Source organism: Jeotgalibacillus aurantiacus (assembly GCF_020595125.1).
Lineage (GTDB): Bacteria > Bacillota > Bacilli > Bacillales > Jeotgalibacillaceae > Jeotgalibacillus > Jeotgalibacillus aurantiacus.
This window is the reverse complement of record NZ_JACNMS010000002.1, coordinates 172410-230080: the sequence shown is the minus strand read 5'-3', so window position 1 is coordinate 230080 and position 57671 is coordinate 172410. Positions and strand designations below refer to the sequence as shown.

At 42.7% G+C, this 57671-nt stretch carries 63 protein-coding genes (1 of these 63 only partly in view); 4 read left to right on the top strand and 59 right to left on the bottom strand.

Annotated elements, in window-relative coordinates:
- Window positions 1-9: 9 nt before the first annotated feature.
- From H7968_RS05935 to H7968_RS05905, 7 genes are read right to left on the bottom strand one after another with little or no spacing between them, the layout of a single operon-like run.
- Window positions 10-984: a biotin--[acetyl-CoA-carboxylase] ligase gene (locus H7968_RS05935; protein ID WP_227395888.1), complete on the bottom strand. Its 975-nt coding sequence runs from the start codon at window positions 982-984 to the stop codon at window positions 10-12.
- The gene (locus tag H7968_RS05930) at window positions 954-2156 is read right to left on the bottom strand and encodes a CCA tRNA nucleotidyltransferase (protein WP_227395294.1); all 1203 of its coding nucleotides are present in this window, start codon (window positions 2154-2156) and stop codon (window positions 954-956) included. Before H7968_RS05930 ends, H7968_RS05935 begins: the two co-directional genes overlap by 31 nt.
- Entirely contained in the window at window positions 2153-3292 is a 1140-nt protein-coding gene (bshA, locus tag H7968_RS05925; protein WP_227395293.1) for an N-acetyl-alpha-D-glucosaminyl L-malate synthase BshA, read from the bottom strand. Before bshA ends, H7968_RS05930 begins: the two co-directional genes overlap by 4 nt.
- 2 nt (window positions 3293-3294) lie before the next feature.
- Window positions 3295-3981 (bottom strand): bacillithiol biosynthesis deacetylase BshB1, encoded by a 687-nt coding sequence (bshB1, locus tag H7968_RS05920; RefSeq protein WP_227395292.1) that lies wholly within the window; start codon window positions 3979-3981, stop codon window positions 3295-3297.
- On the bottom strand, window positions 3974-4357 hold the full coding sequence (mgsA, locus tag H7968_RS05915; protein WP_227395291.1) for a methylglyoxal synthase: 384 nt from the start codon (window positions 4355-4357) through the stop codon (window positions 3974-3976). The genes bshB1 and mgsA overlap by 8 nt, the downstream gene beginning before the upstream one ends.
- 14 nt (window positions 4358-4371) lie before the next feature.
- On the bottom strand, window positions 4372-5169 hold the full coding sequence (gene dapB / locus H7968_RS05910; RefSeq protein WP_227395290.1) for a 4-hydroxy-tetrahydrodipicolinate reductase: 798 nt from the start codon (window positions 5167-5169) through the stop codon (window positions 4372-4374).
- Window positions 5169-5504, bottom strand: coding sequence for a nucleotide pyrophosphohydrolase (locus H7968_RS05905; protein ID WP_227395289.1), 336 nt, complete (start codon window positions 5502-5504; stop codon window positions 5169-5171). The genes dapB and H7968_RS05905 overlap by 1 nt, the downstream gene beginning before the upstream one ends.
- A gap of 123 nt (window positions 5505-5627) precedes the next feature.
- Between H7968_RS05905 and H7968_RS05900 the strand changes: the two genes are divergently transcribed.
- Window positions 5628-6497, top strand: coding sequence for a YitT family protein (locus H7968_RS05900; RefSeq protein WP_227395288.1), 870 nt, complete (start codon window positions 5628-5630; stop codon window positions 6495-6497).
- 71 nt (window positions 6498-6568) lie between these two features.
- On the opposite strand, the gene H7968_RS05895 is transcribed toward H7968_RS05900, so the two are convergent.
- From H7968_RS05895 to prsW, 36 genes are all read right to left on the bottom strand, one after another.
- Window positions 6569-7246: a zinc metallopeptidase gene (locus H7968_RS05895; protein ID WP_227395287.1), complete on the bottom strand. Its 678-nt coding sequence runs from the start codon at window positions 7244-7246 to the stop codon at window positions 6569-6571.
- Between the two features lie 56 nt (window positions 7247-7302).
- The gene (locus H7968_RS05890) at window positions 7303-7518 is read right to left on the bottom strand and encodes a sporulation protein YpjB (RefSeq protein WP_227395286.1); all 216 of its coding nucleotides are present in this window, start codon (window positions 7516-7518) and stop codon (window positions 7303-7305) included.
- A gap of 41 nt (window positions 7519-7559) precedes the next feature.
- The gene (locus H7968_RS05885; RefSeq protein ID WP_227395285.1) at window positions 7560-8165 is read right to left on the bottom strand and encodes a DUF1405 domain-containing protein; all 606 of its coding nucleotides are present in this window, start codon (window positions 8163-8165) and stop codon (window positions 7560-7562) included.
- A 49-nt stretch (window positions 8166-8214) separates the two neighbouring features.
- A complete protein-coding gene (locus H7968_RS05880; protein WP_227395284.1) occupies window positions 8215-8979 on the bottom strand; it encodes a menaquinol-cytochrome c reductase cytochrome b/c subunit in 765 nt (254 codons plus the stop codon).
- 40 nt (window positions 8980-9019) lie between these two features.
- Entirely contained in the window at window positions 9020-9694 is a 675-nt protein-coding gene (gene qcrB, locus H7968_RS05875) for a menaquinol-cytochrome c reductase cytochrome b subunit (RefSeq protein ID WP_039809387.1), read from the bottom strand.
- A gap of 17 nt (window positions 9695-9711) precedes the next feature.
- Window positions 9712-10221, bottom strand: coding sequence for a QcrA and Rieske domain-containing protein (locus H7968_RS05870; RefSeq protein WP_227395283.1), 510 nt, complete (start codon window positions 10219-10221; stop codon window positions 9712-9714).
- 149 nt (window positions 10222-10370) lie between these two features.
- The gene (locus tag H7968_RS05865) at window positions 10371-10832 is read right to left on the bottom strand and encodes a YpiF family protein (protein ID WP_227395282.1); all 462 of its coding nucleotides are present in this window, start codon (window positions 10830-10832) and stop codon (window positions 10371-10373) included.
- Window positions 10833-10987: 155 nt separating this feature from the next.
- Entirely contained in the window at window positions 10988-11527 is a 540-nt protein-coding gene (locus H7968_RS05860) for a ReoY family proteolytic degradation factor (RefSeq protein WP_227395281.1), read from the bottom strand.
- Between the two features lie 19 nt (window positions 11528-11546).
- The gene (locus tag H7968_RS05855; protein ID WP_227395280.1) at window positions 11547-12800 is read right to left on the bottom strand and encodes a tetratricopeptide repeat protein; all 1254 of its coding nucleotides are present in this window, start codon (window positions 12798-12800) and stop codon (window positions 11547-11549) included.
- Window positions 12801-13028: 228 nt separating this feature from the next.
- Complete coding sequence (gene aroA, locus H7968_RS05850; protein WP_227395279.1) at window positions 13029-14312, bottom strand: 3-phosphoshikimate 1-carboxyvinyltransferase; 1284 nt, start codon at window positions 14310-14312, stop codon at window positions 13029-13031.
- 12 nt (window positions 14313-14324) lie between these two features.
- Window positions 14325-15425, bottom strand: a complete 1101-nt coding sequence (locus H7968_RS05845) for a prephenate dehydrogenase (protein WP_227395278.1) — start codon at window positions 15423-15425, stop codon at window positions 14325-14327.
- A 13-nt stretch (window positions 15426-15438) separates the two neighbouring features.
- The gene (hisC, locus tag H7968_RS05840; protein ID WP_227395277.1) at window positions 15439-16524 is read right to left on the bottom strand and encodes a histidinol-phosphate transaminase; all 1086 of its coding nucleotides are present in this window, start codon (window positions 16522-16524) and stop codon (window positions 15439-15441) included.
- A 21-nt stretch (window positions 16525-16545) separates the two neighbouring features.
- Complete coding sequence (gene aroH, locus H7968_RS05835) at window positions 16546-16920, bottom strand: chorismate mutase (RefSeq protein ID WP_227395276.1); 375 nt, start codon at window positions 16918-16920, stop codon at window positions 16546-16548.
- Window positions 16921-16977: 57 nt separating this feature from the next.
- Window positions 16978-18048 carry a 3-dehydroquinate synthase gene (gene aroB / locus H7968_RS05830; protein ID WP_227395275.1) on the bottom strand — a complete coding sequence of 357 codons (1071 nt, stop codon included), beginning with the start codon at window positions 18046-18048 and terminating at the stop codon, window positions 16978-16980.
- Window position 18049: 1 nt separating this feature from the next.
- Window positions 18050-19222 (bottom strand): chorismate synthase, encoded by a 1173-nt coding sequence (gene aroC, locus H7968_RS05825; protein WP_227395887.1) that lies wholly within the window; start codon window positions 19220-19222, stop codon window positions 18050-18052.
- A gap of 105 nt (window positions 19223-19327) precedes the next feature.
- On the bottom strand, window positions 19328-20101 hold the full coding sequence (locus H7968_RS05820; protein WP_227395274.1) for a CheR family methyltransferase: 774 nt from the start codon (window positions 20099-20101) through the stop codon (window positions 19328-19330).
- Window positions 20102-20645: 544 nt separating this feature from the next.
- The gene (gene ndk, locus H7968_RS05815) at window positions 20646-21092 is read right to left on the bottom strand and encodes a nucleoside-diphosphate kinase (RefSeq protein WP_227395273.1); all 447 of its coding nucleotides are present in this window, start codon (window positions 21090-21092) and stop codon (window positions 20646-20648) included.
- Window positions 21093-21184: 92 nt separating this feature from the next.
- Window positions 21185-22147: a heptaprenyl diphosphate synthase component II gene (gene hepT / locus H7968_RS05810; RefSeq protein WP_227395272.1), complete on the bottom strand. Its 963-nt coding sequence runs from the start codon at window positions 22145-22147 to the stop codon at window positions 21185-21187.
- 11 nt (window positions 22148-22158) lie between these two features.
- Window positions 22159-22878, bottom strand: coding sequence for a demethylmenaquinone methyltransferase (locus H7968_RS05805; RefSeq protein ID WP_227395271.1), 720 nt, complete (start codon window positions 22876-22878; stop codon window positions 22159-22161).
- Between the two features lie 2 nt (window positions 22879-22880).
- Window positions 22881-23669 (bottom strand): heptaprenyl diphosphate synthase component 1, encoded by a 789-nt coding sequence (locus H7968_RS05800; protein ID WP_227395270.1) that lies wholly within the window; start codon window positions 23667-23669, stop codon window positions 22881-22883.
- Window positions 23670-23856: 187 nt separating this feature from the next.
- Window positions 23857-24081 carry a trp RNA-binding attenuation protein MtrB gene (gene mtrB / locus H7968_RS05795; RefSeq protein WP_134373587.1) on the bottom strand — a complete coding sequence of 75 codons (225 nt, stop codon included), beginning with the start codon at window positions 24079-24081 and terminating at the stop codon, window positions 23857-23859.
- Window positions 24082-24103: 22 nt separating this feature from the next.
- Window positions 24104-24721, bottom strand: a complete 618-nt coding sequence (gene folE, locus H7968_RS05790) for a GTP cyclohydrolase I FolE (RefSeq protein WP_134373589.1) — start codon at window positions 24719-24721, stop codon at window positions 24104-24106.
- A 223-nt stretch (window positions 24722-24944) separates the two neighbouring features.
- Complete coding sequence (locus H7968_RS05785; RefSeq protein ID WP_039809415.1) at window positions 24945-25217, bottom strand: HU family DNA-binding protein; 273 nt, start codon at window positions 25215-25217, stop codon at window positions 24945-24947.
- Between the two features lie 344 nt (window positions 25218-25561).
- Window positions 25562-27040, bottom strand: a complete 1479-nt coding sequence (gene spoIVA, locus H7968_RS05780; RefSeq protein WP_134373591.1) for a stage IV sporulation protein A — start codon at window positions 27038-27040, stop codon at window positions 25562-25564.
- A gap of 153 nt (window positions 27041-27193) precedes the next feature.
- Window positions 27194-27901 (bottom strand): hypothetical protein, encoded by a 708-nt coding sequence (locus H7968_RS05775; protein WP_227395269.1) that lies wholly within the window; start codon window positions 27899-27901, stop codon window positions 27194-27196.
- A 22-nt stretch (window positions 27902-27923) separates the two neighbouring features.
- Complete coding sequence (locus tag H7968_RS05770) at window positions 27924-28124, bottom strand: DUF2768 domain-containing protein (protein ID WP_227395268.1); 201 nt, start codon at window positions 28122-28124, stop codon at window positions 27924-27926.
- A gap of 485 nt (window positions 28125-28609) precedes the next feature.
- A complete protein-coding gene (locus H7968_RS05765; RefSeq protein ID WP_227395267.1) occupies window positions 28610-29662 on the bottom strand; it encodes an NAD(P)H-dependent glycerol-3-phosphate dehydrogenase in 1053 nt (350 codons plus the stop codon).
- A gap of 28 nt (window positions 29663-29690) precedes the next feature.
- Complete coding sequence (gene der, locus H7968_RS05760; protein WP_227395266.1) at window positions 29691-31007, bottom strand: ribosome biogenesis GTPase Der; 1317 nt, start codon at window positions 31005-31007, stop codon at window positions 29691-29693.
- A 296-nt stretch (window positions 31008-31303) separates the two neighbouring features.
- Entirely contained in the window at window positions 31304-32353 is a 1050-nt protein-coding gene (gene fni, locus H7968_RS05755) for a type 2 isopentenyl-diphosphate Delta-isomerase (RefSeq protein ID WP_227395265.1), read from the bottom strand.
- 11 nt (window positions 32354-32364) lie between these two features.
- Window positions 32365-33516 carry a 30S ribosomal protein S1 gene (gene rpsA / locus H7968_RS05750; RefSeq protein WP_134373603.1) on the bottom strand — a complete coding sequence of 384 codons (1152 nt, stop codon included), beginning with the start codon at window positions 33514-33516 and terminating at the stop codon, window positions 32365-32367.
- Between the two features lie 126 nt (window positions 33517-33642).
- Entirely contained in the window at window positions 33643-34224 is a 582-nt protein-coding gene (locus H7968_RS05745; RefSeq protein ID WP_227395264.1) for a lysophospholipid acyltransferase family protein, read from the bottom strand.
- Window positions 34221-34907 (bottom strand): (d)CMP kinase, encoded by a 687-nt coding sequence (gene cmk / locus H7968_RS05740; RefSeq protein ID WP_227395263.1) that lies wholly within the window; start codon window positions 34905-34907, stop codon window positions 34221-34223. Before cmk ends, H7968_RS05745 begins: the two co-directional genes overlap by 4 nt.
- A gap of 272 nt (window positions 34908-35179) precedes the next feature.
- On the bottom strand, window positions 35180-35818 hold the full coding sequence (locus H7968_RS05735; RefSeq protein WP_227395262.1) for a flagellar brake protein: 639 nt from the start codon (window positions 35816-35818) through the stop codon (window positions 35180-35182).
- Between the two features lie 121 nt (window positions 35819-35939).
- Complete coding sequence (gene ypeB, locus H7968_RS05730; protein ID WP_227395261.1) at window positions 35940-37253, bottom strand: germination protein YpeB; 1314 nt, start codon at window positions 37251-37253, stop codon at window positions 35940-35942.
- Between the two features lie 15 nt (window positions 37254-37268).
- Entirely contained in the window at window positions 37269-38042 is a 774-nt protein-coding gene (gene sleB, locus H7968_RS05725) for a spore cortex-lytic enzyme (RefSeq protein WP_227395260.1), read from the bottom strand.
- A 156-nt stretch (window positions 38043-38198) separates the two neighbouring features.
- On the bottom strand, window positions 38199-38867 hold the full coding sequence (prsW, locus tag H7968_RS05720) for a glutamic-type intramembrane protease PrsW (RefSeq protein ID WP_227395259.1): 669 nt from the start codon (window positions 38865-38867) through the stop codon (window positions 38199-38201).
- Window positions 38868-38951: 84 nt separating this feature from the next.
- Here prsW and H7968_RS05715 point away from each other — a divergent pair, with 84 nt between their 5' ends.
- Entirely contained in the window at window positions 38952-39923 is a 972-nt protein-coding gene (locus H7968_RS05715) for an asparaginase (protein WP_227395258.1), read from the top strand.
- An 84-nt stretch (window positions 39924-40007) separates the two neighbouring features.
- Here the strand turns inward: H7968_RS05715 and H7968_RS05710 are convergent, their stop codons facing one another.
- The 8 genes from H7968_RS05710 to H7968_RS05675 all read right to left on the bottom strand — a co-directional run bounded on the left by H7968_RS05710 (window position 40008) and on the right by H7968_RS05675 (window position 47586).
- Window positions 40008-40979: a YpdA family putative bacillithiol disulfide reductase gene (locus H7968_RS05710; protein ID WP_227395257.1), complete on the bottom strand. Its 972-nt coding sequence runs from the start codon at window positions 40977-40979 to the stop codon at window positions 40008-40010.
- 290 nt (window positions 40980-41269) lie between these two features.
- Window positions 41270-42184 carry a MerR family transcriptional regulator gene (locus H7968_RS05705; RefSeq protein WP_227395256.1) on the bottom strand — a complete coding sequence of 305 codons (915 nt, stop codon included), beginning with the start codon at window positions 42182-42184 and terminating at the stop codon, window positions 41270-41272.
- A gap of 90 nt (window positions 42185-42274) precedes the next feature.
- On the bottom strand, window positions 42275-43030 hold the full coding sequence (locus H7968_RS05700) for a metallophosphoesterase (protein ID WP_227395255.1): 756 nt from the start codon (window positions 43028-43030) through the stop codon (window positions 42275-42277).
- 61 nt (window positions 43031-43091) lie between these two features.
- Complete coding sequence (locus tag H7968_RS05695; protein ID WP_227395254.1) at window positions 43092-43727, bottom strand: CBS domain-containing protein; 636 nt, start codon at window positions 43725-43727, stop codon at window positions 43092-43094.
- A gap of 126 nt (window positions 43728-43853) precedes the next feature.
- A complete protein-coding gene (locus H7968_RS05690) occupies window positions 43854-44510 on the bottom strand; it encodes a LysM peptidoglycan-binding domain-containing protein (RefSeq protein ID WP_227395253.1) in 657 nt (218 codons plus the stop codon).
- Complete coding sequence (locus H7968_RS18095; protein ID WP_227395252.1) at window positions 44491-45144, bottom strand: CPBP family intramembrane glutamic endopeptidase; 654 nt, start codon at window positions 45142-45144, stop codon at window positions 44491-44493. Before H7968_RS18095 ends, H7968_RS05690 begins: the two co-directional genes overlap by 20 nt.
- Window positions 45071-46525: a RecQ family ATP-dependent DNA helicase gene (locus H7968_RS05680; protein WP_227395251.1), complete on the bottom strand. Its 1455-nt coding sequence runs from the start codon at window positions 46523-46525 to the stop codon at window positions 45071-45073. The genes H7968_RS18095 and H7968_RS05680 overlap by 74 nt, the downstream gene beginning before the upstream one ends.
- On the bottom strand, window positions 46447-47586 hold the full coding sequence (locus H7968_RS05675) for a helix-turn-helix domain-containing protein (RefSeq protein WP_227395250.1): 1140 nt from the start codon (window positions 47584-47586) through the stop codon (window positions 46447-46449). Before H7968_RS05675 ends, H7968_RS05680 begins: the two co-directional genes overlap by 79 nt.
- 206 nt (window positions 47587-47792) lie before the next feature.
- Here H7968_RS05675 and H7968_RS05670 point away from each other — a divergent pair, with 206 nt between their 5' ends.
- Entirely contained in the window at window positions 47793-48041 is a 249-nt protein-coding gene (locus tag H7968_RS05670) for a ferredoxin (protein ID WP_134373635.1), read from the top strand.
- Between the two features lie 138 nt (window positions 48042-48179).
- Here H7968_RS05670 and H7968_RS05665 read toward each other — a convergent pair whose 3' ends face one another.
- The 8 genes from H7968_RS05665 to H7968_RS05630 all read right to left on the bottom strand — a co-directional run bounded on the left by H7968_RS05665 (window position 48180) and on the right by H7968_RS05630 (window position 56923).
- Complete coding sequence (locus H7968_RS05665; RefSeq protein ID WP_227395249.1) at window positions 48180-49442, bottom strand: hypothetical protein; 1263 nt, start codon at window positions 49440-49442, stop codon at window positions 48180-48182.
- Window positions 49417-49962, bottom strand: coding sequence for an RNA polymerase sigma factor SigX (gene sigX / locus H7968_RS05660; RefSeq protein ID WP_134373639.1), 546 nt, complete (start codon window positions 49960-49962; stop codon window positions 49417-49419). Before sigX ends, H7968_RS05665 begins: the two co-directional genes overlap by 26 nt.
- A gap of 143 nt (window positions 49963-50105) precedes the next feature.
- Window positions 50106-51884, bottom strand: coding sequence for an ATP-binding protein (locus tag H7968_RS05655; protein ID WP_227395248.1), 1779 nt, complete (start codon window positions 51882-51884; stop codon window positions 50106-50108).
- The gene (locus tag H7968_RS05650) at window positions 51881-52597 is read right to left on the bottom strand and encodes a response regulator transcription factor (RefSeq protein ID WP_134373643.1); all 717 of its coding nucleotides are present in this window, start codon (window positions 52595-52597) and stop codon (window positions 51881-51883) included. Before H7968_RS05650 ends, H7968_RS05655 begins: the two co-directional genes overlap by 4 nt.
- A 75-nt stretch (window positions 52598-52672) precedes the next feature.
- Complete coding sequence (ccsB, locus tag H7968_RS05645) at window positions 52673-53851, bottom strand: c-type cytochrome biogenesis protein CcsB (protein WP_227395886.1); 1179 nt, start codon at window positions 53849-53851, stop codon at window positions 52673-52675.
- On the bottom strand, window positions 53838-55523 hold the full coding sequence (gene resB / locus H7968_RS05640) for a cytochrome c biogenesis protein ResB (RefSeq protein WP_227395247.1): 1686 nt from the start codon (window positions 55521-55523) through the stop codon (window positions 53838-53840). The genes ccsB and resB overlap by 14 nt, the downstream gene beginning before the upstream one ends.
- 11 nt (window positions 55524-55534) lie before the next feature.
- On the bottom strand, window positions 55535-56074 hold the full coding sequence (gene resA, locus H7968_RS05635) for a thiol-disulfide oxidoreductase ResA (RefSeq protein ID WP_227395246.1): 540 nt from the start codon (window positions 56072-56074) through the stop codon (window positions 55535-55537).
- A 123-nt stretch (window positions 56075-56197) separates the two neighbouring features.
- Window positions 56198-56923, bottom strand: a complete 726-nt coding sequence (locus H7968_RS05630; protein WP_227395245.1) for a pseudouridine synthase — start codon at window positions 56921-56923, stop codon at window positions 56198-56200.
- Window positions 56924-57083: 160 nt separating this feature from the next.
- Between H7968_RS05630 and H7968_RS05625 the strand changes: the two genes are divergently transcribed.
- Window positions 57084-57671, top strand: partial view of a segregation/condensation protein A gene (locus H7968_RS05625; protein WP_227395244.1) — the 5' portion only. The gene runs 174 nt beyond the window's last position; the window shows 588 of its 762 coding nt (coding positions 1-588); its start codon is at window positions 57084-57086; its stop codon lies beyond the right edge, outside the window.

Sequence of the window (57671 nt, the reverse complement as noted above, 5' to 3'; positions counted from 1 at the left end):
AATAAAATTTTATTCGATATCTGCAGAGTAGATTTTATGCGTTTTACCTGATTGATCGACTAATAGCAGGACGCCTTCCTCCGTAATACCAGAAGCATAACCTGTGATTTCATCGTTCAATGTCCGGGCGGTGATGGTCCTTCCAATCGTTACAGCATATGATTCCCATTTAGCCTTGATCGGCACAAAACCTTCTTCCATGTAAATGGCATAATACGTTTCAAGATTCTTCATTATGGCCTGAATAAGGGAAGAACGTGAAAACTGCCTGTTGCCTTCAATGGCGAGTGAAGTTGCGATCGAACTCAGTTCAGACGGGAAATCTTCCCGGGACTGATTCACGTTAATACCCATTCCAATGATCAGTGAGTGAATCTGTTCACTGTCCGCCTGAAGTTCTGTGAGGATGCCAGTCACCTTTCTTCCTTCGATTAAAAGATCGTTCGGCCATTTAATATCTACCTTCAGCTCGCAAACTTCTTTGATTGCCTCCACGATCGCTACAGCAGCAATCAAAGTGAATTGAGGTGCCTTTTGCGGGGGAAGGAGCGGTCTCAATAACAGGCTCATCCAGATTCCGGTCCCTTTCGGTGAATGCCACTGTCTGGCCATTCTCCCCCGGCCTGTTACCTGTTCTTCAGCAATCACAAGCGTACCTTCCGGAGCCTTCTCCTGCGCCAACTGGTGCGCAATTTTCTGTGTTGATTCAACTGACTCGAAATAATGAACCGTTCTGCCAAGCGTCTCAGTCTTCAAACCAAGTAATAAATCACTTTCTTTTATTGAATCACCTTTACTGACGAGACGGTAACCCTTTTTTCTTTTTGACTCGATCACAAACCCCGCTTGTCTTAAATCCTCAATATGCTTCCAGATCGCTGTCCTTGAACAGCCGGCTTTTTCAGCAAGCTCCTGACCCGACAGGAACTGGTCCCCACCGGAGGATAGTGCTGTTAAAATTGATCGTCTGATTTCAGAAACCATGTTTTCACCCATTCCTTAATCTCTGCTTCACTGTTTCCTAATCGCTGATACAGTATGTCCATCTCTATCTGGCTTAACGCCTCTTTTACCCACGGGCCGCCTTTTTGTCCTGTCCAGCTGATCAGGTCTGTCCCGGTTGCTTTTATATCCTTTTTAGATCTGATTGGCATTTTTTCATGATCCTTGCGTATTCTCTCCAGATCAGGCTGAATTTGATGAACAACGGCGTATATTTTTTCAGCCGAGATGAGATGTTCCAAGTCATACTGATAGCGGATTTCAATTGGAAAATATCCTTTTTTTCTGACTGACAAAAGCTCATAAATGGAGTGAAGTTTTTGAATAAAACGATTTGAATACCTCCATGCCTTCAGCAGCTGTTTCACATGATCCTTTTTGTCCAGAGCGTATATAAGGACCAGGCGTTCTTCACCGTTTAACACAGTCCAGTCAACTTGTGTTAAACGGTCGATCGTATCCTGTCCTTCCAAAAGCCGGGGCAAATAAGGTAAGAGCCCTGTTTCCATCAACACATTCAACCCGGCAATCATATGTGCTCCTGCAAGCAGTTTATCGAGCTCCATGCGTTTGCGTTCAACTGCCACATGCTCAAGCAGATGGGCCAGTTGTATCATGGCCTGCCGGGTGTCACGATCGAGAGAAAATCCAAGCTGAGCTGCAAACCTTGCTCCCCTTAACATTCTTAGAGCATCTTCTGAGAACCTTTCATCAGCAGAGCCAACTGTGCGAAGGATTTTTCTCTCTAGATCTGTCGTCCCTTGAAATAAATCAATAATCTTGTAATCAGCAGTCATCGCCATCGCATTAATGGTAAAATCCCTTCTTTTCAGATCTTCCTTCAGTGATCTGACAAAGGATACGTGATCTGGCCGTCTGAAATCTGTGTATGCTGATTCAGTCCTGAAAGTAGTGATTTCATATTGCCCAAGTTCCGTTAATACAAGGACTGTCCCGTGATCAATTCCTACATCAACCGTTCTTTCAAATACACCCTTCACTTCTTCAGGTGTCGCAGAAGTGGCAATATCTATATCGTGGATCGCTCGACCAAGAATATGATCCCTTACACATCCTCCAACAAAATAGGCTTCAAATCCGGATGATTCAAGGCTTTTCAAAACAGGTTTCGCCTGTTCGAATAATGGATTCATTTGAGACTACCCTCTTCCAGAAGACTCAGGTACAGTTTCTCATACTGCTTGACGATGGTACTCGAATGAAAATCATTTTGAACCGTGACTACCGCCTGTCTTGAAAATGAAGCATGGAGTGTCTCATCACCCAGCAGACGGATTGCTTTTTCACTTAAGGTTTCAATATCCCCTACTTCAGCTGTATAACCGTTGATTCCGTCCCATATGACTTCCGGAATGCCTCCTGCAGTTGTACCAACGCATGGGACACCGCACGCCATCGCTTCAAGTGCAACGAGGCCAAAGCTTTCTTTTTCTGATAGAAGCAGCATGAGATCACTGATTGAATACAGTTCCTCAAGGTTATCCTGCTTTCCAAGAAACAAAACGGAATCTTTTAACTTCAATTCATCGACTTTTTTTAAGACTGCTGACATTTCAGGACCATCACCGGCTAGAATTAATTTCGCCGGCATCTCAGACCTGATCCTGGCAAATACGTCGATGACATCAGGGACGCGCTTCACCTTTCGGAAATTGGATACATGGATGATCACTTTTTCATGTTCCTGAATCCCGTAATCTTTTTTCAAATAGTCAGATTGAACTTTCCGGTAGATCCGCTCATCCACAAAATTATATAAAACATGAATAGTCTTATCCGGCGCTATCAGGCTGCTTGTCTGATCAACCAGCGCGTGAGAAACTGCCGTTACCTCATCAGAACCTTCTATTCCGAACCGGATGGCTTTTGTTAACGTATCATCAACACCGAGTACCGTAATATCAGTACCGTGAAGCGTTGTTACGATTTTTACGTTCGACTTTGCCATCTGTTTACCTAAAATCGCACAGACCGCATGAGGAATTGCATAATGGACGTGCAAAATGTCCAGCTCTTCCCTTTCAATCACGTCCGCCATTTTATTAGCCAGTGCAATATCATAGGGAGGATACTGAAAAACAGAATAATGATTCACCTCAACCTGGTGAAAGTATATATTTGAATACATTTTGTTCAGCCGGAATGGAATACTTGATGTGATGAAATGGATTTCATGTCCTTTTTCAGCAAGAAGTTTTCCAAGCTCTGTTGCAATAACACCGGACCCTCCAACTGTCGGGTAACAGGTTATGCCGATTTTTAATTTCATAATCAGTCTCCTAGCATTTCACGATTCAATATGAGGGGAAAAGGGCTGATAAAGCCTTCTGCGTATTTAACTCCTGCTTCTTTTCCAAACACTTTGTCCCTTGCGATCACACTTTCGATATATTGATCGGTGAGGGGGGTTTCTACACCGTCTAGAGGAGTAAACTGACTTTTATAAGCCATCAGTACTTCCTGTTTACGCACGATCAGACTGGATATATCAACAACAAAATCCGGTTTATGTACACCATTGATCATATAATAATAAAGCTTCGCCTTATGGGGTGCATGCTCCGGTAAAATTTTTCGTATCCCTGCTGAAAAAACAGCCTCTTTTATGAGCTGTGAGGCATTTCCATGATCAGGATGACGATCGATATAATAAGGAGCAAACACTGCCTGAGGCTTCACTTCACGAATAACGCTTACGAGCGCGTTTATGTTTTCTTCATTCAGCTGAATATTCCGGTCCGGCATTTCGAGATTAATTCTTTTATCAGCACTTAAAAGAGTCGCTGCTTTTTCCGCTTCAAGCAGCCGGTTTTCAGGTGTGCCATTAGAGGAGCGCTCCGCACGGGTCAGATCACAGAGAACACTGGTTTTCCCCTGTGCACGCCAGTTCAGGAGCGAACCGGCCATCCCGATTTCAATATCATCGGAATGTGCGCCGACTGCTAAAATATCAGCCATGCTCTATCTCACCTCTGATAATTCCCTGAATCAGAATTTTTGCTGTACCGATGTTAGTTGCCATCGGAATTTTATAAACATCACCGAGTCTGACAAGTGCTGATACATCAGGTTCATGAGGCTGTGCCGTCAGCGGATCACGGAAAAAGAACACAGCATCGAGCTCCTGATTGGCGATCCTCGCACCAATTTCCTGGTCTCCTCCAAGCGGTCCTGACTTAAACCGGTGTACCGGAAGACCGGTCAATTCTGTAATTCGTTTTCCAGTTGTACCTGTAGCAAATAACTCATGCTGCCCAAACTCTTCTTTATGAAGGTCAACAAATGTCAAAAGTTCCTCTTTCTTTTCATCGTGTGCAATCAGTGCGATTCTCATGTCAAAACAACCCCTTAATCCAGAATATTTTCGACGCCGTATACAAGTTCTTCAAGATTCATAACCGTTTCGATACAAAGCTTAACACCTGACATAAATGATTTTCTGTCATGAGAATCGTGGCGGATTGTCAACAGTTGACCCTCTCCTCCAAACATGACCTGCTGATGAGCGACAAGACCTGGAAGTCTTACACTGTGTACCCTCATGCCATCCATTTCAGCCCCTCTGGCACCCTGAATCGTTTCTTTTTCATCGGGGTGTCCCTGCTTTTTGGATGAACGCTGTTCACGAATCATTTCTGCTGTTTTTAAAGCCGTTCCGGACGGTGCATCCAGCTTCTGATCATGATGCATTTCAATGATTTCAATGTCACTGAAGTACTTGGCTGCCATCTGTGAAAATTTCATCATAAGTATGGCACCTACAGCAAAGTTCGGAGCGATAATGGTTCCAAGCTTTTTTTCTTTGGACAGCTCCTTCAGTTCATTAAGTTCATCTTTCGTAAATCCTGTTGTTCCGATCACCGGGCGAACGCCGTGCTGCAGAGCTGTTCTGGCATGGAGATAACCTGTTTCAGGTGTTGTCAGATCGACCAGTACATCCGGAATAGTTTCATCAAAACAGAGACCCGGATCCGTATAAATTTTCACATCAGAACTGAATCCGTCCAGCTCACTTAATAGCTGCTGATCATATTTACGGTCAATCACACCTGCAAGCGTAAGATGTTCAGACTGTTCAATAAGCTGAACTGCTTCCCTTCCCATTTTCCCTCTCGGTCCGGCAATGACGACTGATATTTTTTCCATTACGCTTCCTCCTTCTTCGTCCAGCGGTCTTTATCTCGTGTAGTAAATTTCTTCATAACGCGGTTATGGGCATTTTCAAGGCTGATCCCCTGCTCGTTTGCAAAACATGTTAGGACAAAAAGCAGATCACCTAACTCTTCTTCAATGGTGCTTTCATCTTCAGTTTTCTTTTTTGGTTTTTCACCATAGTGATGGTTAATCTCACGCGCCAGCTCTCCGAGTTCTTCAGACATTCTCGCGAGCATGGCAAGGGGACTGAAATAACCTTCTTTAAACTGGCCTATGTAATCGTCTACTTCCTGCTGCATGTCACCGAGTGTTTTTTCACTTCTCATTTTCATCTCTCCCTGCATTGCTATTATCTGTATACCTCGACTATAATTATTTGTGGCTTTATCAAAAGGTTCCGTAAAACCGGTTATCCAAAATACACATGTTAAAGAAAGGGGGAAAATGTTTTGTTTGGCTTAAAATTAAAAAACATTTTATTTATTTTATTCGGATCCGCTGTATTCAGCTTCGGCATTGTTCATTTTAACATTCAGAACAACTTAGCTGAAGGAGGTTTCACCGGAATTACGCTTTTATTATACTTTATTTTCGATTGGAAACCTTCCATAACGAACTTATTGCTGAATATTCCTGTATTTTTAATCGGCTGGAAACTTCTTGGAAGAAAATCCTTTTTGTATACTCTGATCGGGACAGTCGGCGTATCGATCTTTCTGGAGGTATTTTATATTTATCAGTTCAGCATTCCGTTATCAAATGATTTGTTTCTCGCAGCACTCTTTGCCGGTGCTTTTATCGGAATCGGACTTGGTATTATTTTCAGATACGGTGGAACAACCGGTGGAGTGGACATTATAGCCCGTCTAGCTAAAAAATATATTGGCTGGAGTATGGGGCGGACGATGTTCATCTTTGACGCAGGTGTTATTTTACTCTCGCTACTGACGTATTTGAACTATCGTGAGGGGATGTACACATTAGTTGCTGTTTTTGTTGGTGCGAGAGTCATTGACTTCATGCAGGAAGGTGCCTACACGGCAAGAGGTGCGATGATCATCTCACCTTTGCAAAAACAGATTGCTGACAAAATTGCTTCAGAGATGGATCGTGGTGTAACCGTTTTGACGGGATACGGGCATTATTCCAAGGAACAACGGGAAGTGCTTTATTGCGTAGTCGGCCGTAATGAACTCGTCCGTCTGAAAAATATTATTACCTCCGTTGACCCACACGCCTTTGTATCTGTCACAGACGTTCACGATGTACTCGGAGAAGGCTTCACACTCGACGAAAACAAAAAACCGATAGATATCTAAGTCCCAATGATGGGAATGGAAACAAAAAACATAATTAGAACAAAAAAAAGACTGCATGAGAGCAGTCTTTTTTAATCGTCTCCGTTCATTCCGACAAACATCAGGATGAAACGAAGAAGTTCAAGTAATGCGATCAGCGCTGCTGCGACATATGTCAGAGCTGCAGCGTTTAATACTTTCTTGGCATGTGGTTCTTCTTCATTACGGATCAGCCCTGAGCTGACCATTTCGTTCATCGCACGATTCGAAGCATCAAACTCCACCGGCAGCGTTACGAACTGGAACAAAACTGCTGCTGCGAAGAAAACAATACCACCTAGCATGAATTCTGCAGAACTTAACAAAATACCCGCAAGAATCAGGATAAATGAAAAATTCGACCCGAGATTCGCAACCGGAACAAGCTTATGTCTGAATCTCAGGAAAGCGTAGTCCTGTGCGTCCTGAATAGCATGTCCCACTTCATGGGCCGCTACAGCAGCACCTGCCACTGACATTCCATGATAGTTATCTGGGGACAATACGATTTCTTTAGTACGGGGGTTATAGTGATCACTCAGAAATCCTCTGCCAGGCTTTACAGTCACATCATAGATCCCGTTATCGTGAAGAATTCGTTCTGCTACTTCGGCACCGGTCATATATGCCGTCGTCTGAACTTTTGAATACTTCTTATACGTCCTTTTCACACGGCTGTTTGCCCATAGCGGCAAAATTAAAATCAGTGCGAAATAAATCAAAATTTCCATTCAGACCCTCCATTACATACGTTTGATTAAATTTTACCTTTGCTGCTCATTTAGTGTCAATTGTTATGATCACGAATATTCTTTCTATTTCTTTCTCCGACATATTTTCGCCATGAAACATAGCACAACGTTGATATAACCGAAGTTGAAATAAATAATCCCAGAAAAAGCATCGGATGCATACTTTCAGAACGCCCGATGATGAAGTGAATCAGATCCTGAAGAGTGTGAATAATTAATGAACCGGAAAATAAAACCGTTAATTTGTACATAGACTCCCCTCCATAATCTAAATTATGCAAGGGATGTTTCATTAAGTCGTCAACTGTAAAGATCTTTCGTAACGATTATTTCTCAGGACAAGTAACCAGGCAATAAAGATCGAGGCAACGCTGAGCCAGAAAGTAAAATAACCGATTCCCATGATCATTTCTTCCAAACGGGAGTAAACAGGGTATTGCATAAATACGTAGTCAATGACGTCATTGTGCAGTGTCCAGATGCCGGCTGCGATCAGGTGCCAGGTTTTAAACGTATAGTATGGGGCGTACAGGAGACCCTGCAGGGCCATTGCCGAATGCGAGAATATTAACATCCACATGTCCGGCGTTAAGTTGCCGGTTACCTGCCAGGTCAAGAAGTTCATCACGACAGCCCAGATCCCATATTTAAACAGCGTGATAATCGCGAGCGCCTCCATCAGTCTCCACCTCTTACCAATCAGATAAAAGAAAATAACGATCGTAAAAAAGAGACTTGCTGTCGGACTGTCCGGCACGAATATGTAAAAGACCGGTTTTGTTTCAGATAACTGTGGTTCATACCAGATATAACCGTATATCGTTCCCCCGAGGTTCACTAAAAACAATAACCATAAAAAAATCCGGTTTTCCAGCCAGGAATAAATAAACTCTCTCATTTATTTCTCTCCTCGTAAAAAAAAGAGCCGGTTTCCCGACTCTTTTTTGTTATTCAGCAGATGGGTCAGAAATGAAGTTTGCAAGCTCCTGCAATTCTTCATCCGTACCCTGGAATAGTCCTGCAGGCATTGCACCCTGACCATTCACAGCGATATTCGCAATTTCTTCAGGTGTAAGTCCAGTATCACCTAAAGCAGGTCCTGCCCCACCTTCAAGGTTAGCACCGTGACAGTTGATACAACCTTGTTCTTCATAGATTGCATAACCAGCAGCTTCAGTATTAATCTCAACTTCAGCTACGATTTCACCTTGTGTACGCTGAGTTTCCCAATCGTGATAAGCAACAGACTCCCAAGTAAGGAAAATTGTTGCTGCTACACCAAGAAGCATAAATCCAGTTGCTAGTGGACGCTTACCCGGTCTTCTTGCCGGTCCACGGTCCAGAAACGGAGCAAGTAATAGAGCTCCAAATGCAATACCAGGAATAACAAATGCACCAATTACGTTATATGGTCCTGATGCGAAATCATATTTTAAAAGCTGGTATAAGAATAGGAAATACCAGTCAGGAAGAGGAATATATCCTGCATCCGTTGGATCCGCTACACGTTCAAGCGGCGGTTCGTGGGCTACACACAGCGATAGAAAACCAATTAAGAAAACTGAGCCCACCAGCCATTCTTTTAATAGAAAGTTTGGCCAGAATGCTTCCGTTTTACCCGGAAACTCCGAATAGTCTTTTGGAATATTCGGTTTGCGGTTCGCAGGGACTCGCGAATCGCCTACAAATTTCATCCCTTTTCCGCGATGCATAGTTTTCCCTCCTTTTTATTGTCCAAGTGGTTCGGTCTTTTTACAGCGGGCCAGAAATACCCTGCTTACGAATCATGATAAAGTGGGCTGCCATCAGACCAAGTAATGCACCTGGCAGGAAGAAAACATGAATCGCGAAGAAACGAGTCAGTGTCTGAGCACCAAGGATTGACGCGTCTCCTGCAAGAAGAACCCTGATCTGCTCACCGATGAATGGTGTTGCAGCAGCAATTTCAATTCCTACTTTCGTAGCAAACAGTGCTTTCATATCCCATGGAAGAAGGTAACCGGTAAAGCCTAGTCCAAGCATGACAAAAAAGATAAGTACACCTACAACCCAGTTAAGCTCACGTGGTTTTTTATAAGCACCTGTGAAGAATACACGAAGTGTGTGAAGGAACATCATCACGATGACGAGACTGGCTCCCCAATGGTGCATACCGCGTACGATGACGCCGAATGCCACTTCGTTCTGTAAGTAATAAACAGATCGCCATGCATTTTCAATGTCCGGTACATAATACATGGTCAAGAACATTCCGGAAAGAATTTGGATTACGGTTACGAAAAAGGTAAGTCCTCCGAAGCAATAAACAAAAGCTGAGAAGTGATGAGCCGGGTTTACGTGTTCCGGCACTTCGTGGTCAGCGATATCTCGCCACATCGGGGTAATGTCTAACCGTTCATCGACCCAATCATAAATCTTGTTTAGCACCCATTACGCCTCCTTTACTATGCAATTGTGTTTGGTACTGTTTGTCCAAGCTGCAGAATTCCGTCGTCACCTACTCTGGTTTCGATCATATCAAGAGGAGCAGTTGGTGGTGTACCAGGAACATTTTTACCTGATTTCTCATAAAGTCCATTGTGGCATGGGCAGAAGAAACGGTTTGGTTCACTTTCAGTTCCTTCCCAGTTCACTGTACATCCTAAATGTTTACAAGTCGGATTAAGTGCTACAACATTCTGCTGTTCATCAAGATACACCCAAGCTGTTTTTGTTACTTCAGATGTATACCACGCATCCTTCTGCTCGTATGAAAAGTCAATACGAGTCGGTACGTCAGACAGTTCTTCAACTGATGTTCCCGTTGAGACAAAGTCTCCTCCAGCCTCAGCTGTCAATACAGGATCAATTGCAAAACGCACCATTGGCATCAGCATTCCTGCTGCCATGAAACCGCCTACACCCGTCAGTGTATAATTTAAAAATTGACGGCGTGAAACACGCTGGTTACTCATTTGTTTCCCCCCTCTATCTTCAGGTCAGTCCATCGGACATTTTTCGCACAAATATATAACTAGGACATATCCATGATATATCAATATATTAACAAGGTCAATAATCGGTTAAGCCTTTTCATTTCAACTATGTGAAGTTTTTTTGAACGTTAGTTCGCCTGCCATTTCCGGACGATTATTTTGACCAGCTGACTCACCTGATCCTCGACAATATTCTGCTTATATTTCGCATCCATATGCTCCATCGGGATGGACGGCATCCAGATGATATCCGCATCGAAATCCTGTTCATGTGCTCTCCAGTAGGAGTCGGCTGTGACAAAAATAATATTTTTAAATTCCTCTTTTTTAAACTGATCAATCCAATTGTGAAGTCTTTGATTTTTCTGTTCATCAGATTCTGTTGAAAAATAGGTGAATGGAGGAAGTAATAGCATCCTTCCTTTAAACTGCCTCTCTAATAAAGACGTCAGCAATGGAATAAATTCACCCTGTTCTGCCTCCTGCCTGGATGCGTCACCAAAGCTGACTGGTAAGAGTGGCACCGTTACCGTATCTATATATTTTTTCTCCTGAAAATACAAAGCAATTTCTTTACCGCTCCAAATCATAAAGCTTCCTCACTCCAGTCTCTTTTTATCCTTCCAAGTGTAACATTAGTTCGTTCATTCTGCAGATTATGTATGAATGGCATTTTCGCCATAAAAAAAGTCCTGCAGCTGTCCTTTTTATAACAGCTGCAGAACTGCTCATGCAGAGAAAAATATTAAAAACTTCTTTTCAGTTCTGAAGTCAGTTCCTGAAATCGGTCATAATCCTGCTCATCAAGCGCACGGTCAATTTCTTTCATCAGATGCTCCTTTTTAAAGGTCGACAGGCTCTCTTTTAAAAACTGCTCTGCCAGAATTCTGTCCTTGTCTGTGATCTTCACATACTTAGGCATAAAAGGATTCTCTTCGAGTACTGCTGCATACTGATGTGTCGAAAGGGACGATTGAAAATTAAGCTGAATGTAGATATCATCTTCCCTGTGAAGGCGGATATCGTGAAATGACTTCTCAGCATCGGTTGTCATGACGTTTCCTTTATAGAAACGGAATGGAACATCATCGGTACAGTTCGTTGACATGACAATACCCCTTGGGCAATACTGAGCCTCTTCAACAAAATGCAGGTTTTCCATCAGCTGATCGTGGCTCATCAGATAGTTCAGGATCCAAACGGATTCACGTTTCTTAAGCTGATAATGGGCAAGAAACCAGCGGATAAAATCCTTTTTCTCATTTATTGAAACAGATGCAGCCATGATATTCCCTCCTCTGCACTTAAAATTGATTCAGACTGTCCAACGTCATTTGCCATTCCTCGTTAGACGGATCATTTTCAATCAGCTTTTCGAAAATAACGCGTGCTTCCTCTCTTCTTCCTTCCTCAAGGAGGAAAGAGCCGTAATCAGACAGGAAGTCGGTATGATCATTATATACCACGTACGCCTTTTTATATTCCTCAAGTGCTTGATCATATTGTTCCTGCCATTCGTAAGCTTTAGCAGCATCCCAGTTAAATTGCGGATCATCTTCACCCGAGCTCCTTACAATTTCGATCACTTCCAATACTTCTTCTGCTCTCTCCTGATGAATGAGGATCCGGTTCAAAACGAGTGCTGCCTCAAGGTAATCAGGGTCAAGCGCGATCGCCTGACGTATGAATTCCTCAGCTTTTTGTTCGAGTCCAAGTTTTAATGAAAGTTTCCCTGCCGTTAAAAATAATTCCTTGTGAAAAGGATCGGATTTGACACCTGATTCAGCCGCATCAAGTGCTTTTTCGAGCTCTTCATCTTGCTCATATGCGCGGGCTAAAAGAAGGTAGGCTGCGTGATATTCCGGATCCATTTCAAGTAACTCTTCGAACACAGAACTTGCTGTCTGGTAATGAGACGCCTGGTACGCAGTAAATGCGTATTCAAACAACGTCTGTACATCCCGCTCGTCTTCAAGCGCTGATTCATAATAAGGCAGCGCGTCTTCAAACGAACCGCCTGCACTGTAACATTCACCGAGTCTCCGGTTAATATTGACACCAGCCATCTCAGGATGGTTGATTTGTTTATAGTGTCTGATGGCTTCTAAAAAACGCCCCTGTTCGTTATATAACTCTCCAAGCGCAAACTGGATTACGGGTTCGTCCGGTAATTGTTTTTCCGCTTGCAAAAGCTTCTGCTCACTGACTTCATAGAGTCCCTGCATCTGATAAATATCTGCTGACAGCAGCATCGCACGTGGGAAAAATTCATTGTCAGCTGTAATTCTCTCGAGTAAAACAAGTGATTCTTCTGTCTGATCCATTTCCGTATATACTTCAGCAAGCAGAATGACCAGTTCTTTTTCATCAGGATAAGCATCCATTAACTGTTCATACAACTGTCTGGATTCATCGAGAAAACCAAGAGCAAAAAGCTCCTCTGCAGCATCGAATTTTTCATCATCTGTCCCTGCGTTTTTCAGCTGACTGAAATCCTCCATCGCTGTTTCTAGGTGACCCTGTTCAAGATTTCGGATTAACCGGTCTAGTGCACTCAACTTTATCCCTCTTTCTATTCAATCTGTAAAAAGAATAAGAGAACTTTATCAGTTATTCAACTAAAAACCCTGTTCTTTTATATTCTCCATTTATGATCAAAAAACCTTTATTCGTTTTCAAATCATTTACAAGTAAAAAAAGAGCGGTATGGACCGCTCTTTTGACTTACTGCTGAATGTTCAAATTCAACAGTTCATATAAACGATGTCAAAAAGCATTTTAAACAATTATTTTTTTATGACGGATTCCAGATCGTCAAAAAATGACGGGTAGGACACGCTGATACAATCTATATCTTTAATTGAAACAGGGTTTTCTGTCAATAAAGACGCAACAGCCAGCATCATCCCGATCCGGTGGTCTCCACGCGAGTCAGCCTCTCCACCCTGGAGTTTTACAGGACCATTAATGATCATTCCATCATCAGTCGCTTTGATATCCGCTCCAAGTTTCGATAGTTCTTCTACGACTGCGTCAATTCTGTTTGATTCTTTGACTTTCAACTCTTCAGCATCTTTGATGATGGTAGTACCTGATGCCTGCGTAGCCATTAATGCGATGATTGGGATCTCATCAATAAGTCTTGGAATGAGTGCTCCACTGATTTCCGTGCCTTTAAGAGATGAATAGTTAACTGTTACAGTCCCGGCCGGCTCTGCATCCTCTGTTACTTCGCTCAGCTGGATGTCAGCTCCCATCTGGTTTAACACATCAATAATTCCCGTACGCGTTTCGTTTAAGCCTACATTTTTCAATACAAGTTTGCTGCCTGGTGTTATGGCTCCTGCAACGAGGAAGAATGCGGCTGATGATATGTCACCAGGTACGTGCATGTTTCTTCCCTTAAAGGATTGTCCACCGGAGATGATAATTGTATCATCCTCTCTTTTAACGTCACCGCCAAACAGCCGGATCATGCGTTCAGTATGATCCCTTGTCTTTTCGGGTTCAGTGATTCTTGTTTCATATTCTGACTGCAATCCTGCAAATATCAGGGCAGACTTCAGCTGCGCGCTCGCAACAGGTAACGTAAAATCAAACGGCTGCAGGTCTCCGCCCCTGACGGATAGTGGTGTGTACTCGCCGTCTTCTCTGCCATCTATGGACGCACCCATTTTGCGCAATGGATCAGTGACCCTTCTCATTGGCCTTTTGGCAATGGATTCATCCCCCTGGATGACAGAATGAAACGGTCTGCCGGCAAGGATCCCGAGCAGAAGCCGGGTGGTCGTTCCGGAATTTCCTGTATCAAGTACCTCTGAAGGTTCCTTTAGTCCATCGAACCCTGTTCCATGAATAATTATTTTGTCATCGTTTTCCTCAATCTGCACCCCCATCTTGCGGAAGCAGTCAATCGTGCTCAGACAGTCATCCCCTTTAAGGAATCCTGTTACAGTTGTCGTTCCTTCAGCAATGGCACCGAACATGATGGAACGGTGTGAAATGGACTTGTCACCCGGAACCTGAATTTCTCCGTTTAACACTGAATTTGTAAAATGCAATGATTTCATAGCGGCACTCCTTTATACGGTAAACACATCATAATTTGTATGTGCAGTAATACATTCGGCTCCACGCTTTCGATCTTCCTCCGTTTGAAAGCTGATCGACATGACGCCGTAAATGTCTTCCCGTGTCTCCATGATCCGTAGATTAACAATACTTATATGTTCCGAAGCCAGCAGTCCGGTTATTTCCGAGATGACACCGGGGTAATCCGGCACGTCAATGAAGAGATCATAAAACGAAGGAATTGCGCCTTTTTGAAGAATTGGCATATTATCACGAAATTCCTTCGCCTCTTCAAAGTAGGAAAAGATTGAGGCAGGTTCGGCTTTTTCAAGCAGATCCAGAACGTCATCCATTTCTTCTTTCCAGCCATTCAGCAGCATACGGAGTATGTCAATATTATGAATGGTAATATCAGTCCACATCGTCGGGTTAGATGAGGCAATTCTTGATAAATCCCTGAATCCACCCGCTGCCATTCTGGAAATGAGCGGCTGTTTTTCATAATGTTTTTTCACTTGATGGACAAGCGAAGAGGCAATAATATGCGGAAAGTGACTGACGATTCCGGTTATATAATCGTGCTCTTCAGGCTCAACAACAAGAAACTTTGCCCCTGTGCCACGAAGCCACTCTTTAAGTTTATTGACGCTGCCGTTTGCTCCTTTTGAAGGAGTAAGCAGATAAAAAGCATTTTCAAAAAGAAATGTTTTGGCTGCAGAAACACCACTCTTATGCGAGCCGGCCATCGGATGTCCCCCGATAAATGTAATTCCCTTATCTGATAAAATGTGGCTGTTTTCCATGATCAATGCTTTCGTACTTCCCACATCTGTTACAATCACATCTTTTTTCAGGTTCCACTCAGAAAGCATTCCCATAATCCGGACGGTCTGGTCAACCGGCGTGCAAATCATAATAAGGTCTGCCTTTTCAGCTTCTTCCTGCAGGTTATACGCTTCTTCAGTGATCACGTTCATCGCCTTAGCGAGCTTCATTTCTTTCTCACGGGTATCGTATCCGAAGACCTTTACATCCGGATGTTCCTTAAGAATCGAAAGTGCAAGTGATCCGCCTATGAGTCCGAGGCCAACGATTAATACATTTCCTTTCATACTTTCACAACCTTTAAGAATTAATGGTCTCAGTCAAAACGGAAATAATTTTGCTATTCTGTTCCTCTGAACCGACTGTGATACGAAGGCTTGTAGGGAAGCCTAAAGCATTTCCGCTTCTCACGATTAATCCATTTTGCAGCAGAATGTTGAATAGTTCATCGGCATCACGCTTAAAATCAATCAGAATAAAGTTCCCCTGTGACGGATAGTAGCTTAATCCGGACTCACGGCAAAAATCTTCAAACTGGCGGAGTCCTCTCGTATTTTCAAGCTTGCATTTCTCAATAAAATCCTGATCTGAAAGTGCTTTTGCAGCAGCAAACTGCGCAAGGGTACTGGTATTAAAAGGTTCACGCACCGGTTCAAGCGCCTGTATGATGGAAGGATTTGAAATTCCATACCCGACGCGGAAGCCGGCAAGCCCATATGCTTTTGAAAAAGTTCTTGTCACGATCAGGTTCGGATATTCAGCCGTTAATTGAATGCCGTTATAATAATCTTCATCAGTAACGTACTCATGATAAGCTTCATCAAGGACAACGAGTACTTTTTCAGGAATTTTGTCTAAAAAAGCTTTGAGTTTCGCGGACTCCACAAGAACCCCTGTCGGATTATTCGGACTGCATACCCAAACGACCGCAGTCTGACTGTCTACTGCTTCAGCCATAGCATCGAGATCATGTGCGCCGTTTACAAGCGGAATCTCTCTTACTTCCGCTCCCTCAACTACTGCATTGTGCTTATACTGAGGGAAGGATGGCGTCGGCATAACTGTATTTTTACCCGGTTCAAGCAAGGCTCTTGAAATAATCTGAATGACTTCATCTGATCCGTTTCCAAGAATAAACTGCTCAGGCTGAAGACCGTAGTGGTCAACGAGCGCATTTCTCAGAATAGAGCCTGCACCATCTGGATAAAGGGCAAAATTAAATTCCCCGGAACGGATTCCTTCTGTCACTTTTTCCGAGCATCCAAAAGGATTCTCATTTGATGCAAGCTTAATAATTTCAGTCAAACCGAATTCTCTTTTCACTTCATCTGATGTTTTACCTGGTTTGTAAGGTGAAAGTTTTCTGACCTGCTGTTTAATATCCACCGTATTTCCTGCCTTTCGACTTCAAAGTTTAGAATTGTTAACTAAATCAGGGCGAAGGGTTACTGCATCCCTCTGATAGATATGAATGATATCCGACTGCTTCACTTCAGTGTTCACATGCAGCATTACCCGGATACACCTTGGCAAAGATCCCTCAACCGGAATTTCCTGCATACACATAACGGGAACGTAATCCCATCCATGAATTTTTCTTAGCGCTTTTGCAGGAAAAGCCGAAACGAGGTCGGGTGTTACTGAAATAAATACAGAGGCTGTCTGGTCAGGGTTTATATGATTTTGATCAATCATCTCTAACAGAAGTTTTTCTGTAGAAAGTATCACTTCCTGCTCTGAATCATTTTCTACAGTCGTTGCTCCTCTAATCCCGCGTATCATTAAATCTTCCTTTCTTATATAAATTCAGGTGACTGTTAATGAGCACCCAACGGACCGTTATCCTAAAAGAAGAAACGTTTCCTCGAGCTCTTCTCCTGAAACAGGCACAAGTTCAGGGTTTCCAACTTCAGAAAGGAGAACAAAACGCACTTCCTTACCGATCGTTTTTTTATCCTTCTTCATTATGGTTAGCAGTTCATTAAACGGCGCACTTTTGAATACATCATCGTACCCCAGCTGTTTAATCCATAACCTGAACGAATCAATATCAAAAGAAAGGTTCCTTTTATGTCTGCTTACGTATAAGGCAAAGACCATTCCGATCATCACACACTCACCGTGTGTTTTATTTCCGTATCCTGACCATGCCTCAACAGCATGCCCATACGTATGACCAAAATTAAGAAATGCTCTGACACCAAGCTCTTTCTCATCAAGCTCAACAATATCTCTTTTGATTTCGATTCCACGCTTCAAACAATAAAGGAGAAACGCCGGATCCATTTTTTCAAGGGATCGGAGACTTCTCATTAACTCCTGCAAGAACGTCCCATCAGCTATGAGCGCATGTTTAATCACTTCAGCAAAACCTGAACGAAATTCATTAAGAGGAAGTGTATCAAGAAAACGGCTGTCATAAATCACAGCTGATGGCTGATGAAAGCTCCCGGTCATGTTTTTACCAAGCGGGTGATTGATGGCTGTTTTACCGCCTACTGCACTGTCATGGGCAAGGACTGTCGTTGGAATTTGAATGAAGCGGATGCCTCTCATATAAGTAGCCGCTACAAATCCGGCGAGATCTCCGGTTGCGCCGCCCCCTAACGCGAGTATGACCGAATGCCGGTCCAGTCCCGCTTCCAGTGCCGCTCCCATCGCTTTTTCGTAGCAATGAAACGATTTCGCCTGTTCACCGGAGGGAACGAGATGGATATCGGCGTCCAGCTGATCCAAATAGGAGTCAACATAGGCTTTGTGCAGTGAATAGACAGTCTCATCGGCAATCAGCAAGAACGATGTACAAGCGGGATTAAGGCTTTGGATGACCTCATTTAACGAGTCAAGCGCACCGTCTCCCAACATAACCGGATAAGTCCCCTGTGACGATTGAATATGAATGGTTTCCATTTTAAAATTCCTTTGTATAAGACCGGTACTCATCAATAGATGCCTTCAGACGATCAAAACGGTCACTTTCAAACTGTTCACAAAGTGCTTTCGCCACTTCCCATGCTACGACCGCTTCAGCCACAACCGCTGCAGCCGGAACTGCACAGCTGTCCGATCGCTCAATACTTGCAGTAAACGCTTCTTTTGTATCAATATCAACACTTTCAAGTGGTTTATATAAAGTAGGGATCGGTTTCATAACCCCTTTTACAACAATCGGCATACCAGTCGTCATACCGCCTTCAAAACCGCCCAGACGATTGGATTTTCTGTAATATCCGCTCTCTTCGCTCCACGCGATTTCATCGTGCACCTGACTTCCGAACATTTCTGCGGCTTTGAATCCGAGTCCGAATTCAACACCTTTAAAGGCATTAATACTCATAACGGCACCGGCAATTTTCGCATCCAGCTTACGATCGTAATGAACGTAACTCCCGACCCCTGCCGGAACACCTTCAATGATCACTTCAACAATACCACCGATTGAATCACCGTTCTTTTTCGCCTGATCGATCGCTTCTTTCATTTTTTCAGAAGTATCGGGATCAATGCATCTTACTTCACTTTCTTCTGAAAGCCTGCGGATTTCTGCAGCGGATAATTCTTTTTCCTGTTCGAATTTAACTCCGCCGATTTCTTTGACATGGCAGGCAACAGAAATGCCGAGTTCAGTTAATAGTTTCTGCGCCACTGCACCGGCTGCGACCCTTACAGTCGTTTCACGTGCAGAAGATCGTTCAAGAACATTCCGCATATCACGATGGCCGTATTTGATGCCTCCATTTAAGTCAGCGTGTCCTGGACGTGGACGAGAAATCTTTCTTTTAACTTCGCTTTCTTCCTCATCCGTTAAAGGATCCGCTCCCATAATTTTTGTCCAGTGTGTCCAGTCTTTATTTTCCACAACCAGCGCCACGGGTGATCCAAGTGTTTTACCATGCCTGATCCCGCTGAGCAGCTGTGCCTGATCTTTTTCAATCTGCATTCTGCGCCCGCGGCCATATCCTTTTTGCCTTCTGGCCAGGTGCTCGTTAATGTCTTCCGCTACTAGTGCAAGTCCTGCCGGAAGACCCTCAATAATGGTAGTCAGCTGAGGTCCGTGTGACTCACCTGCTGTTAAGTATCTCATCATAACACTTTCCCCCTTCAACTCGTTAAAGCATTTTTTCTATTGATACAGTCTAACATACTTTTTCTGAACTATGTAGTCTAAAAAGCGCTTTTGCGAAACGAACTATATTTTCCGGTAAAAAAACGTATCTGCGGTTTCAAATCCGTATCTGGACGGATTAAAAATCTGCTCGGTTGACCCGACAAACAGAATCCCACCCGGCTTTAAAGCCTGACTGAATTTATGATAAAGCGCATCTTTTGCCTCTTCAGTGAAATAAATCATGACATTCCTGCACACAATCAGATCATAACCTGATTCAAAACGGTCATTTAAAAGGTTTTGCTGTTTAAAGCTCACTACCCGCTTAATTTCATCCGACACCTTATAAAAGGCCCCCTGCTGAAGAAAGTATTTTCGCTTAATGTCAGACGGTACTTCAGCCAGGGCGCGTTCAGCGTACAGTCCTACCTTGGCTTTTTCAAGTGCAATTTTATCAAGATCAGATGCGGTAATGGAAATTTGGCTTAACGGCTGATGCGTTGACATGACCATGGCAAGTGAGTAGGGTTCTTCCCCTGTCGAACAGGCAGCACTCCATACTTTTAATTTACTGCTGCGCTTCAGAAGTTCAGGGAGGATCCTGTTTTGCAGAACTTCCCACCTCTTTGCATTCCGGTAAAACTCCGACACATTGATCGTCATACGGTCAAGAAATTCATCAAGTAAGGCTTGATCTGCATTCAGCTTATCTGAAAAATCCCTGAATGAGCCGTATCCTTTTTTTTCATATAAAGATGTAAGGCGTCTTTTCATTTGTGCTTCTTTATATAAAGAAAGATCGATTCCTGTTTTTTTGTTGATAAAGGTTACAAATTCAGTGTAGTCCTGTGTCATAGCCGCACCTCGTTTATTTTAGTAAAAATGGATTAGTTAAAGTATAAGAAAAGGATGGGTTAATTGCTATTATAATTCACTGTTTAGTGATTTTTTTCTGAAATATTGTAAAAAAAACAGGGCGGGACTCATCCTGCGCTTTCCGCGGCCGCGCGGTGAGCCAGCTAGTGCTACGCACTACGCTGTCTCACCTGTCGCTTCTCTGCCGCAGGAGTCTCCGGATGAGTCCCGCCATTTTTTTAATACATATCTTTAAATTTATTAAAGAAAAAACCCGGCAGGAGATCTATCCTACGCTTTCCGTTGTCTAGCTCCAGCGACTAGCCCCTCGAAGTCATAAGTCAAAGATGAACGAGTCGCCTCCGTTTTTCCTTGGCCGCGCGCTGAGTCAGCTAGAGCTACGCACTATGCTGTCTCACCTGTCGCTTCTCTGCCGCAGGAGTCTCCGGATGGACCTCCTGCTCTATTGCCTGCTTTTAGAATTACAATAATTTAAACAAATTAAAAAGCGCCCTGAGGAGGCGCTTTTAAGAGTAATTAGGTATTAATAAATCCATTCTTCAACCGGTTTTGAATAGCTGAGAGCTGATTCTTCACCGAAAAATAGTCCGATTTCGCGTTCTGCGCTTTCAAGTGAATCTGATCCGTGAATGATGTTTTTGCCTACAGTCAGACCAAAATCCCCACGAATTGTACCAAGGTCTGCTTCACTTGGTTTTGTTGACCCCATCATGTGGCGGGCTGTTTTAACAACGTCCTCACCTTCCCAGATCATTGCAAACACAGGTCCTGATGTAATAAAGTCAACAAGCTCACCGAAAAACGGGCGTTCTGCATGCTCGCCGTAGTGCTGCTTGGCAAGTTCTTCTGGAATAACCATCAGCTTAGCAGCTGCCAATTTGAAACCTTTTCTTTCGAAGCGGCTTACAACTTCGCCAATAAGACCTCTTTGTACACCATCCGGTTTAACCATTAAAAAAGTTTTTTCCACTGTCAAATCCCCCAATTATGTAGAATGGGCTGAAATCAACCCTCTAAAAGATTATCATTCATCCGGAGATTTGGCAACGTTTTCATTCCAATTTAATACTTTCTTTTGCCGATAAATAGTGCAATATCTCGCAATGATTTTTTTGCTCTTGAAGCCGGAAGGCCATCGAGCTGTTTCAGTGCCTTTTTAAGATATCGCTGACTGACTTCAGCTGACTGCGTGATGGCATCTGATGTTTTAATCAGATCAATGAGTTCTTTCATTTCATTTGGAGAAGTTTCTTCATGAACTCTCAGTATTTTTCGTCTGAGCCTATCATCTTCCATTGCGAAAAAGACAGGAAGCGTGATGTTTCCCTGTAGCAGATCGCCTCCTGCAGGTTTTCCAAGTTCTTCTTCTGTTGAGGTGAAATCAAGAATGTCGTCTGTAATCTGATAGGCCATTCCTACATAATAACCAAACCAGAATAAGCGCTTTTGAGATTCTTTATCCGTTTCACCTGCAACGGCCCCGAGCTGACAGCTAACCGCAATTAAAAGTGCCGTTTTGCGCTTTATTCTTCTGAAATAATCACGAAGGTTCTGATCAAAACGGTATTTGTCTTCAATTTGAGCGATTTCACCGAGGCAGAGCTCTACGATGGCATTGGACAGGATCTTATGGGCTTCGGGATCCCGGAGCGCGGTCATATAGTTTAACGCCCGTGCAAACATATAATCACCGGTATACATTGCAACCTGATTATCCCACTCTGCTTGGATGGTCTTTCGGCCCCGTCTCATGTCCGAGTTGTCTATGACGTCATCGTGGACGAGGGATGCCATATGGATCAGCTCTAAGGCAACAGCGACGTTTTTTACTTTGTGAATATCGTAGTTGCCGATTTTTGCGGACAGCAAAACAAAAACCGGACGAATCCTTTTACCCCCGGCTTCTAAAAGATGCAATGATGCATCTTTCAGAAGACTGGTATCTGAGTCGATCGCCTGGTTTAATTCTTCTTCAATTACTTCAATATCCGATTTTAAAAATGAGTAAAGCATCGTTAATTTCATTCTGCTTCCACCTAATTGACATGATTGTCCTGCGCTTTCTTATAGCCGATATGCATCGCAGCGACTCCACCGCTGAACGGTTTGTATTCAACTGCTGTAAAGCCGGCTTTTGTAAATAAATTTCTGAGTGCTTTCATGCCCGGGAAGTCCCTGGCAGACTCCTGCAACCATGAATATTCCTCGTAGCTTTTCGCAAGGAACTTTCCAAACAGCGGCATGACATATTTGAAGTATCCATAATAAAACTGCCTGAAAACCGGCATCGTAGGCTGCGACGTTTCAAGACAGACTGCCATACCCCCAGGCTTTAATACTCTGTTCATTTCCTTTAACACCTGTAGATAATCAGGTACATTTCTCAGCCCGAAACCGATCGTCACATAGTCAAAGGTATTATCCTCGTATGGAAGTGACATGGCATTACCATGTACGAGTGTGATCTGCGGATATGATTTTACTTTTTCATGTCCAGATTTCAGCATATTTTTGCTGAAATCAAGCCCGATTACCCGTCCTTCAGTACCCGTTGCTTCCGCAATGGCAATCGTCCAGTCGGCTGTCCCGCAGCACACGTCCAAAGCAGATGATCCCGGTTTTACATCCATCTTTTTCATCGTGTACTTTCTCCACTTCACGTGCTGCTGGAAACTGATGATTGAATTCATTTTATCGTATTGACCATGTATTTTCTCAAAAACATGATGGACACGCTGCTCTTTTTGTGACTGCATAATTACCCTTCCTCTGCATAAAAAATAGAATGTTCATAACGGTTGGACAACTGCTCAAAAATCATTAATTTCCTTACATCCTCTGGCAGCTTCAACTGAGCAATCAGTTCTTCAGCTTCCTTTTTCAGCTGTTGAATGATTTTTTCAATGGTTTTCATTACCGATCCGGGTGTGTGCTCCCGCATGAAGCTGTTTTCAAATGATGAAAAGACAAAAGAATGTTTACCGTTTCCATAAAGCTCTTCCTCTTTTTGAAGCCGTTTAATTAAAAGCAGCTTTTTGGCGAGCGGGATCATCTCGGTAAAAGATAAGTGTTCGAATACGCCTGTAATGATCGAGCTCTCAATATCACCAAGACGTTTCAGAAATTGCTCAACGGAATTGCACCGGTTAGAAGTAATCTCTATTTTGTATTCGTTGATTTCCTGAATGGAGTAGGCAATTTTACGAATAAGCTCGATATCTGGGATACCGGATAAGATTTTGTAATATAGACCGCTGTAATAGTCGCCTGCAAGAACGGTCAGCTGTCTCGATTTAAGCGAACTTTTTTCAGCAGATACTTTTTCATGTGTATCAAGTGCCTGCTGAATCAGGATCGCTGTCGAAACGTAAGACTGATCACGGGATGTATATGTTTTTTTAAGAAAGAATGGGAGCATAAGCAAAGATAGCCTGTCCATATCAATCTCAGGCGTACCAATCGTCTTATGGAGATACGGATGATGAAGCTGTTTGGCTATATGTTGCACTGTTTCTTCAATCCAGTGCTTTCTCCGTTCAATAATCATCTTTTTCTCCCCATTTCTTCAAATCGTGTTATGTAAATTGCTATGATGACAACCATTTTCCACTCAGACCCCTCCAGAGTCCAGCAGTGAATAAACCTCATCCATTATAACATACGTTTGTCACGGGTTGTGTGTATAACCTTAAGGAGTATAAAAGAAGTCAGCAAATTTCTGCTGACTTCGACCATTACTTCTTGGAATCACTCGTAACTTCACCGTGACTTGTTAAAATGGATGCTTTACCCCGGATCTTAACAGCCGAAGTATGCTCTGTAAACTGAGCGATCATGACTTCGCCCTTGTCGAGCTTTTCAGAGTGGTGAAACTTTGTATTTGAACCTCTAGTCAGTCCAATCACATTAACACCATCTTCAAGCGCTTTGATACTAATAAAATTCCCTGAATCACTCACATAATCACTCCCTACGTGTCGACTATTCCATTCTGAGTAGTGACATTACTTCACTTCTCAGCACCTGATCGTTTTCATAAACACCGCGGGCAGCCGTTGTTACCGTCTTGGCTCCCGGTTTTTTCACGCCTCGCATCGTCATGCACATATGTTCTGCTTCCACGATGACAAACGCGCCGTGGGGTGCAAGCATTTCCATGATGGCATCTGCAACGGTCGAGGTGATTCGTTCCTGCAGCTGCGGGCGGCGGGCAGTCGTTTCAACTGCACGTGCAAGTTTGCTCAGGCCTGTCACTTTTCCGTTTTTAGGCAGGTATGCCACATGTGCTTTACCGTAAAAAGGAACGAGGTGATGTTCACACATTGAGTGGAACGGAATGTCTTTTACAAAAACAAGTTCTTCGTGATCTTCATTAAAGACCGTTTTGAAATATTCCTTAGGGTCCTTATGAAGACCTTCAAACATTTCTTCGTACATTTTCGCTACTCGTTTAGGTGTATCTAAAAGGCCCTCACGCGAAGGATCCTCTCCAACCGCTTCCAGAAGCATTTTAACTGCTTCTTCGATTTTCGAACGGTCAACTTTATGTTCAGCTTCACTTGCTGTTAATGTTGTAAGATTATTTGTTGTATGTTCCATTTTTAGAACCTCCTGGGCAGTCTGGCGTTGATTTCACTTCATATTAGCACACGGGGATATGCCGCGCAAAGACTAGCGCTTTTCAACTATGCATGAATGTGCTGCATGCCATCTTTATTATGGACGGTTCATCGTATTCATCATTCATCAATCATCAATATTCCTGAAATAACAGAAAGGCCGCACAAAATGTGCGGCCTTTCTGAAAACGCTCAGGTATGTATTATTTAACAGCATCCTTAAGCGCTTTACCTGGTTTGAAAGCAGGAACCTTGCTCGCTGAGATTTCAATCTCTTCACCTGTTTGCGGGTTACGCCCTTTACGAGCAGCACGCTCACGAACTTCGAAGTTACCGAAACCGATCAGTTGTACTTTATCACCTTTTGCAAGTGCATCCTGTACTGTATCGAATACTGCATCAACTGCTTTAGTTGCATCCTTCTTAGAAAGCTCAGCAGATTCTGCAACTGCGTTAATTAGTTCAGTCTTGTTCACATCATTCACCTCCTCCCAAAGTTAATCACATGGGCAAGTTTCATTCCATCGTGAACATCGAAAAGCATTAAACGATTGATAAAAAACCGCTTAAAAGCCCATAGAATCAATGTTTTAGATCAATTCTGTTAAAAGATTATCATATAAAAAATACATAAGCAAGAATAATTCAATAATTACTGGCAATCTTTTCTTAAAATCGATTTATTTCTCATTTTACAAGCCAATTCCCGGTACTGCAAGGATTATAACAATACGACAGGCATGATTTCAACCAATGTCATAAGAAATCATATAAAAAAACAGCCTGTAAGAGAGGCTGTTAAAATGGGTGATCTGTTTAATTAAAGAATGATGGCAATCATCCCGCCTGATCCTTCATTAATGACCCTTTCAAGCGTTTCTTTTAATTTATAACGTGCATTTTCAGGCATGACAGATAATTTCCCCTGAATACCTTCCCTGACGATTGAGCTTAAGCTTCTGCCAAAGATATCTGAGCTCCAGATGGAGAGTGGATCATCTTCAAAGTCCTGCATCAGATAATGGACGAGCTCCTCACTTTGTTTTTCCGTTCCGATGATAGGTGAAAACTCTGACTCAACATCCACTTTAATCATATGAATGGATGGAGCCACCGCTTTCAGTCTTACTCCATATCGTGCTCCCTGACGAATGATTTCAGGTTCGTCAAGGCTCATATCCGAGAGCACCGGGGCAGCGATTCCGTATCCTGTCTGTCTGACCATTTTCAAAGCATCAGCGAATTGATCGTACTCTTTTTTCGCCAGTGTATATTCCTGTATTAAACCGAGAAAATGATCTTTACCTGTCACCCGTTCACCGATAAATTCTTCAAGAACCTGCTCATAAAGTCCGTCTGCTGCTTTTAAATCAATGCTCGCTGCGCCTGCACCCATGTCCATTCCAGCAAGACTCGCTTCTTCGACATGTCCAAACTCTTCAAACTGTCTGACCACCCTGTCTACATCCCTGATCCGCTTAATATCATGGACGACTTCACTAACCGCTGATTCATAATGCGTCCGCAGCCAGTGCTCATTATCAAGCACCATCACCCATCCCGGCAGTTGCACGTTCACTTCCAGCACCGGAAACTCGTACAGCGCTTCTTTTAACACCATCATCACATCAGTTTCCCTCATGCTTTCAACGCTCATAGCCACGACGGGTACATCATACTTAAGCTGCAGTTCCTTTCTCAGCTGTTCCGTGTCCTCCTGATACGGACGGGCACTATTTAAAACCATGATAAAAGGCTTCCCAACCTCCTGAAGCTCAGCGACAATTCTCTCTTCCATCTCTACATAACTTTCACGGGGTATTTCTCCAATCGTCCCATCCGTTGACAGCATTACACCAATAGTGGAATGATCCTGAATGACTTTTCTTGTCCCTATTTCAGCTGCTTCATGAAAAGGAATCGGATCCTCATACCACGGCGTGTGAACCATCCTTGGACCATATTCATCCTCATGCCCCTTGGCACCAGGGATGGTATACCCTACGCAGTCCACCATTCTTACATTTACATCAAGCCCTTCCGATACGTTAATTTTCACGGCCTGATTTGGAACAAATTTCGGCTCAGTTGTCATAATCGTTCTCCCTGCAGCACTTTGGGGAAGTTCATCCTGAGCCCTCGCCCGGTCGCCTTCGTTTTTCATGTGGGGTATAACAGCGAGTTCCATCATTTTTTTAATAAATGTTGATTTTCCTGTACGTACAGGCCCCACGACACCAATATAAATGTCACCGCCAGTCCGTTCTGCAATGTGCTCAAATACATTTTGTTTTTCCAATAGTATGCCCCCCTCTAGTCGGCCTTACATGCACTATCAGTGTATGAGGACATGCACAAATCAGAACTAAAAGATTTAAGTTATCAGTTTAAACCATAACGGAAACCGGCAAACAAAAAACCGGAACGCCTCATAAGAGTTCCGGTTTTTACGTTAAAATTCTTCAGCACCATATTTAATTTCGCCGTCTTCCCCTACATAATAAGGTACGGAATAGGCAGGAACCACTCTGGTATCTTCATGCAGAATCGGACGAAGATCCTCTTCAGAAGGCGTCATTTCCATTCCTTTTTCCTGCATCACCTGATAAAGATCTGTGATGTAATCAACGTAAATGGTGCCATCCCCTCTTGCTACAAAAGGAAGTTCATTGCCTGTGTACGGACTTTCCGCGACAGGCGGTTCATCGTATCCAAGCTTTTCAAAATCTATGGAGTACATATTATCACCCACCTGACCTTCGAACGGTATTCCTCTGTTTGCCTGGACTCTGATCTGAATGGAGCGGATCGTCTCAGCAACGCGAAGATCGAAAATATGGACGGTTGGATCGTCTTCCACATTGAGCAGAATATATTGAAAAACGCCGCCGTTTTCAAATGCATTTCCCGGCAGTTCCGCCATGTATTTAGGCTTTAATTTTGAAAAATCTATCTGGTATTTTCTATATAATGGTGTCTCATTATCAACAGTTTTAATTGGCAGAATCCCACCCTGATCTTCCTGATACTGATCAACAGCATTTTGGACAATTTCAATCTGTTCATCATAAGGAATCTCGTTACCGGCACGCTCCTGCGAAGGATACATACATCCCGATAACAGTAAGGTTAATGCTGCAATCGCTGCTATCTTCTTCATACTATTCTCTCCCTGCTTTCGATCAGCCTGGTGTCGGTCCGCTTAATACGACAAATAAAATAATAATACCGGCTAAAATCATAAACAAATACGCGATAAGCGCTGTTACAAATTTCAGGATTTTATTGTTAAATTTATATCTGCTCAGATAAATAATGATAATCGCTAAAAACATAAATGCCATGGATCCAAATGAGATCCACATTTTGTCCAGTGCTGACATCGCGTTCACTCCTCCATCTATTACACAAGTTAATTATATCACAAGGATTTTTTACCTATTATGTCTGAATGTATCGTTCAGAAAATGTTCACCGATATGAAAAAAATAAAGCCGGAATCAGTTTCCGGCTTTATCAGAATGGTTTATTTTCAAAACCGTGCTTCGTCATTCCTTCGCTTTCCTTGTCTAGCTGCGGCGACTAGCCCCTCGAGGTCATAAGACAAAGCTGAACGAGGGCGAAGATCAGCCCTCTTTTCATCTTCGCCTTATGCTTGTCGGGGCTGGACGAGTCGCCTCCGCTTTTCTATGGCCGCGCGGTGAGCCAGCTGTGCTGCGCACATCTGTCTCACCTGTCGCTTCTCTGCCGCAGGAGTCTACGGAATGACCCTGCACTTTTTAGGTTTCGCCGAACACTATATCTATTTTGCAAAATAAAAGAGGTAAAAGATAAATTTATTTTTAATTTTATCTTTTAATATGATCAATTAGTTTCCGGCTTTTTCCTGACTTTCCATGATGTCTACAAGCTCTTCCATTTCATGTGTTTTCATTCTGGACATGAGACGGTCAACTGCCTGTTTCGGGTCTTCTCCATCAAAAAGTACGTGATAGAGTGCTTCTGTGATTGGCATGGAGACGTTTTGCTTTTTGGCAAGCTGGTAAGCAGCCTTCGTTGTCCGCACGCCTTCTACAACCATCCCCATACTCTCGAGGACTTCATCAATTTTGTGTCCTTTTCCAAGCATGTTTCCCGCTCTCCAGTTTCTTGAATGAACGCTTGTACAGGTGACGATCAGGTCACCAACGCCTGTTAATCCTGAGAATGTTAGTGGGCTTGCGCCAAGGGCAGTTCCCAGGCGGGCAATTTCAGCCAGGCCCCGGGTAATCAGGGCAGCTTTTGCATTATCACCGTAGCCGAGTCCATCAGTGATCCCGGCAGCAAGAGCAATAATGTTTTTTAAAGCCCCACCAAACTCAACACCTATCACATCCGTATTCGTGTACACACGGAAATGCTGGTTCATGAATGCATCCTGAACATATCTGGCTGCTTCGATTGAGTCAGAAGCAGCGGTCACAGTTGTCGGATGTCTTTTCACAACTTCCTCAGCATGACTCGGACCTGACAGAACCGTTAAATCCTTCATCACCTGATCCGGCAGTGATTCTGTTAGAATTTCGGAAATTCTGAGATGTGTATCCGGCTCAATCCCTTTACTTACATGAACAATCGAAACGGGTTTTTCTGCTGCTTCAATTAATAAAGAGGCAACTTCACGGATCGCTTTTGTCGGTACGGCAAAAACAACCATTTTCACGTCTGTAACTGCTTCCTTAAGATCAGCGTATGCGATCACGTTTTCAGGAAGATGTGCTTCACCAAGGTACCGTTCATTTTTATATGTTTCATTAATTAATGCAGCCTGTTCCCGTTTATGAGTCCAGAGTCTGACATCGTGACCGTTATCACCAAGAACGAGTGCGAGTGCACTGCCCCAGCTTCCTGCACCAAGAACAGCAATTTTTTGAGGTTTCATCACTATATCCCCCTATGCAATTTTTCGTTTATTTTCTTGCTCTCGCAATAATACGAATTGGTGTCCCTTCAAAGCCGAATGCTTCGCGAATACGGTTTTCCAGGAATCGTGCATATGAGAAGTGAAGAAGTTCCGGTTCATTTACGAAGATCACGAAAGTAGGCGGTTTAACAGCCACCTGTGTAGCATAAAAGATCTTTAATCTTCTTCCCTTATCCGTAGGTGTTGGGTTCATGGCAACTGCGTCCATTACAACTTCATTTAAGATGCTTGACTGTACACGCATGGCATGGTTTTCACTTGCCATATTGATGACAGGAAGCAGATTGTGGATACGTTTTTTAGTGAGTGCTGATACGAACACGACAGGTGCGTAGTCAAGGAACTGGAAGTGATCACGAATGGTCTTTTCAAACTTATCCATCGTCTTCTCATCTTTCTCAACAGCATCCCATTTATTTACCACGATGACAACTGCACGGCCTGCTTCATGGGCATAACCGGCAATCTTCTTATCCTGCTCAAGGATGCCTTCCTCACCATCAATAAGAACCAGAACAACATCGGAACGTTCAATCGCTCTCAACGCTCTTAGCACACTGTATTTTTCAGTTGTTTCGTATACTTTTCCTTTTTTCCTCATTCCTGCTGTATCAATGATGACATATTCCTGTCCATCATACGTATAAGGTGTATCAACTGCGTCTCTTGTGGTACCGGCTACATTACTGACAATAACGCGGTCTTCACCAAGCAGAGCGTTAACAAGAGATGACTTACCTACATTCGGTCTTCCGATTAGAGAAAACTTGATGACTTCCTCACCATAATCTTCTTCGTCTCTTGTGCCAAAATGTTCAGCTGCTGCGTCCAGGAGATCCCCAAGACCCAAGCCGTGTGAACCTGAAATCGGATAAGGTTCACCAAAACCAAGTGAATAGAAATCATAGACCTGATCGCGCATTTCAGGATTATCCACTTTATTAACTGCAAGCACGACAGGTTTGTTTGTTTTATAAAGAATTTTTGCTACATGCTCGTCCGCAGAGGTTACACCCTCACGGCCGTTCGTCATGAAAATAATGACATCCGCTTCATCAATTGCCACTTCAGCCTGTTGTCTGATCTGCTCAAGAAACGGCTCATCCCCGATATCGATACCACCTGTATCAATAATATTGAAATCATGTGTCAGCCATTCTGCAGAACTGTATATACGATCTCTAGTTACACCCGGAGTGTCCTCAACGATTGAAACTCTTTCTCCAACGATTCTGTTAAAAATAGTGGACTTCCCTACATTTGGGCGTCCTACTATTGCAACGACCGGCTTTGCTTTTGCCACGACGTTCACCCTTTCTTTTACCCGTACATTTATCTATGTACAGTATAACAAATAAATACGTGTCCTATTATACGGTTATTAACCTGCATAATTGTATCAGTATTCGATTGGAAACACAATGTGCGTTGAAATGATCAGGTCCTGAATTGTCCCCCGATATCAAAACAGACCGGAACAGATATGAGAAATTCACATCTGTTCCGGCCTGAAATATGGCTGTAATTGATAGACACTCTGTCCTTAATGATGTTTATAAATCCAGAAAAGACAATTAGTAAAAGGCTTTAAAGACCGATTCAGGAACGACTGGCGAAACGTTCCGGATTTAATCCCCTCAGCTTTAACCAGTGGTAAGTCTCTCCCGAAATAATAACGGACGTTTTCTGAAGGTCATCAATCGTCCGGCAGCCAAGTGCCGCCATCATCATTTTTAAGTCATCCTGATACTGACGTATTTCTTCTATAAGCTGCTGTTCACCTTCATCAGACAGTATCTTCAGAAACACGCCTGCAACACCTGCAGCAGATGCGCCGAGGCTTAACGATTTCAGAATATCAAAACTGTTACGGATCCCTCCGGATGCAAATACGGGTTTTCTTTTTTGATGAGCTGCTTCAATAACCGACACGGCAGAAGGGATTCCCCATTCATTAAAAAATGTACGTTCCCTTGTCTGGCGGTTGTTTTCGATCCTTGAGAAATTAGTTCCACCGTATCCACCCGCGTCAATAATCTGAACAGACGTTTCCGCAAGTTTACCGGCCGCTTCCCTGCTGACGCCGAAACCTGTTTCTTTTACGATAACAGGAACGGGTAGCGCTTCACTTATTGCCTGGATACGCTCAAGCGCCCCTCTGAAATCACGGTCTCCTTCAGGCATGGCTAATTCCTGTATTACGTTCAAGTGAATTTGCAGTGCATTTGCTTCAATCATGTCAACCGCTTCTTTTGCCTGACTTACTGAAGCCTCGCTTCCGAGATTAGCAAAAATCAGCCCTTCCGGATTTTCTTTTCTTACAACGGCATAGGTCTCCCGTTCAGAAGGGTCTTTTAGTGCTGACATTTGCGATCCAACAGCAAGAGCGATACCCGTTTCCCCTGCAGCTCTCGCAAAAGCAGCATTCAACTCCATTGTTCTTATTCCGCCTCCACCAGTCATCGCATTGATATAAAAAGGCGAACTCATAGAAAGTCCGCCTGTTACTGAATGGAGCGTAACGTCTTCAACTGAACTGTCAGGAAGCGCCTGATGAACAAATCTTATGTCATCAAAACCCGATCCCCCCGACTGCCCTGTAGATAATGCGTGCTGGATATGATCCAGTTTACGTTCTGCTCTGCTCAATGTTTTCACCTTTATTTATCATTATTTAAATCTTTCAGTTTATCCCCGATCATTTCACCAAGCTGGAAACCGGTAGACTCTTCCGGAAGTTCGTATTGCTCACGTCCACGGGAATCATTTTTAGCTTCCTGCAGCTCTTTGATAGACAGAGAAAGTCTCTGATCATTTACATTTACATCAAGTACTTTAACCTTTACTTCCTCACCCTCAGAAAGAACCTCATGCGGTGTTCCGATATGCTGATGTGAGATCTGGGAAATGTGAACGAGACCTTCTACACCCGGGAATACTTCTACAAACGCACCATAAGATACGAGTCTGCGAACCTTACCTTCGAGAACAGCTCCACGTGGTGCTTTGTCCTCAATATCTGACCATGGGCCAGGCAGCGTTTCTTTAATTGATAGTGAAATCCGCTCGTTGTCACGGTCGATTGACAGCACTTTCACCTGAACCTGCTGTCCTTCTTCCACTACGTCAGACGGTTTCTCAACGTGCTGATGGGATAGCTGGGAAATGTGAACGAGACCGTCCACTCCGCCAATATCAACAAATGCGCCAAAATCAGTAATACGCTGAACCGTTCCATCTAGAACGTCCTCAGGCTGAATGCGCTCAAGCAGGGCTTTCTTCTTCTCCGCTTTTTCACCTTCCACAACCGCACGGTGAGAAAGAATTAAGCGGTTTTTCTCTTCATCAAGCTCAACGATTTTAAAGGACAGGCTCTTACCTCTGTAATCCTCAAAATCTTCAACGTAATAATCTTCAACCAATGAAGCAGGAACAAATCCGCGAACACCAAGGTCCACTACAAGGCCGCCTTTAACAACGTCCTTCACTTCCGCTTCAAACACTTCTTCTTCTTCAAAACGGCGCTTCATTTCTTCCCAGGCTTTCTCAGCCTCAACTTTTCTTTTGGAAAGAACAAGAAGCTCTTCTTCTACTTTTGTTACGACGAGATCAAGCTCGTCCCCTTCTTTGACAACATCAGAGGCTTTTTCTACATGGAGGCTCGAGAGTTCAGAGATCGGAATGATACCATCGATTTTGCTGTCCCTGACATCAACAAGAACCTGTTTTTCCTCCACCTTGGTTACTGTGCCTGTTACACGATTTCCAACCTCTAATGAATTTACTTCGATATTGTTCATATCCTCTGTCATATGTACTCCTCCTCAATACCAGACTGCTGAAATTGTATTAAATGTGAAAAAAATCACAGTTTAACGTTAAATTCAGAATATACTACTAACTTCTAATAAACTGAACAGTTTGTCAAGCGAGAACTTTTATCGATGATTGTCGATAAGGGATTTAATTTCCGCCATAATAATTTCCGTAACCTCTGCTGCGGATGCTTTTCTTTCCTTCAAAGGTCCCATTTCAATCGGTTTTCCGTACACCACTTTTAAACGTTTAAAAGGTTTGTATGGGCCAATAATCGCACAAGGTACCACGGCAGCATCTGATCTGAGTGCAAAGAAGCCTGCGCCTGCAAGTCCCTGTCCCAGCTGTCCGTCTTTACTTCTCGTACCTTCAGGGAACAGGCCTACGACGTGTCCCTCCTTCAGCTGATTAAGCCCTCTTCTAAGCGCTTCACGGTCCCCCATTCCTCTTTTAACAGGAAATGCGTGCAAACCCGGAAGAATATTTTTTAAGACAGGTGCATGAAACAGTTCCTCTTTAGCCATGAATGATACCGGACGTGTTGCTGTAATCCCCACAACGGGCGGGTCAAGTACATCAATATGATTGGCACAGATCAAAACGCCGCCTTCACCTGGAATGTGTTCCTTTCCGATTACACGGATTCGATAAAGCGGTGTTAAAACAGATTTTACGAGCCCTTTGGCAAATGAATATAAACTCATAAAATTCCTCCCCTTTCTTTCGCTAAATGTGTGACCTCTTCTACAACTTCGTCGATTGTCATTGAAGTTGTATCCAATTCAATCGCATCATCCGCTTTTTTCAAAGGAGAAACCTCTCTTGTTGAGTCAATCATGTCTCTTTTTTCAATTTCCTGCTTCAGTTGCTCAAAGTCAGATTGAATTCCCTGTTTCTTATGGTCCTCAAGCCGTCTTCTGGCACGCTCGTCTGCACTGGCAATCATAAACACTTTTAATTCCGCATCAGGAATAACGGCAGTTCCAATATCTCTGCCATCCATCACAATACCGCCTTCTTCGACAAGTGCCTGCTGGCGTCTGACCATCTCTTCTCTTACTCCCTGATGAAGAGCCACATCAGAAACATTCAATGTTACTTCCTGTTGTCTGATTTCCCGGGTTACTTCTTCACCATCAAGAAAAACCCGCTGACCTTCTTCTCCGGGTTTCAGCTCTATCACTGTATTCAACAAAAGCGCTGATAATTCCTTCCCGTTTTTAGGATCTATTTCATTTTTTAACGCTTTATAGGTAAGCGTGCGGTACATCGCTCCAGTATCAATATAAATAAAGCCAAGCTGCTCTGCTATTTTTTTTGCAACGGTGCTTTTACCGGCAGCTGCTGGTCCGTCTAAGGCAATGCGAATTTTCTTTTGTTCTTTCACGTGTCTGTCTCCTCTTTCTCACTAAATCTTGTTCATCTGTTTTATTGTATCATAAATATGATTCAGTTCACTGATCCGGACTGATTGGATCCCTGGTTCTGAAAATAACATTTCACGTCATGCAGTTCCAACCTTAAACACCACAAAATTATACTTATCAAAAGCAACAGAGCTTTTAAAATAAAAAAGATTGAAACGAACGCATTTGTATACGCCCCTTTCAATCTCTATTATCTTCCATATGATGGTGGAACTATTAATGCAAGGAAGGGTTACATCTGTTTCTCTTTCATCCTGAGCTGGCATTCAAATGTGTAACGAAGCAGAAGCTGTCTTTCGATCGTTGAAATGTCTGTAAATTTAACCATACCAATTTCAACGCCATTCACTAATTTAGATCGTATATATGATGTGTGACAGCTGATATATTGATTTTCGCCATTTTTCATCGGTAATACGAGCATCATTTTAAGCTCTTGACCCTTATTAAATCCGTAGCCCTGTCTAATAATAAAAGATAGCCCACCGGCACTCACATCATCTGTAACAGTATGTAAAGAAGATCCTGCTGTCTGGATAGCAAGATCTATTGATGTTTTTACCCTTACAAACTGTCTTCTCTGAACTTTAATCAAATCGTTTTCTTCCGGTTTTTCAAGCGTAATCATCGGTACATTACCCTGAACACGCCCCCTGACCTCTGTTTCAAAGGAATAAACTTCATTATTGTCATTTGTAAAGCTGATTTTAAGCTGCATTCCGGTCAGCAGAAAAACTGTCCGATCTGTTTCCGTATTAACCGGATAGTCAATAAACAGCTTATCACCTGTAAGATCAAGAACCCTTCCGCGAAATTTTTCACCCGAGGTGGAATGCATGGGTTCTATAGTTAAAACGGTACCAATCTTCAATGGAAACACCCGCCTGTCTGCTAATTACAAGTATTATCTCATGTAACAGGATTTTTTCAAGCTGATTTTCCACGATTTATCTGAATACAGGGACTAATGAACCCTTTTCGGAGAAATTAAATTACAGTTTATCCACTTTTTCTTCCTGACCGTTTACTGCATTAATGTATACTCTGAACGTCTCTTCTCCTACAAGACCGGTAAATTCATAACAGAGCACCCGCTCATCAAGCTCGTTTCTTATTAATGTTCTTCTTGTTTCCTGAACATCAAATTTGGAATGCAGGAGTGAAACTGCCTCATCCGGATTGAGTTCAGGATTTGGAAGCTGTATTTCACCAGTTCCAGCGAGATAGTCAACGCCGTTGAACCCTAAAATTTCTCCTGTATCGAGCGCAACCTTCAAAAAGATTGAGTCATCAAGGACATATACACCTTCATTAAGTGATCTTACAAAAGTAAAAGATGCGGTGTTTCCGTTCTGATAACTTTCTTCAAGACTCATTTCTTGATATCCTCTGTTCTTTAAAAACTTTTCTGCCTGAACCGATGCCTCATTCAAACTAAGTGTTGCTTCACCCGGGTTTCTGCTCTTGATCAGAAAAATCGGATCCCCCCCATTTTTCAGGATGTCCATGGAAGAATGTTCTTGATCAGAATTCCAAGTTACCGTATAAAACGGATAGCTCGAACCATCAAGGCTTTCTGCTACTGTTCCATTTTCTGCCTCCTGATCACCGCTGAATTGCCCGGCAATTTTTAAAGCTTCCTGCTTACTGATTGTATCGCCTTTAATATGCTGAAGCTGACTTCTACGCTTTGCAGCCGATTCCTGGTCTGTCTGAACAAAAGTTTCAGCTGTATATCCCTTGACTGCTCTGTCCATTGAATTAAATCCATCAATCACGCCATTATGGTTTTGAGCTGTCATCATTAAATCTTCAAGTGCAAGCCAGTTGAGATTTTCCTCCAGCATTTTAGACTGCACACTTCTCAGTTCTGCCTGAAGTTCCTGCGACTGGCCGTAAAGGATTTCCAGTTTTTTGTACTCTTCTTCTGTCAGAGGATCTGACGAAAGATCCCTTACGGCTGTTTCGTAACTGAATTGTCCAATTTTTGTTAAAAACTGTTCCATTTCATTAAAAGGTAATAGTCCGAGCGGAAGCTGACCGATATCGGAATGAATCATCGAAGTCAACCTCCAGACTTCTGTCAGAGCAGGAGTAAGATTTCTCCCGCCGTTCATAGCAAGAGTGGATCCGATTTCGTCATTTAACAGATCCATTTGAAAGGCCATTTCATTAAAAGCCCGCTGGTATTGATTTTCCATATGGTTTTTCAGTGAGTTTTTCTCACCTTGCTGATAGGCACCCCAGGCAACAGCAAAAAATACACCTAGGAACATGACTGAAAGTAACAGTTTTCTCCAATTCATCATACAACTCTCCTTTTATAGGCAGAAAATATGTGCTCCGATCTGTTTAATTTGAGGTCTTGTCCAGATCCATTCACTCGTTGCGGTTATCGGATTAAAATAATATAACGCGTTTTCCGAAGGATCCCATCCATTGATTGCATCTATAACCGCTCTCCTTGCCTGATCGTTTGGTGTCAGCCATATTTGACCGTCTGCCACTGCAGTAAATGCCAAAGGTTCAAAAATGACGCCTGATGCGGTATTGGGAAAAGCCGGATCCTCAATTCTATTTAAAATAACAGCGGCAACGGCCACCTGCCCCTCATAAGGCTCACCCCTCGCTTCACCATAAACGGCGTTTGCCATAATCTGAATATCATTTTTTGAATAACCAGAAGGTAGATCGGCGGTTGATTGGGACTTACTTTTACCTTTCACCTGATTTTCAAGTGGCGTTCCTCCGTAATAAGTGAACTCTCTTCCTTTTTCTATATTGCCTTTAACAAAGGATTCATTATAATCTGAAGCCTTTACGAGTTTTTGACGTGTTTCCGGTCCTGCATATCCATCGATATCAAGTCCGTAACTTTCCTGAAAATTTCGAAGTGCCCAGTATGTTCCCCAGCCGAACTGACCATCAATTTTCCCTTTATAAAAACCGATATACTGAAGCCGCGCCTGCAATTCAATCACATCATCCCCGAACGCTCCACGCTGAATTGTCTGGCCACTGAACGCCTCTGTTTCAGCATATAAAGAAAGACACAATAGCAGTGCTGCCAACGTTGCAAACCATTTTTTTTTCATATTGACCTCCTGATAGAACATTTTATGGATAGTCTGGACAATTTCTGTTGAACTATGCAAAAAGCAGACAGCATCCTCTATTCGCGACTTAATACCTATCTGTCATCATTTTTCTCACAAAAAAACCCTGCTGTCATTTGTACGCAGGGTCTGATGTTATTTACTTAATTGATGATGCTGGTGAGTCAGGATGTGTGCTTTTTTTACCTTCCATAATCCGAGCCACCAGAGGAACAGCATGAAAGGAATAATGTAATAGATCCAGTGTACACTGCTGACAAGGATGTAATCATATAAAGTATGCAGTAGGATAGGCAGGATTAATGAGATGAGAATGAGTCTTTTTTTATTCTGTTCTTTCGTGAATTTAGCTTTTCCTATGTAATACCCCATTACAACGCCAAATAAAGCGTGACTCGATACTGGAAGAAGCGCCCTTCCTACAGCAGTTTCAAGTCCGAAGACCGCGAGAAATAAAACATTTTCAAGCGTGGCAAATCCAAGTGATACCGCTGCACCATAAACAATTCCATCATATGGTTCATCAAATTCAATCAAATGAATGATGTAAAAATAAAGAATAAACCATTTAAAAAACTCTTCTAACAGTCCGTATGCTAGAAAAGACTGGAGAACTAAACTTGAAAAAACAATTTCCTCTTCGAGAACATACTGAATAAACATGACAGGAAACGTAACCGCAAGCCCTAAAATAAATGCTCTTAAGACGGTAAAAACGGGTTCGGTATCGTATTGATCACGTAAATAAAAATAACTTAGCAATGCAAGGCCTGGTGCAATCGCAGCTGAAATTATTGCAATCATGGAAGTGCCTCTTTTCAATCTGTTTTTAACATCGTATCATGGAAGGGAATTGAATCATACTTACAATTGATTGGAGCTGTCAAAATGGCTAAAAAAACATTACTGCTTATCCATACCGGAGGGACCATATCAATGGCACAGGACCAGACCGGAGCCGTTCTTCCCGGAAAACAGAACCCGTTGATGGCTCAGACAGGGAACCTGAATGATTTTGCACATTTTATCGTTGAAAGTCCCTTTACTCTGCCTTCTCCACATATTACCCCCGACCATATGCTGCAGCTGAAAAATATCATTGAAAAACATTATTTAGCAGAAGATATACACGGGATCGTGATTACGCACGGGACAGACACGCTAGAGGAAACAGCTTACTTTCTTGATTTAACACTTCGCCTGTCAATACCTGTTGTCGTTACAGGAGCTATGCGTTCTTCAAATGAGATTGGATCAGATGGACTCTACAACCTTATCAGTGCGGTTAGAGTGGCAACTTGTGATGAAGCTTACGGCAAAGGAGTTCTTGTCGTCCTTAATGATGAAATACACACTGCAGTCAACGTGACAAAAACGCATGCGAGTAACGTATCCACTTTTCAAAGCCCTCAGTACGGACCGATTGGTATTGTGACAAAGGGTGGCGTGCTGTTTCATCACACGCCAAAACCGGACCTGAAATATACGGTTACCGAACTGAACCGTAATGTTGCAATCATTAAAGCTTATGCCGGAATGGATTCAAGGCTGCTGGAAGTATTGGCTGATCTGGATTATGATGGTGTCATTATCGAAGCACTCGGCCAGGGCAACCTCCCTCCTGACACTGTCAGCGGCCTTAAAAATCTGATTGATAAAAAGATCCCGGTTGTACTCGTGTCTCGCTGCTTTAACGGAATTGCACAGGATGTATACGGATATGAAGGCGGCGGACGTCACTTGAAAGAGCTTGGTGTGATTTTTTCAAACGGCTTAAACGGTCAAAAAGCCAGAATAAAATTGATCATTGGATTGTCTCAATCAAATGACCCTGAATATATCGCTTCGATTTTTTCCTGATCAGACTTGAATACTTCTTTATAAATAAAAGTGGAGATATTGCTTAACAGCTGTATCTCCACTTTTTATTCACAGATTGTTTTATTATATCCGACTTTTCATTGCTGTCAGAGCTTCAGCGATCTGTCCGCCATGAAAACGTCCATTTTCAATAAAAATCTCATTGGCGTTATTTCCGGCTGCTATGACACCGGCGATAAAAATACCAGAAACATTCGTTTCCATTGTTTCCGGATGATAAATCGGCCGTCCGGTTGAATGGTCAATATCCACGCCCATTTTTTCAAGAAACGAGTGATCCGGATGATAGCCGATCATTGCAAACACTGCATCATTTTTAATCTCATAATCAATCCCGTTCTGTTGATAAAACAGCTTGTCAGGCTGAATCTCACGTACATGGGCATTGAATTCCATTTTTACTGATCCGTTTTTCACAAGCGCTTCAAATTCAGGCAGGATCCACGGTTTAATACTTTTTGAATATTCTTCTCCACGATAAATTACTGTTACACGAGCGCCTGCTTTGTGCAATTCAATCGCAGCATCAACAGCCGAGTTTTTGCCTCCGATCACAGCAATATCCATATCAAAATAAGGATGAGCCTCTTTAAAGTAATGATGGACTTTATCAAGTGTCGAGCCTTTGATTCCAAGATGGTTTGGATGATCATAATAGCCGGTTGCAATCACGACATTTTCCGTCTGGTACAGTCCTTTTGAGGTATTCACATGAAACAGATCCCCTTTTTTTGAGACCTGCTCAACCTTCTCATACCTGTTAATTCTGAGCTCTTTTCTCTTAACTACTTCACGGTAATAAACAAGCGCCTGATTTCTTTTTGGCTTGTGCTGTTCAATAATAAATGGTACCCCGCCAATTTCAAGCTTTTCACTCGAAGAAAAAAATGTCTGATGAGTCGGATAAAGGTAAATCGCGTTAACAATATTACCTTTTTCAATTACGAGTGGATTAAAACCTTTATTTTTCAATTCAATGGCAGCAGATAAACCGCACGGGCCGCCACCTACAACAATTACTTTTTCCTTTTGCATATTGATCACTCCTGCGTTGTTCCTAAAAAAGTTGCTGACGATCTGACCTGTGCCAAGGCATCCCTGTCCTTTCAAGTGTCTCGCAATATGCGCCTCTGCCGGACAAGCCAGCTGGATGATCTGGCAATTTAGCTACGGAAGACCTTTATCATTATTACCCTTTTGACTTTTATGGGTAACATGAATTGAAGGCCACGATGAGATCATATGTTGAAATATCAGTATACGAAAAACCCCTATCATCTTATGATAGGGGTTTTTCTTATGTGATTCAATTATGAAGGCTGTCATTAGCGGTCTTTCATTTTTTCACTCATCCACTGTTCCCACTCCTGACTTGTTTCACCGACAAGGTTATGGGAAAACTCCTGCTTCTGTTCCGGAGAAATAGAGTGAACTGCATGACCACCAATGCCTATTTCCAAAGTTTCGTACTCTTCTTCAAGCTTTTTTATTAAACTCAGAGCGTTGGGAAGATTGTCATTGATTGTACATGAAAAAAATAAGAATTTGGGTTTAACCGTTTCAATGACTGTATTAATATCCTCTTCAATAATACTCGAACCAAGATAAATCACGTTAAATCCTTTTCTTCTTATAAATAACGTGAAAATCAGCAGCCCCAGCTCATGCCATTCACCCGGAGCACATACCGCTACTACCTTCGGGAGAAAGCTGTTCTGAGGGAAAGAGTGCATCAGGATTCCAATTCTTGAGCGGAGAATGGAAGTCGCAAAGTGCTCGTGTGCAGTTGTAATTTTATTTTGTTCCCACTGATGTCCGATTTGAATAAGGACCGTTCCCAGTATATCAATTAACACTTTATCAATTGTATAAATGGAAAAAGCTTCGTTGATTAAATCGTGCGCTTCATTTTCATCAAAGCTTAACAAGGCATTTAAAAGATCTTTTCTGATTACATTCAGTCTGTTCTGATCTTTGTCTTTTGTATCTAGATCAGTCTCATTCAATGAATTTTGTTCAGACAAAGTCACGGCCTGACTGATCGTGAAACCGGCATTTACTTTTTCAACGAGCCATTTTAATTTTTTCACATGTTCATCTGTATATAACCTGTGCCCCGAATCATTTCGTACCGGTGCGATCATTTTATATCTTCTTTCCCAGGCTCTTAGTGTTCCGGGCTGTATACCAAGCATTGTCGATACGGCTTTTATATTATATTTACCTTCTTCAGTATTCATTTGTCTCGCCCCCTAAACCCGGTTCTATCAACAAAAGTATAGACCTCTTTTTATGTTGTGTAAACTTTGTATAGGTTTTATACAACTTTTTTATGTAATGTTGATATAATGCACTTCAGGCTCAGCACCAAGCCGTATAGGCAGAAAACTTGTCCCATAACCGTTGCTGATCAGTTGGTGTCCGGAATGAATCGGAAAAAGACCTCCTTTTTCATAAGGACCTTTGCCAAATATTCTGACCTGTCCACCGTGTGTGTGACCACTGAGAATCAGATTTACCGGACTGTGCGCAAATGGATTCAGTTTATTGACGACGCGGGGATCATGACTTAATAATATAACCGGTCCGCCATCAATCTGCCTGAGCGTCGTATCAAGGTTGTCTTTTCTATATGTAATATCTCCAATACCGGCAATCCAAATCCCTTCAGAATGCTCGTTTTGATATAAAACTGCTCTATTTTCAAGAATGGTGATTCCGTAAGCTTCTAGTATTCCCGTCAGCCTTGTCTTTTCTACTTCTTCGTCATTATTACCATAGACAAAATAACACGGTGCTAGTTCTGAGAGAATACGTGCATTATGTTCAACAAAGCTCCATGGAACCCCTTGTTCTGTCACATCTCCGCCGATAAAAACAAGGTCAGCTTCCGGCAGTGATTCAGCCCAGCGTATTGGTATTTTCCGTCGGTGCAGATCAGAAATAAAAAGCGCCTTCACCGGCTTTTTAAGTGGAGTATCCTCTAATTGAATGTCGTGATAAATCAAATTATTCTCAAAAGCTTTTTTGGTCATAAATGCGGCAAGGCCTGCTGTACAAGCTGCAGCCCAAACTAAATACTTCATTTTCTTCCTCCTGCTCTGAAAACGAAAAATCATTTCCTCTGAAACCAGAGGAAATGATTTTTTAATCATCTTCTTTTATATCCAGCACCCTGAATCCTGATTTTTCAAGCTTTTGAATAAACTTGTCAATATTATCTTTTTTCTCAAGCTTTAATACAATTCTACGCACAAGCTTATCCGTTTCATCAAATGTCACAAGCGAGATCACGGATTCGTGGAATTGCTGAATCAGTTCAGCCAGCCTCGAAATCCTGCCTTCAGTTTCTACAGATGTAAAAGCAATTCTGACGCCTTTTTTGTGCATACCGAAAGCGCTCTGGAATTGATTAAATACATCATAACGGGTCACAATTCCTTTAAAAACTTTATTTTCGTCCGCCACTGAAATGAGTGGGAAATCATTTAACTCGTACAGTGTTGTTTCAAAAATTTCATCGCCTTTAAGGTATGTATTTTCATGCGTTAACACATCACCGGCAGTTGTCTGCGTATAAAAATCATCCTTTGATAAAGTTGATTCAAAATACGCTTTATAAATATGATACCTTGTGACAACACCCCGGTAATAAACTCCTTCTAGTACAGGCAGGGCATCAATTTCTTTTTCTTCAAGCAGATCGATTACTTTTTTAACAGAATCCTCAACCTGAACCGTATAGCTTTTGGCTGCAGGAACCATTGCACTTTTCGTAAACATCTTATCACCTCATCAAATATTGACTGCCCTATCTTATTCTGTTCAGCACCACGATATTCCTTTAAATTTCAGGTTAAATTGTTATTTTTCTTAATCCTAATCTACATTTAGCCGGATTCATAGTAATTATTCAGCCGGTATTTTCAAAACCTGGCCTGTGTAAATGTCGTTTCCTGACAGTCCATTTAATTCTCTTAACCTGTCAACACCATCACTACCAAGTCCGTAATTGACAGCGATCCGGTATAGGGTTTCCTGCGGCTGTACGGTGTGGGTTGTTTCAGACGAAGGCGCCGGCGTTTCTTCCACTGTTTCCTCAGGCGCTTCTTCAACCGGCTGTTCCTCTGCCGGAGTTTCTGTTACCGGTTCCTCTTCAGGTTCTGCCGGTGTAGTTGATGCTTCATCCTGATTTACATTTTCATCAGTAGTTTCATCCTGCTCCATGTCATCTTCCGGTGAATTTGCCGATACGGTATTGGCTGTGTCATTGTCTTTCTGGAATTCATTTACCGGCCGTTCCACAACTGCGTCAGTCAATCCGTCTTCTCCCCCTGAGAGCAACATAGATCCGGCTACTGCCATTAGTGGCAGCAGAACAAACAAACCAAGAAGGACACCTATAAGCGGGAAAGGCTTCTTTTTAGATTGTTTCTGTTCTCTTTTCTGGCTGTGCATTTCCACCCTTGTAAGAGGTGCGGAGGATGTAACCTGCTCTTCCTTCTTTTCGGCAATAATCTTCTTTCTGTTTTTTTCTGCCTGATCTCTAAAAGGATCTCGTTTCATAATGAACCCCTTCTTTATGTTTTGATGTTATATAAATATAAATACCTAATATATAGTCTATTATAAAGTGTAAAAAGATAACTGACCATAGACTTTCTGTATATTCATAAATTCCCCCGATAAAAAAGCTGAGCACCGTCATATTGATGAGCAAATACCACTTTCGCAAATACCGGTAATGGATCAGCACAAACACAAGGCTTGCGATCACAATGCCGAAGTGAGTCTGAATGACACCCCTGAAGAGAATCTCCTCTGTTAAAGCTGCTCCCGCCGCAACAACCCCAATCTTCCAGACATTTATGGAGGAGAACAGCAGGACATTGATCCCTCCGTCGTCATACATAGCCGGAGGAAGTTTTCTCATGAAATAAATATCAAGCAGAGCGACGAAAACACCTGATATGAGACCGATCCATATAAACGTCCATTCCCATTTAAAAAGAGATCGAAATTCATTGGCGGAATCAAACAGAAAAAAACTGAATATCGTCGCCACAATTAAAATAAGCAGCTGTGATAACAATACGGCTTTAAATAAATTCTCCCCTGTCAAATGTTCATTCTGGTTCAGTTTGACCACCCCGATTAAAGATCTGATCCAGCCTTTCGAGCCAGCCGAGTGACTGTGCACTGCGATCCATCCTGCTCGGCGCTTCAGGCTTACTGAGACCACAAAGGTCACAGCATCTTTCCTGATTAACCGGCGTCTCACCAAATGCACGGTAAATCATTTCTCTTCTGCATGACTCATACTCAACGTATGCTTTCATCTCCCCGATCTTTCTTTTCTTTGCAAGAAAACGGTTTGTAAGTTTTTCGATGATTTTATTTTCCCATCCGGGTGATGGTTCTTCATTAAAATAATGCATCAGAACCCTCATCTGTGTATCTGACAAAAATAGTTCCTGCTGAATCGCAAGCGGGTCGTGACGCGCTGAAGCCATCCGGTAAAATTCCCTGATCTGGATGCTGCCCGGCATTTCAGATTCTGCAAGCTGCATCGGAATCACTTCATCACCCTTACTATACAGAAGGACTGATTGGGCATTCGACCCGTCTCTCCCTGCACGTCCGATTTCCTGAACAAAGTTTTCAATTGAAGAAGGCATATGAAAATGTATAACGGTTTTGACATTTTCCTTATTAATCCCCATACCGAAAGCATTAGTGGCAAAAATCCAATCGAGCTGTCCCTGTATAAACTGCTGTTGAATTAATATTCGCTGATCCTGCTCTACATCTCCATGGTAACTGGATGTAAGAAGACCTTTTTTACTGAAATAATCCGCCAATTCATCCGCTGTCCTTTTACTTGAGAAATAGATAATTCCAGGTGAAGGATACGTCTTTAAAACAGATTCAAGCTCAACCTTCTTTTCCTCAGGAGAATCACTTGTTAACACAGATAAGGCAATATTCGACCGGTTAATTGAGTAAATGCACTGCTGTGCATGTTGAATTTGTAGCTTTTCCATAATATCTTTTCTCACCTGAGCAGTTGCAGTAGCGGTTAACGCCAATACAACCGGACTGCTAAGTTCTTTGATAATTTTCCCAAGCATCAGATAGTCTGGTCTGAAATCAGGACCCCACTGCGAAATACAATGTGCTTCATCCACGACAAATAAACCGTATGAAACTTTTTTCAGCTCCTGTCTGATTTCCGGGACATTCAGCATTTCCGGAGAGATGAACAGAAAGCGGATGTTCTTTAAGTTGGACATCACTTCTTTTTTCTCCTGGTACGATAAAAAAGAATTCAGTGCAGCTACACTTTTTTCACCGCGGTATTTAATCTGTTCAACCTGATCCTGCATTAGAGATAGTAATGGTGAAACAATGATCACCCGCATATTGTTTACATAAGAAGGATATTGGAAACAGAGACTCTTTCCTGTTCCTGTAGGAAGCATTGCCAGTGTGTGCTGACGGTTTAAAACGTGGCTGATGACCTCCCTTTGTCCTTCTCTGAAGAATTCAAAGCCAAATTTTTTCTGTAATAGCTGTTCCATTGGTTCGCCTCCCCGTTTTCTTTCGCAAGTACAAATCTTATTTGAAAGTAATCCGCGTCAGGAATTGCCTCTTTAATCACCTTTAACCTCTTACTTCCGGACCTGGCCGCAACCTCTCTGATGGCAGCATATAGTTCTTCAGAAACAAAAGGTTCCTTTTTGAGTGTACGGTCAAGGAGTGCCAGTTCAAGAATATGATCTTCGATTGTACTTGGCTTTAATCTCCTTTTTTGCGAAATTCCGATTAAATCCATTCCGTTATCTAACAGCCTTTTGGTCTCTGCCGTAGATACCGTGTAGAGCTGATCCTGTTTCAGCTGATCTTTTAAAATGTGGTGCAGCATTGGGTACGCTTCCTTTTCTTCAACAATTTTGGCTAAAGAGAAATGAAGAACATTAATAAACCGGTAATATACTTCATCCGGCGAACAGGATAAATAGTCAGCCTGTTGAGCATGTGTCAGACCAATCAGGTTCCAGCCTGAAAACTGCTGAACAATCAGCAGTGGATCGTCAGGATAGTCAGTGGATTGAAACAAAGTCTTCCATTCATGGTACAGCTGATCAAATAATGCTTTTTTATTTGTCTTGCTATTTATTAGCTGGTCTTTTACCCAGGATTGAATGTGGCGGTCTCTTATGACAGGAAAGAAGCGTGATTCATTCTGAGTAAGATTTGATAAGGTTTGAATGAGCAGGGATATCCGTCCCCAAAAAACTCTTCCGGATTCACCATAGCGCCAGCCGTCCAGATGAGCAGGAAAATAATGTTGAAAAAAATAATGGCGAACTTCCTCTTTTCCCTTATCAGTAACGAGACTTTTCGAAGCTTCATTCACAGAGAGACAGCCTTGTGTTTTTAAATGATGAATCGTCTCATCATACTGTTTTCTTTTCAGGTTTGGGACAATACTAAATAAAGGGGATAATCCGAAGAGGTGGGCATCCTGAATGGTTTGTGAAGTTTTTTTCCCAGTTAGTAAATGATACAGCGCTGAATCCGATCGCTCACCCTTAAATAAGTCGAGCCCTATCAGGTAAATGGCTTCAGAATACTTCATCTGTTTCTCCCTTCATTTTATCATGGTCACATTATTTTATCATACTGAAGCTGGTCATCCTGTTTTCTTTCCTCTGATACGGGTAAAGGAAAAATATCCGTTCCCTGCAAACACACACTGTTGAAAATCTATATTGATATAGGTAGAATAAAGATTGGATATTTTCTGTTGCAACAAACGAATGACTGAAAGAGGAGGTTATATAAATGGCTAAGTATACAATTGTTGATAAAGATACATGTATTGCCTGCGGCGCATGCGGTGCTGCTGCTCCGGATATCTACGATTACGATGATGAAGGAATCGCATTTGTTACACTTGATGATAATGAAGGTACAGTTGAAGTTCCTGAAGTACTGTATGATGACATGCTGGATGCATTCGAAGGCTGTCCTACTGATTCCATTAAGGTATCAGAAGAACCGTTTGACGGTGATGCATTGAAATATGAATAGGCAGTAAATAAAATCTGTCACGTCTCTGATCAGAGACGTGACAGATTTTTTGCTTTTACAGACTCTAATTTCGCTGCAAATCATAAAAAAAGAGCTAGGATCTATTATGATCCCGGCCCCTTTTTGCAAAATCTGATTTTATTCAATATAAGCTTTATTATATCCGTAAGGTACTTCTACCGGCTGTGTAAAATCGTATCCTGTGACAAAATCCTGTTCAAGGTTTTCGAATGTTACCGTTTCAAGCGAGAAAGATTTCGCTGTCAGTAAAATACTTTCAACAAATTGACGTTTTTCAAGCGCTGTCAGCTCTTCCGTTGAACCTTCAACCCGAACCGTTGCATTCTGTCCATCCGACTCTGCTTCCAGGCTCAATGTTTCAGGTAATGCTGATTGATAACGGTCATTCGGCACCTGATTGATCGCACCAACCGCTTGTTCAAATGACTCATAGGACTCGTAGGATGGAACATAAAAATACTGCTCATTATCCTGCTGGTAAATGAAGAAAACGTGATTATCTTTTGACAGGCTGAACTGTTCCACTTCCCCAACCTGATTCAGTTCCTGGAGTGAACCGTCTTCATTCACGAGACGAATATTTTCATAAGATGAACCGAACGTTTCGTTTAAGACTTCAAGAAGGATATCTGAAGACGCTCCAACAGTTCGTTCCTCAAGATCATTGATCGTTCCTTCAAGGTTTGCTCCATCCTCGGTCAGATTGGAGCTTAGCGGGTGATAATCGGAAAAACCAAGCTCTTCTTCATCGAGTGATGCGATCCAGTCATTGTATAGCTCAAGGTTTGTTTTACTCCGGTCTGATTCAGCCGGTACAATCACAGTCATTGGAATGACAAATCCATCTTCAGAGAGCAGACCTACATCAAACGAGGCACTCTCTTCAGCCTCCTCATCTGTCATCAGGTTGGACTCGGTTTCTCCTCCAAGTGCGACAGATGAAAAACCTTCTTCAGCATCTTCCAGGGTATTTTCCTCCGTTGTCTCCTGAGTCTCATCTTCTTTTTCTTCTGCAGGAGGAGCAGAATCCGGTGACCGCTGAAGCTGATTATCCTCAAAATCTCCTCCAGCTTCATTCGTGACAGCTTCTTCCTCACTGCCGCCTTCTGAAGTCATCTCTGCTGGATCTGCTGAAGATTCCGAGGCCATGTTGCTTGCTTCATCCTGATTTTGATTCATCAGCCCAGGTACCAGAATGACTAAAAGAAGTAGTGCTGCAAGGCTGGCTGCTACCGGCATCCACCTCGCAGTTGTTTTCTTTTTCCTCTTTCTGAGTTCCACATGCTGATAGATCTCTTCAGCTGAAGTTCTGCTTTCAATCACAGGCATTTTCTTTAAAAGCGACTCTATTTTATCATCGTTCCATTGTGATTTTTTCATCGTGATCACCTTCTTCCTCTTCAGCCATCAGCTCTTTCAATTTCTTGATCGCACGATGCTGCGTCGTCTTCACTTTTCCTTCAGACCAGCCAAGAATTTCGGCGGTTTCGGTTATACTTAATTCCTGGATATACCTGGATACCACCACCATTTTCTGGTCAACTGAACAGCGGTCAAGACATCTGTAGAGTCTTTGAATATCTTCGTTCTGTTCAGCAATTTCCTGCGGCAGGGAATCCGATGATTCTATATCACGCTTGCCCCAGTCAAAATGGTCCATGACACGGTTGCGAATCGTTTTCTGTTTTCTGAAATGATCAATGGTGACATTTTTCGCAATGGAAAAGAGCCACGTTTTTTCAGAACTTTTGCCTTCAAAGTTTTCGTATGATTTCATCACCCTTATAAAAACTTCCTGTAGCAGGTCTTCTGCTGTATCTCTGTTTTTCACCAGATAGATGAGAAACTGAAACACATCCTGCTGATATTCTGTATATAATCGTTGAAAAACGGAGTCCATTTCGTATACTCCTCCCCCGTTCATAGCATTAGTCGTAACAGCTTCTAAAAAGTTACACTCACCATTCTACTATATGAGTGTAATGGTGAAAAATAAAATTTGGAAAATAGATAAAACTGCCCCATTCACAGAGACAGTTTTGTTCAAGTTTTATTCACGTTTGCCGGTATACTGAAGCTGAAAACAGAACCTTCGTTCACTTTACTTTCAGCTTTGATTACACCACCATGTGCCTGAACAAGATTTTTAACGATGGCAAGTCCCAACCCTGTTCCCGCCTGACCTCTTGTTCTTGCTTTATCTGCTTTATAGAAGCGTTCAAATATAAATGGTAAATCACTTTCAGGAATACCAACGCCGTTATCTCTTACTGAAAAATGAATAAACCGGCTGTCCTGACGCAGTTCAATCGAAATTTTACCATGATCAGGTGTATGACGTACCGCATTATCAAGCAGATTTGTCAGGATCTGCTCGATGCGGTCGGGATCAGCATATAATACCTCATTGTTATCAATTCCCGTATTCAATTGCAGCTTGATTCCTTTTTCTTTTACACCAACCTGAAATTTAGAGAGAACTCTTTCAGTGAATGAATTGACTTCAAGCAGCTCTTTATTTAACACAATGTGACCTGCTTCCATCCGTGCGAGGTCCAGCAGTTCGTTGACGAGCCGGCCCATTCTGAGTGATTCATCATAAATAATTTTAGCAATCTCTTTCCGCTCTTCATCAGTCTGAGGAATATCATCCACAATCGCCTCGCTGTAACCCTGCAGCATGGAAATAGGGGTTCTCAGCTCGTGGGAGACGTTTGCAATAAAATCTTTTCTCAGCTTCTCCAGTCTTCTTTCCTCTGTCATATCCCGAAGAACCGCTACAGCCCCTCTTACGGATTGTCCACTGTATAAAGGGCTGATAATCGTAACGAATGAACGGTCGTGAATCGTGACTTCACCTATCTGTTCCTCATCTGTTGCCATGACTTCATTTATTAGCTCTGACAACTTAGGAGGCAGCGCTTCTTTTGTGTAACCCTCCTGCTCTTCATACCAGTATTGCAGGAATTTTTCAGCAGGGGGATTTGAAACAAGCACGGTCTGGTCCCGGTTAAACGTAATGACGCCATCAGCCATAGAGCTTAAAATACTTGAGAGCTGCTCTTTTTCATGGCTCAGTGCATCGAGATGATGTTTCAACTGACGTCCCATCTGATTAAAAGCTGTTGCCAGTTCACCGATTTCATCCTGTGTCAAGATCGGAACTTTCGTATCAAACTTTCCTCTTGCCACTTCAAAAGCACCTTCTCTCATTTTACGAAGAGGTGCTGTAATACGGGTCGATAGGAAGAAGGCAAAAAATGTCGTCAGGATAATGGCAATTCCTGCGGCAAGAACGATTAATCTCGTTGTCTGTTCGGTCGTTTGCTGTATCGCTTCTAATGACTGATAGACGTAAACTGCACCCATGACACCGCTGCCTGACGTGACAGGGGCTCCAATAATCATGATGTTATTGTATCGATTTTGCGATTCATTATCATCAAGCGCTATTTCCTGCTGGACAATTTCCCCGTTCGTCATGACACGCTCAAGTTCTCGGTTGGATTGAATCGTTTCCTGAATCTCATCATTATTCAGTTCGTCAGAAGAATACACACTGTCTCCATTCAGAAAGATAATGGCATGAACAGGATCATCCATCACTTCATCAATAATCTGAAGGCTTAAATCAAGGTCGTTGTGTTCCTCTACAATACTTGAGATTTTCTGAGCCTCATATCGAAGGCTTTCTTCAACTTCTTCCACATGATAATTCTGAAAAAACTCGAGCAATAGAATGGTCAGAATGAATAACACAAAGGAGACAAGCAGCAGAATCGTAATCCACAGCTTGCCTACTACGCTTCTCCATATTCTCATTCATCTGCTACCTCAAATTTATAACCGACACCCCATACTGTCACGATCATTTTCCCCGCCTTTTCTGAAACTCGGTTCAACTTTTCTCTTAATCGTTTCACGTGGGTATCAACTGTTCTCAAATCGCCGAAAAACTCATAGTGCCAGACTTCCTTCAACAGCTGTTCACGATCATATACCTTATCAGGTGTCTTAGCTAGGAACAATAACAGCTCATACTCTTTTGGCGTCAGTGTTACTTCGTGTCCGTCTGCTGTAACCCGATGTGCGTCGTTGTCAATAACAAGATGGTTATAAGCGATCATGTCTTTTGCTTTTGGATCAGTTTTAACATAGCTGCTCACAGATGACCGGCGCAGTAAAGCCTTCACTCTCAAGACGACCTCTCTGGGACTGAATGGTTTTACGATATAATCATCCGTTCCGACTTCGAAGCCCTGTACACGGTTCGCTTCCTCACCTTTTGCCGTCAGCATAATAACAGGCGTTGTCTTCACTTCCCGAAGTTCCTTACATACCTCGATACCGTCTTTTCCAGGCATCATCAGGTCAAGCAGGATACAATCAAAATCTTCTTCAAGCGCAAGTTTCAGTGCCTGTTCCCCGTTTTCAGCCTCCTGAATCGTATAGCCTTCTCTTTCAAGATACATTTTTAATAGTCTTCTGATTCTTTCTTCATCATCTACCACCAGAATATGACCAAGTTCATTCATGAAAAAAGCCCCCTTCTAGGTCCTTATGTAATTCATTTTTAAAATAAGCCCTCACGATCAGCGTGAGGGCTTTAATTATGCATAGGAGTGCAAACCAGCAATAATTAAGTTCACAGCTACCAGATTAAACATTATAATAACAAATCCAATTACTGCAAGCCAGGCTGAACGGTTTCCTTCCCATCCTCTTGATAAGCGGAGGTGCAGAAATGCCGCATAAAACAGCCAGGTAATCAGTGCCCATACTTCCTTCGGATCCCATCCCCAGAAGCGTGTCCAGGCGATTTGAGCCCAGATCATGGCGAAGATCAGTCCGCCAAGAGTGAAGACCGGAAAGCCGATTAACACAGAGCGGTACCCGATTTCATCAAGCAGATCAGGATTTGCTTTTTTTACCAGAGGCTGAAGAATTGCTGCCAGCGTCTTTCGTGTAATTAAACGGATGAGAAGGTAAATCCCTGCTCCAAAAATAAGTGACCAGATAACGGTATTAAGTCTGGCTGCGTTCACAATCGCCGGCATTTCGAGTGAAGTTGAAAATGAACCTTCCGTTAACAGTTCTCCTTCATTTGGAATGATCAGTGCTGGCATTGCATACTGCGCCGTTACCTCCTGATCTTCAGGATTCACATATGAAAACTCAGCACCAGCTCCTGCCACTGAAAAGGAAATCGAGCTGACAATAAAACCAACGACGAGAACAAGACCAATTAATACGGCCTCAAGCCAGATAACCTGTTTTCCACCTTTTGATAAATCCACGTCCTTTAATAGATAAATCAGTCCTGCAACAAAGCTCACTGCTAAAATAGCTTCCCCAGCCGCAACCGTCGAAACGTGAATAAACAGCCAATCACTTTGCAGCGCAGGGATTAACGGTGAAACATCGCGAGGGAACATGCTTGAATAAGCAATGATCAACAGCGCAATCGGCAGAGCGAAAACACCTAAAATGTGCAACCGGTACATAAAGTAAATAATGATGAATGATAATACAAGCATCATTGCAAAAAAAGTAATAAATTCGAACAGATTACTTAATGGAGCATGTCCTGCTGCAATCCATCTTGTTACAAAGTAACCGAGCTGAGCCGCAAAACCGATAATGGTGATGGTAATCCCAATGGTTGCCCAGCGGTTTTTCCCAACCTGATTCGTATGTTTTTTTGATTTGATTGAGCCGGCAAAAAACACCGTCGCAATTAAATAGAGTACAAAAGCTGTGTACAGCAGTGTACTACTAATGCTGGCCAGTTGTGCCACGTTCCTGTTCCTCCTTTGCCATTCCTTTTGAATCCTTCAGTTCCTGATGATCCTCAGGAATTGCAAGGTCTGTTCCTTCAAAGGATGCAGTTAAATCTTTTTTCAGACCAAACCAGTTTTTATTCGTATGGCCGGCCACATACAGTTTTCCATCTTCACCTGCTTTAAGCCATATCCGGCGATGGTTCCAGTAAGCACCCTGGACAACTCCGATCATAAAAATGGCTCCGCCAAGCGCGAGGATCCATAAAGTAAGATCCTTACGAACTGTAAGCCCTGAGACATCTCTCGTTTCTAAACCGCTAAAGCTCAGAGCGTATTCGTTTTCCCCAAGTGGCTCGAGGTTTTGCTGAATCCCGATGAACGCCACTTCACCGTCCGGTTTATCCGGCGTGATCATTTTAAATAAAAATGCCGGGTTATTTGGGAGTGGTGAGGCAGACTGCGGTTCACCATCTTCAAAGCCTGAAAAATCAGGATATATGCCCATCATTTCAACCTGATAACCCTCACTTAACTCATAAACTCCATCCAGCTCGGGACTAAATAAGTCAACTGAAAACTCACCAAAAGTTTCACCAGTGTCTTTATTCTCCAAGGTGAACGACATTTTGTGAATTTCATTTTCAATGTAATCAGTCTGATAGAGGGCAAATCCGTCAAATTTCAACGGTACGTTCACCTGGATCGGCTGTTCAAACAGAGGATCCATTTCCCTGTTAGCTGAACCTGCAATATCGCCCTCTTCACGTTTATAAAGAACGGCATCTGTTTGGAAATTTTTCGCAACCGGTCCAACTCGTTCAAGTGTTGCATCAAACACCTCAGAATCCTGTCCCTCATTATATGTTTCAAGCGTGAACCCTTTATTTTCAAGGAAATACTGCTGATCAGTACCCGGAACGATTAACGTTTCACCTTCACGAATCCATAACGTTTCATCCACATACATACCGGGAACGAAACGCAGCATAGCTCCGATCAGGAAAATAATCAGGCCAGTGTGATTAACATATGGCCCCCATCTTGAGAACCTTCCTTTTTCAGCCAGCAGGTGATTATCTTCTTTTCGGATTTTATATTTCTTTTTCTCAAGTCCTGCACCGATTTCATCGAGCTTGGTCATCGGGTTATCAATCGCGTATTCCGAGTAAATTCGTTGACGCTTCAGAAAGGATCCGTGTCTTTCCACTCTCTGATTTTTCAATGCCTTATAAAGCGGCACTCCCCGATCGAGACTGGCAATAATGATGGACGTACCAATCGCTGCAATGAGCAGCATATACCACCATGAACCATACAGGTTATGAAAACCTAATACGTAATAGATTTTTCCTGCTAATCCGTAGCGGTCTTCATAATAAGCTGCCGGGTCAATATTGCGGGGGATAAATAATTCCTGCGGAAAAATGGTTCCGATCGCAGATGCAATCAGCGTAATCACAATGAGCCATACTCCTACTTTAACAGAGGAAAAGAAATTCCATATCCGGTCGATAACGGATCGCTTGTAGGTCTGTGAGCGTCTTGCCATCCCTTCATACCGCATTACGTCACTTGTTTTTCTTTGTTCCGCCTGCTCTGTCAGCGTACGGCCGCACTGCTGGCAAAGCTCCGAGCCTTCTTTGTTAATGTGGCCGCATTTGCAGACTAACTCTTTCATTCTAAGGACTCCTAACTTTCAGGCTTAATGCTTTCCATATAGGAAGCGATCATTTCTTCTGACATTTCACCGGTGATCACCTGTTTGACTTCTCCTTCTGGAGAAATCAAAAGCGTTGTCGGTAAAGGACCGATTGAATAAGCATCCATTACGTCCTTATGCTCATCCCGGACAACCGGAAAGCTCAGATTGTATTTATTGGCGAAATTAGACACCTTGTAGTGTGATTCTCCAACGTTTACAGCAATCACTTCAACACCCTGCTCGGCATACTTTTGATACTGATTCTCCATATATGGCATTTCTTTTTCACACGGTTTACACCATGTTCCCCAGAAATTAAGGAAAACACCTTTTCCTTCATAATCGGATAAACGGTGAACGTCCCCATTCAGGTCAATCAGCTCAAAGTCCGGTGCCTGATCACCCGCTTTAACGAGGTTACGCTCTTCTCCGACAACACTGGAGTAAATCGTGTAAGAGACAGCAGCAAGTAAAACTGCCAGTATGGAGATACGCATGACCAGCCGCTTCTTCTTTTTGTTTTGCACGGATGTTACCTCCTTATCAATACGTTCATTATTTCCAGAGATTCATTGTCATTATAGCATTACATCGCTTACACCTAAGATGAAGTATTTGAATGAAGTGTGAAAATTGCGCTAAACGACCGTTTACTGACCGTTTTCTGCGAGTGCACGAAGCTGTTTCACCTCATGGGGAGTCAATTCCCGCGCTTCTCCGGCATTCAGTCCTGTCAGATGAAGGAATGCATAGCGCTCTCTTTTAAGCTTTTGCACAGGGTGTCCGACTGCATCAAACATCCTTCTTACCTGACGGTTGCGACCTTCATGAATCGTCAGTTCTACGATCGTTTTGTTCTTTTCTTTGTCAGCTGAAATAATTTTGGCTCGGGCTGGCGCTGTCATCCCATCTTCAAGCTTTATACCTTTTTCAAGTTTTTTAATTGTTTCTCTTCTGACAAGTCCTTTAACGCGGGCAATGTAGGTTTTTGTTACCTCGTACTTAGGATGTGTAAGCAGATTGGCGAATTCACCATCATTTGTCAGAAGCAAAATCCCCGACGTATCATAGTCCAGTCGTCCAACAGGGTATATACGCTCGTCTACATAGTCAAAAAAGTCTGTTACGACCTTACGACCTTTATCATCCTTTACAGCCGAAATGACTCCTGACGGCTTGTAAAAGAGGAAATAGACTTTATTCTCCCGTTCGATCTTCACTCCTTCAACCTCAATTGAATCAGAGGGACTCACCTTCGTACCAAGTTCTGAAACTGTTTTTCCGTTCACCTTTACTTTTCCATCTATAATCAGCTGTTCGGCTTTTCTGCGTGAAGCGACACCTGCATGTGCAATCACCTTTTGTAGTCTTTCCATACATCATACTCCTCTTCGCTTATACTTTCTCATAGTGCATTATGTCACAACCCGTTCCAAAAGGAAATGACGAGCACCTAAAAGCTTCCCATCTCCTATTGGAAGAACCCGCTAAATTCGCTATACTATGATGACAGTGAAACGAGGAAATGGTGATACGATGGAATACAAAGTAAAACTCGACGGGTTTGAAGGGCCACTGGATTTATTGCTTCACTTAATACAGGGGCTGGAAATAGATATTTACGATATCCCCATGGCGGAAATTTCTGAGCAGTATATGCTCTATATCCGGGCCATGAATGTACTTGAACTGAATGTAGCGAGCGAATACCTCGTCATGGCCGCAACGTTGATGGCCATTAAAAGCCGGATGCTTTTGCCAAAGCATGAAGAGACGTGGGAAGAAGACAGTATGGCCTACGAAGAGGATCCGAGAGATGAGCTCGTTGAAAAGCTGATTGAATACAGGAAGTTCAAGAAAGCCGCAGATCACCTGAAGGATAAGGAAGAAGAACGCGGCCAGCTTTTCACAAAGCCGCCTGAGGATCTGACCCGTTACTCAATGGAGGAAACAGACGAACGGGAACCGTTGAAGGTGGATATTTATGATTTACTGGGTGCTTTCAATAAACTTATGAGAAGAAAAAAGATACAGCGCCCGCTATCCACTAAAATTACCCGGCAGGAAGTATCAATTGAAGACAGAATGAAGGAAATCCTTGAGAATGTTAAAGCTTCCAGGGAT

Coding starts and splice junctions, on each gene's coding strand:
- H7968_RS05935 (WP_227395888.1), bottom strand. CDS start 984: ATGGTTTCTGAAATCAGACGATCAATTTTAACAGCACTATCCTCCGGT.
- H7968_RS05930 (WP_227395294.1), bottom strand. CDS start 2,156: ATGAATCCATTATTCGAACAGGCGAAACCTGTTTTGAAAAGCCTTGAA.
- bshA (WP_227395293.1), bottom strand. CDS start 3,292: ATGAAATTAAAAATCGGCATAACCTGTTACCCGACAGTTGGAGGGTCC.
- bshB1 (WP_227395292.1), bottom strand. CDS start 3,981: ATGGCTGATATTTTAGCAGTCGGCGCACATTCCGATGATATTGAAATC.
- mgsA (WP_227395291.1), bottom strand. CDS start 4,357: ATGAGAATCGCACTGATTGCACACGATGAAAAGAAAGAGGAACTTTTG.
- dapB (WP_227395290.1), bottom strand. CDS start 5,169: ATGGAAAAAATATCAGTCGTCATTGCCGGACCGAGAGGGAAAATGGGA.
- H7968_RS05905 (WP_227395289.1), bottom strand. CDS start 5,504: ATGAGAAGTGAAAAAACACTCGGTGACATGCAGCAGGAAGTAGACGAT.
- H7968_RS05895 (WP_227395287.1), bottom strand. CDS start 7,246: ATGGAAATTTTGATTTATTTCGCACTGATTTTAATTTTGCCGCTATGG.
- H7968_RS05890 (WP_227395286.1), bottom strand. CDS start 7,518: ATGTACAAATTAACGGTTTTATTTTCCGGTTCATTAATTATTCACACT.
- H7968_RS05885 (WP_227395285.1), bottom strand. CDS start 8,165: ATGAGAGAGTTTATTTATTCCTGGCTGGAAAACCGGATTTTTTTATGG.
- H7968_RS05880 (WP_227395284.1), bottom strand. CDS start 8,979: ATGCATCGCGGAAAAGGGATGAAATTTGTAGGCGATTCGCGAGTCCCT.
- H7968_RS05870 (WP_227395283.1), bottom strand. CDS start 10,221: ATGAGTAACCAGCGTGTTTCACGCCGTCAATTTTTAAATTATACACTG.
- H7968_RS05865 (WP_227395282.1), bottom strand. CDS start 10,832: ATGATTTGGAGCGGTAAAGAAATTGCTTTGTATTTTCAGGAGAAAAAA.
- H7968_RS05860 (WP_227395281.1), bottom strand. CDS start 11,527: ATGGCTGCATCTGTTTCAATAAATGAGAAAAAGGATTTTATCCGCTGG.
- aroA (WP_227395279.1), bottom strand. CDS start 14,312: ATGAAATCATTGCATTTTACAAATTCAGTGTTAAACGGAGAAATTCAG.
- H7968_RS05845 (WP_227395278.1), bottom strand. CDS start 15,425: ATGAAAGGAAATGTATTAATCGTTGGCCTCGGACTCATAGGCGGATCA.
- aroH (WP_227395276.1), bottom strand. CDS start 16,920: ATGATACGCGGGATTAGAGGAGCAACGACTGTAGAAAATGATTCAGAG.
- aroB (WP_227395275.1), bottom strand. CDS start 18,048: ATGGAAACCATTCATATTCAATCGTCACAGGGGACTTATCCGGTTATG.
- aroC (WP_227395887.1), bottom strand. CDS start 19,222: ATGAGATACTTAACAGCAGGTGAGTCACACGGACCTCAGCTGACTACC.
- H7968_RS05820 (WP_227395274.1), bottom strand. CDS start 20,101: ATGACACAGGACTACACTGAATTTGTAACCTTTATCAACAAAAAAACA.
- hepT (WP_227395272.1), bottom strand. CDS start 22,147: ATGAAATTAACGATGCTTTACTCATTTTTAAAATCGGATATTGAAGTA.
- H7968_RS05805 (WP_227395271.1), bottom strand. CDS start 22,878: ATGCAGTCACAAAAAGAGCAGCGTGTCCATCATGTTTTTGAGAAAATA.
- H7968_RS05800 (WP_227395270.1), bottom strand. CDS start 23,669: ATGATTATTGAACGGAGAAAGCACTGGATTGAAGAAACAGTGCAACAT.
- folE (WP_134373589.1), bottom strand. CDS start 24,721: ATGGAACATACAACAAATAATCTTACAACATTAACAGCAAGTGAAGCT.
- H7968_RS05775 (WP_227395269.1), bottom strand. CDS start 27,901: ATGAAGAAGATAGCAGCGATTGCAGCATTAACCTTACTGTTATCGGGA.
- H7968_RS05770 (WP_227395268.1), bottom strand. CDS start 28,124: ATGTCAGCACTGGACAAAATGTGGATCTCATTTGGATCCATGGCATTT.
- H7968_RS05765 (WP_227395267.1), bottom strand. CDS start 29,662: ATGAAACCTCAAAAAATTGCTGTTCTTGGTGCAGGAAGCTGGGGCAGT.
- rpsA (WP_134373603.1), bottom strand. CDS start 33,516: ATGACAGAGGATATGAACAATATCGAAGTAAATTCATTAGAGGTTGGA.
- H7968_RS05745 (WP_227395264.1), bottom strand. CDS start 34,224: ATGAGTTTATATTCATTTGCCAAAGGGCTCGTAAAATCTGTTTTAACA.
- ypeB (WP_227395261.1), bottom strand. CDS start 37,253: ATGAATTGGAGAAAACTGTTACTTTCAGTCATGTTCCTAGGTGTATTT.
- sleB (WP_227395260.1), bottom strand. CDS start 38,042: ATGAAAAAAAAATGGTTTGCAACGTTGGCAGCACTGCTATTGTGTCTT.
- prsW (WP_227395259.1), bottom strand. CDS start 38,867: ATGATTGCAATAATTTCAGCTGCGATTGCACCAGGCCTTGCATTGCTA.
- H7968_RS05715 (WP_227395258.1), top strand. CDS start 38,952: ATGGCTAAAAAAACATTACTGCTTATCCATACCGGAGGGACCATATCA.
- H7968_RS05710 (WP_227395257.1), bottom strand. CDS start 40,979: ATGCAAAAGGAAAAAGTAATTGTTGTAGGTGGCGGCCCGTGCGGTTTA.
- H7968_RS05705 (WP_227395256.1), bottom strand. CDS start 42,184: ATGAATACTGAAGAAGGTAAATATAATATAAAAGCCGTATCGACAATG.
- H7968_RS05700 (WP_227395255.1), bottom strand. CDS start 43,030: ATGAAGTATTTAGTTTGGGCTGCAGCTTGTACAGCAGGCCTTGCCGCA.
- H7968_RS05695 (WP_227395254.1), bottom strand. CDS start 43,727: ATGTTTACGAAAAGTGCAATGGTTCCTGCAGCCAAAAGCTATACGGTT.
- H7968_RS05690 (WP_227395253.1), bottom strand. CDS start 44,510: ATGAAACGAGATCCTTTTAGAGATCAGGCAGAAAAAAACAGAAAGAAG.
- H7968_RS05680 (WP_227395251.1), bottom strand. CDS start 46,525: ATGGAACAGCTATTACAGAAAAAATTTGGCTTTGAATTCTTCAGAGAA.
- H7968_RS05675 (WP_227395250.1), bottom strand. CDS start 47,586: ATGAAGTATTCTGAAGCCATTTACCTGATAGGGCTCGACTTATTTAAG.
- H7968_RS05670 (WP_134373635.1), top strand. CDS start 47,793: ATGGCTAAGTATACAATTGTTGATAAAGATACATGTATTGCCTGCGGC.
- H7968_RS05665 (WP_227395249.1), bottom strand. CDS start 49,442: ATGAAAAAATCACAATGGAACGATGATAAAATAGAGTCGCTTTTAAAG.
- sigX (WP_134373639.1), bottom strand. CDS start 49,962: ATGGACTCCGTTTTTCAACGATTATATACAGAATATCAGCAGGATGTG.
- H7968_RS05655 (WP_227395248.1), bottom strand. CDS start 51,884: ATGAGAATATGGAGAAGCGTAGTAGGCAAGCTGTGGATTACGATTCTG.
- H7968_RS05650 (WP_134373643.1), bottom strand. CDS start 52,597: ATGAATGAACTTGGTCATATTCTGGTGGTAGATGATGAAGAAAGAATC.
- resB (WP_227395247.1), bottom strand. CDS start 55,523: ATGAAAGAGTTAGTCTGCAAATGCGGCCACATTAACAAAGAAGGCTCG.
- H7968_RS05630 (WP_227395245.1), bottom strand. CDS start 56,923: ATGGAAAGACTACAAAAGGTGATTGCACATGCAGGTGTCGCTTCACGC.